At 70.5% G+C, this 53,429-nt stretch carries 63 protein-coding genes and 3 tRNA genes (2 of these 66 cut by a window edge); 37 read left to right on the top strand and 29 right to left on the bottom strand.

Translation table 11 applies throughout. The features are described from left to right. The 5 genes from F0U44_RS06915 to F0U44_RS06895 form a co-directional block, all read left to right on the top strand. Positions 1–199, top strand: the 3' end of a protein-coding gene (locus tag F0U44_RS06915) for an SWIM zinc finger family protein (protein WP_149727445.1). The gene continues 473 nt to the left of window position 1, outside the view; 199 of the gene's 672 nt are visible here — the last part of the coding sequence; the start codon falls outside the window, past its left edge; its stop codon occupies positions 197–199. 99 nt (positions 200–298) lie between these two features. Then, complete coding sequence (locus F0U44_RS06910) at positions 299–1,666, top strand: hypothetical protein (protein WP_149727444.1); 1,368 nt, start codon at positions 299–301, stop codon at positions 1,664–1,666. A gap of 100 nt (positions 1,667–1,766) precedes the next feature. Next, on the top strand, positions 1,767–3,122 hold the full coding sequence (locus F0U44_RS06905; RefSeq protein ID WP_149727443.1) for an ELWxxDGT repeat protein: 1,356 nt from the start codon (positions 1,767–1,769) through the stop codon (positions 3,120–3,122). A gap of 159 nt (positions 3,123–3,281) precedes the next feature. After that, positions 3,282–4,631, top strand: a complete 1,350-nt coding sequence (locus F0U44_RS06900; RefSeq protein ID WP_188113361.1) for a hypothetical protein — start codon at positions 3,282–3,284, stop codon at positions 4,629–4,631. 102 nt (positions 4,632–4,733) lie between these two features. Further along, the gene (locus tag F0U44_RS06895) at positions 4,734–6,155 is read left to right on the top strand and encodes a hypothetical protein (protein ID WP_188113360.1); all 1,422 of its coding nucleotides are present in this window, start codon (positions 4,734–4,736) and stop codon (positions 6,153–6,155) included. A 7-nt stretch (positions 6,156–6,162) separates the two neighbouring features. Here the strand turns inward: F0U44_RS06895 and F0U44_RS06890 are convergent, their stop codons facing one another. After that, positions 6,163–6,999, bottom strand: a complete 837-nt coding sequence (locus F0U44_RS06890; RefSeq protein WP_149727440.1) for an SDR family oxidoreductase — start codon at positions 6,997–6,999, stop codon at positions 6,163–6,165. 101 nt (positions 7,000–7,100) lie between these two features. Between F0U44_RS06890 and F0U44_RS06885 the strand changes: the two genes are divergently transcribed. Further along, positions 7,101–7,820 (top strand): PaaX domain-containing protein, C- domain protein, encoded by a 720-nt coding sequence (locus F0U44_RS06885; protein WP_149727439.1) that lies wholly within the window; start codon positions 7,101–7,103, stop codon positions 7,818–7,820. Here F0U44_RS06885 and F0U44_RS06880 read toward each other — a convergent pair. Next, the gene (locus F0U44_RS06880) at positions 7,813–8,526 is read right to left on the bottom strand and encodes a PaaX family transcriptional regulator C-terminal domain-containing protein (protein ID WP_149727438.1); all 714 of its coding nucleotides are present in this window, start codon (positions 8,524–8,526) and stop codon (positions 7,813–7,815) included. The two genes, F0U44_RS06885 and F0U44_RS06880, sit on opposite strands and share 8 nt — an antisense overlap. Before the next feature lie 64 nt (positions 8,527–8,590). Between F0U44_RS06880 and F0U44_RS06875 the strand changes: the two genes are divergently transcribed. Genes F0U44_RS06875 through F0U44_RS06865 form a run of 3 tightly spaced genes read left to right on the top strand, consistent with a single transcriptional unit; the run spans position 8,591 to position 11,927 of the window. Then, positions 8,591–9,529, top strand: coding sequence for a crotonase/enoyl-CoA hydratase family protein (locus F0U44_RS06875; protein ID WP_149727437.1), 939 nt, complete (start codon positions 8,591–8,593; stop codon positions 9,527–9,529). A 5-nt stretch (positions 9,530–9,534) separates the two neighbouring features. After that, positions 9,535–11,169 (top strand): acyl-CoA dehydrogenase family protein, encoded by a 1,635-nt coding sequence (locus F0U44_RS06870; protein ID WP_149727436.1) that lies wholly within the window; start codon positions 9,535–9,537, stop codon positions 11,167–11,169. Next, positions 11,166–11,927, top strand: coding sequence for a crotonase/enoyl-CoA hydratase family protein (locus F0U44_RS06865; RefSeq protein WP_149727435.1), 762 nt, complete (start codon positions 11,166–11,168; stop codon positions 11,925–11,927). Before F0U44_RS06870 ends, F0U44_RS06865 begins: the two co-directional genes overlap by 4 nt. A gap of 156 nt (positions 11,928–12,083) precedes the next feature. Here F0U44_RS06865 and F0U44_RS06860 read toward each other — a convergent pair whose 3' ends face one another. Continuing rightward, positions 12,084–12,647 carry a TetR/AcrR family transcriptional regulator gene (locus F0U44_RS06860; RefSeq protein WP_149727434.1) on the bottom strand — a complete coding sequence of 188 codons (564 nt, stop codon included), beginning with the start codon at positions 12,645–12,647 and terminating at the stop codon, positions 12,084–12,086. 27 nt (positions 12,648–12,674) lie between these two features. Beyond that, positions 12,675–13,214: a Uma2 family endonuclease gene (locus F0U44_RS06855; protein ID WP_246160332.1), complete on the bottom strand. Its 540-nt coding sequence runs from the start codon at positions 13,212–13,214 to the stop codon at positions 12,675–12,677. Between the two features lie 139 nt (positions 13,215–13,353). Here F0U44_RS06855 and F0U44_RS06850 point away from each other — a divergent pair, with 139 nt between their 5' ends. From F0U44_RS06850 to F0U44_RS06835, 4 genes are read left to right on the top strand one after another with little or no spacing between them, the layout of a single operon-like run. Next, on the top strand, positions 13,354–14,883 hold the full coding sequence (locus F0U44_RS06850) for a carboxyl transferase domain-containing protein (protein WP_188113359.1): 1,530 nt from the start codon (positions 13,354–13,356) through the stop codon (positions 14,881–14,883). A 5-nt stretch (positions 14,884–14,888) separates the two neighbouring features. After that, positions 14,889–16,655, top strand: a complete 1,767-nt coding sequence (locus tag F0U44_RS06845) for an ATP-binding protein (protein WP_149727431.1) — start codon at positions 14,889–14,891, stop codon at positions 16,653–16,655. After that, positions 16,648–17,598 carry a hydroxymethylglutaryl-CoA lyase gene (locus F0U44_RS06840; RefSeq protein WP_149727430.1) on the top strand — a complete coding sequence of 317 codons (951 nt, stop codon included), beginning with the start codon at positions 16,648–16,650 and terminating at the stop codon, positions 17,596–17,598. The genes F0U44_RS06845 and F0U44_RS06840 overlap by 8 nt, the downstream gene beginning before the upstream one ends. Further along, positions 17,595–18,686, top strand: a complete 1,092-nt coding sequence (locus F0U44_RS06835) for a hypothetical protein (RefSeq protein WP_149727429.1) — start codon at positions 17,595–17,597, stop codon at positions 18,684–18,686. Before F0U44_RS06840 ends, F0U44_RS06835 begins: the two co-directional genes overlap by 4 nt. Before the next feature lie 4 nt (positions 18,687–18,690). Here F0U44_RS06835 and F0U44_RS06830 read toward each other — a convergent pair whose 3' ends face one another. Further along, positions 18,691–19,395 carry an EcsC family protein gene (locus F0U44_RS06830; protein WP_149727428.1) on the bottom strand — a complete coding sequence of 235 codons (705 nt, stop codon included), beginning with the start codon at positions 19,393–19,395 and terminating at the stop codon, positions 18,691–18,693. A gap of 17 nt (positions 19,396–19,412) precedes the next feature. Here F0U44_RS06830 and aat point away from each other — a divergent pair, with 17 nt between their 5' ends. The 4 genes from aat to F0U44_RS22950 all read left to right on the top strand — a co-directional run bounded on the left by aat (position 19,413) and on the right by F0U44_RS22950 (position 21,865). After that, the gene (gene aat / locus F0U44_RS06825; protein WP_149727427.1) at positions 19,413–20,147 is read left to right on the top strand and encodes a leucyl/phenylalanyl-tRNA--protein transferase; all 735 of its coding nucleotides are present in this window, start codon (positions 19,413–19,415) and stop codon (positions 20,145–20,147) included. Positions 20,148–20,231: 84 nt separating this feature from the next. After that, a complete protein-coding gene (locus F0U44_RS06820; protein ID WP_149727426.1) occupies positions 20,232–20,801 on the top strand; it encodes a hypothetical protein in 570 nt (189 codons plus the stop codon). 89 nt (positions 20,802–20,890) lie between these two features. Continuing rightward, positions 20,891–21,301, top strand: coding sequence for a hypothetical protein (locus F0U44_RS06815; RefSeq protein WP_149727425.1), 411 nt, complete (start codon positions 20,891–20,893; stop codon positions 21,299–21,301). 30 nt (positions 21,302–21,331) lie between these two features. Continuing rightward, on the top strand, positions 21,332–21,865 hold the full coding sequence (locus F0U44_RS22950; RefSeq protein ID WP_188113358.1) for a hypothetical protein: 534 nt from the start codon (positions 21,332–21,334) through the stop codon (positions 21,863–21,865). A gap of 9 nt (positions 21,866–21,874) precedes the next feature. Here the strand turns inward: F0U44_RS22950 and F0U44_RS06800 are convergent, their stop codons facing one another. Next, the gene (locus tag F0U44_RS06800) at positions 21,875–22,207 is read right to left on the bottom strand and encodes a rhodanese-like domain-containing protein (RefSeq protein ID WP_149727422.1); all 333 of its coding nucleotides are present in this window, start codon (positions 22,205–22,207) and stop codon (positions 21,875–21,877) included. Between the two features lie 5 nt (positions 22,208–22,212). Next, entirely contained in the window at positions 22,213–23,091 is an 879-nt protein-coding gene (locus tag F0U44_RS06795) for an Fpg/Nei family DNA glycosylase (protein WP_149727421.1), read from the bottom strand. Positions 23,092–23,164: 73 nt separating this feature from the next. Between F0U44_RS06795 and F0U44_RS06790 the strand changes: the two genes are divergently transcribed. Together F0U44_RS06790 and F0U44_RS06785 are read left to right on the top strand one after the other, a co-directional pair. Further along, a complete protein-coding gene (locus F0U44_RS06790; protein ID WP_149727420.1) occupies positions 23,165–23,413 on the top strand; it encodes a hypothetical protein in 249 nt (82 codons plus the stop codon). Positions 23,414–23,446: 33 nt separating this feature from the next. Further along, the gene (locus F0U44_RS06785) at positions 23,447–24,637 is read left to right on the top strand and encodes an ATP-binding protein (protein WP_149727419.1); all 1,191 of its coding nucleotides are present in this window, start codon (positions 23,447–23,449) and stop codon (positions 24,635–24,637) included. On the opposite strand, the gene F0U44_RS06780 is transcribed toward F0U44_RS06785, so the two are convergent. Continuing rightward, positions 24,638–25,990, bottom strand: a complete 1,353-nt coding sequence (locus F0U44_RS06780; protein WP_149727418.1) for a CoA transferase — start codon at positions 25,988–25,990, stop codon at positions 24,638–24,640. Positions 25,991–26,076: 86 nt separating this feature from the next. On the opposite strand from F0U44_RS06780, the gene F0U44_RS06775 reads away from it, so the two are divergent. Next, entirely contained in the window at positions 26,077–26,418 is a 342-nt protein-coding gene (locus F0U44_RS06775) for a DUF2784 domain-containing protein (RefSeq protein WP_149727417.1), read from the top strand. Here the strand turns inward: F0U44_RS06775 and F0U44_RS06770 are convergent. Next, complete coding sequence (locus tag F0U44_RS06770; RefSeq protein WP_246160331.1) at positions 26,384–27,169, bottom strand: putative protein N(5)-glutamine methyltransferase; 786 nt, start codon at positions 27,167–27,169, stop codon at positions 26,384–26,386. The genes F0U44_RS06775 and F0U44_RS06770 overlap by 35 nt on opposite strands. A 23-nt stretch (positions 27,170–27,192) precedes the next feature. Continuing rightward, complete coding sequence (locus F0U44_RS06765; RefSeq protein WP_149727416.1) at positions 27,193–27,438, bottom strand: PspC domain-containing protein; 246 nt, start codon at positions 27,436–27,438, stop codon at positions 27,193–27,195. An 81-nt stretch (positions 27,439–27,519) separates the two neighbouring features. Here F0U44_RS06765 and F0U44_RS06760 point away from each other — a divergent pair, with 81 nt between their 5' ends. Together F0U44_RS06760 and F0U44_RS06755 are read left to right on the top strand one after the other, a co-directional pair. Then, positions 27,520–28,317: a glycerophosphodiester phosphodiesterase family protein gene (locus tag F0U44_RS06760; protein WP_188113357.1), complete on the top strand. Its 798-nt coding sequence runs from the start codon at positions 27,520–27,522 to the stop codon at positions 28,315–28,317. Between the two features lie 9 nt (positions 28,318–28,326). Further along, entirely contained in the window at positions 28,327–29,268 is a 942-nt protein-coding gene (locus F0U44_RS06755) for a DUF5926 family protein (RefSeq protein WP_149727414.1), read from the top strand. A 30-nt stretch (positions 29,269–29,298) separates the two neighbouring features. Here the strand turns inward: F0U44_RS06755 and F0U44_RS06750 are convergent, their stop codons facing one another. From F0U44_RS06750 to F0U44_RS06730, 5 genes are all read right to left on the bottom strand, one after another. Further along, positions 29,299–30,336 carry an adenylate/guanylate cyclase domain-containing protein gene (locus F0U44_RS06750; protein ID WP_149727413.1) on the bottom strand — a complete coding sequence of 346 codons (1,038 nt, stop codon included), beginning with the start codon at positions 30,334–30,336 and terminating at the stop codon, positions 29,299–29,301. A gap of 7 nt (positions 30,337–30,343) precedes the next feature. Then, a complete protein-coding gene (locus F0U44_RS06745) occupies positions 30,344–30,712 on the bottom strand; it encodes a Crp/Fnr family transcriptional regulator (RefSeq protein ID WP_149727412.1) in 369 nt (122 codons plus the stop codon). Between the two features lie 108 nt (positions 30,713–30,820). Then, positions 30,821–32,062: an arginine deiminase gene (locus F0U44_RS06740; RefSeq protein WP_149727411.1), complete on the bottom strand. Its 1,242-nt coding sequence runs from the start codon at positions 32,060–32,062 to the stop codon at positions 30,821–30,823. A gap of 93 nt (positions 32,063–32,155) precedes the next feature. Further along, positions 32,156–33,136: a hypothetical protein gene (locus F0U44_RS06735; RefSeq protein ID WP_188113356.1), complete on the bottom strand. Its 981-nt coding sequence runs from the start codon at positions 33,134–33,136 to the stop codon at positions 32,156–32,158. 108 nt (positions 33,137–33,244) lie between these two features. Beyond that, positions 33,245–34,075, bottom strand: a complete 831-nt coding sequence (locus tag F0U44_RS06730) for a prephenate dehydratase (RefSeq protein ID WP_149727410.1) — start codon at positions 34,073–34,075, stop codon at positions 33,245–33,247. Positions 34,076–34,108: 33 nt separating this feature from the next. Here F0U44_RS06730 and F0U44_RS06725 point away from each other — a divergent pair, with 33 nt between their 5' ends. Next, complete coding sequence (locus F0U44_RS06725; protein ID WP_149727409.1) at positions 34,109–34,489, top strand: DUF4446 family protein; 381 nt, start codon at positions 34,109–34,111, stop codon at positions 34,487–34,489. A gap of 3 nt (positions 34,490–34,492) precedes the next feature. On the opposite strand, the gene F0U44_RS06720 is transcribed toward F0U44_RS06725, so the two are convergent. After that, a complete protein-coding gene (locus F0U44_RS06720; protein WP_149727408.1) occupies positions 34,493–36,070 on the bottom strand; it encodes a bifunctional phosphatase PAP2/diacylglycerol kinase family protein in 1,578 nt (525 codons plus the stop codon). A gap of 39 nt (positions 36,071–36,109) precedes the next feature. Between F0U44_RS06720 and F0U44_RS06715 the strand changes: the two genes are divergently transcribed. Genes F0U44_RS06715 through F0U44_RS06700 form a run of 4 tightly spaced genes read left to right on the top strand, consistent with a single transcriptional unit; the run spans position 36,110 to position 40,044 of the window. Continuing rightward, the gene (locus F0U44_RS06715) at positions 36,110–37,114 is read left to right on the top strand and encodes an aldo/keto reductase (RefSeq protein ID WP_246160330.1); all 1,005 of its coding nucleotides are present in this window, start codon (positions 36,110–36,112) and stop codon (positions 37,112–37,114) included. Between the two features lie 49 nt (positions 37,115–37,163). Further along, positions 37,164–38,444, top strand: a complete 1,281-nt coding sequence (serS, locus tag F0U44_RS06710) for a serine--tRNA ligase (RefSeq protein WP_149727407.1) — start codon at positions 37,164–37,166, stop codon at positions 38,442–38,444. A gap of 8 nt (positions 38,445–38,452) precedes the next feature. Further along, positions 38,453–39,316: an HAD family hydrolase gene (locus F0U44_RS06705; RefSeq protein ID WP_149727406.1), complete on the top strand. Its 864-nt coding sequence runs from the start codon at positions 38,453–38,455 to the stop codon at positions 39,314–39,316. 26 nt (positions 39,317–39,342) lie between these two features. Continuing rightward, entirely contained in the window at positions 39,343–40,044 is a 702-nt protein-coding gene (locus F0U44_RS06700) for a hypothetical protein (protein ID WP_149727405.1), read from the top strand. A gap of 57 nt (positions 40,045–40,101) precedes the next feature. Here the strand turns inward: F0U44_RS06700 and F0U44_RS06695 are convergent, their stop codons facing one another. The 4 genes from F0U44_RS06695 to mobA form a co-directional block, all read right to left on the bottom strand. Next, entirely contained in the window at positions 40,102–40,698 is a 597-nt protein-coding gene (locus tag F0U44_RS06695) for a bacterial proteasome activator family protein (RefSeq protein ID WP_149727404.1), read from the bottom strand. A 14-nt stretch (positions 40,699–40,712) separates the two neighbouring features. Then, positions 40,713–41,690 carry an NAD(P)H-quinone oxidoreductase gene (locus F0U44_RS06690; RefSeq protein ID WP_149727403.1) on the bottom strand — a complete coding sequence of 326 codons (978 nt, stop codon included), beginning with the start codon at positions 41,688–41,690 and terminating at the stop codon, positions 40,713–40,715. Between the two features lie 31 nt (positions 41,691–41,721). Continuing rightward, positions 41,722–42,099 (bottom strand): DUF6457 domain-containing protein, encoded by a 378-nt coding sequence (locus F0U44_RS06685; RefSeq protein WP_149727402.1) that lies wholly within the window; start codon positions 42,097–42,099, stop codon positions 41,722–41,724. A 61-nt stretch (positions 42,100–42,160) separates the two neighbouring features. After that, positions 42,161–42,736, bottom strand: coding sequence for a molybdenum cofactor guanylyltransferase (gene mobA / locus F0U44_RS06680; RefSeq protein WP_246160329.1), 576 nt, complete (start codon positions 42,734–42,736; stop codon positions 42,161–42,163). Positions 42,737–42,799: 63 nt separating this feature from the next. On the opposite strand from mobA, the gene F0U44_RS06675 reads away from it, so the two are divergent. From F0U44_RS06675 to F0U44_RS06665, 3 genes are all read left to right on the top strand, one after another. Beyond that, complete coding sequence (locus tag F0U44_RS06675; protein WP_246160328.1) at positions 42,800–43,585, top strand: carbon-nitrogen hydrolase family protein; 786 nt, start codon at positions 42,800–42,802, stop codon at positions 43,583–43,585. 11 nt (positions 43,586–43,596) lie between these two features. Beyond that, on the top strand, positions 43,597–44,664 hold the full coding sequence (locus F0U44_RS06670; RefSeq protein WP_188113355.1) for a hypothetical protein: 1,068 nt from the start codon (positions 43,597–43,599) through the stop codon (positions 44,662–44,664). A gap of 77 nt (positions 44,665–44,741) precedes the next feature. Continuing rightward, on the top strand, positions 44,742–44,966 hold the full coding sequence (locus F0U44_RS06665) for a biotin/lipoyl-binding carrier protein (protein WP_149727401.1): 225 nt from the start codon (positions 44,742–44,744) through the stop codon (positions 44,964–44,966). A 17-nt stretch (positions 44,967–44,983) separates the two neighbouring features. On the opposite strand, the gene F0U44_RS06660 is transcribed toward F0U44_RS06665, so the two are convergent. Then, the gene (locus tag F0U44_RS06660) at positions 44,984–45,595 is read right to left on the bottom strand and encodes a TetR/AcrR family transcriptional regulator (RefSeq protein ID WP_188113354.1); all 612 of its coding nucleotides are present in this window, start codon (positions 45,593–45,595) and stop codon (positions 44,984–44,986) included. 62 nt (positions 45,596–45,657) lie between these two features. Between F0U44_RS06660 and F0U44_RS06655 the strand changes: the two genes are divergently transcribed. Further along, positions 45,658–46,623 (top strand): esterase/lipase family protein, encoded by a 966-nt coding sequence (locus tag F0U44_RS06655; protein ID WP_149727399.1) that lies wholly within the window; start codon positions 45,658–45,660, stop codon positions 46,621–46,623. On the opposite strand, the gene F0U44_RS06650 is transcribed toward F0U44_RS06655, so the two are convergent. From F0U44_RS06650 to F0U44_RS06635, 5 genes are read right to left on the bottom strand one after another with little or no spacing between them, the layout of a single operon-like run. After that, positions 46,608–47,162 carry a hypothetical protein gene (locus tag F0U44_RS06650; protein WP_149727398.1) on the bottom strand — a complete coding sequence of 185 codons (555 nt, stop codon included), beginning with the start codon at positions 47,160–47,162 and terminating at the stop codon, positions 46,608–46,610. The two genes, F0U44_RS06655 and F0U44_RS06650, sit on opposite strands and share 16 nt — an antisense overlap. Beyond that, a complete protein-coding gene (locus tag F0U44_RS06645; RefSeq protein ID WP_149727397.1) occupies positions 47,159–48,451 on the bottom strand; it encodes a DUF7224 domain-containing protein in 1,293 nt (430 codons plus the stop codon). The genes F0U44_RS06650 and F0U44_RS06645 overlap by 4 nt, the downstream gene beginning before the upstream one ends. Further along, positions 48,451–49,182, bottom strand: a complete 732-nt coding sequence (locus tag F0U44_RS06640; protein ID WP_188113353.1) for an ABC transporter ATP-binding protein — start codon at positions 49,180–49,182, stop codon at positions 48,451–48,453. The genes F0U44_RS06645 and F0U44_RS06640 overlap by 1 nt, the downstream gene beginning before the upstream one ends. Beyond that, complete coding sequence (locus F0U44_RS22945) at positions 49,179–49,670, bottom strand: hypothetical protein (protein ID WP_188113352.1); 492 nt, start codon at positions 49,668–49,670, stop codon at positions 49,179–49,181. Before F0U44_RS22945 ends, F0U44_RS06640 begins: the two co-directional genes overlap by 4 nt. Continuing rightward, positions 49,667–49,924: a helix-turn-helix domain-containing protein gene (locus F0U44_RS06635; protein ID WP_188113351.1), complete on the bottom strand. Its 258-nt coding sequence runs from the start codon at positions 49,922–49,924 to the stop codon at positions 49,667–49,669. Before F0U44_RS06635 ends, F0U44_RS22945 begins: the two co-directional genes overlap by 4 nt. A gap of 95 nt (positions 49,925–50,019) precedes the next feature. Between F0U44_RS06635 and F0U44_RS06630 the strand changes: the two genes are divergently transcribed. Together F0U44_RS06630 and F0U44_RS06625 are read left to right on the top strand one after the other, a co-directional pair. Next, positions 50,020–50,373 (top strand): helix-turn-helix domain-containing protein, encoded by a 354-nt coding sequence (locus F0U44_RS06630; RefSeq protein WP_149727394.1) that lies wholly within the window; start codon positions 50,020–50,022, stop codon positions 50,371–50,373. Positions 50,374–50,401: 28 nt separating this feature from the next. After that, positions 50,402–50,827 carry an ImmA/IrrE family metallo-endopeptidase gene (locus F0U44_RS06625; RefSeq protein WP_149727393.1) on the top strand — a complete coding sequence of 142 codons (426 nt, stop codon included), beginning with the start codon at positions 50,402–50,404 and terminating at the stop codon, positions 50,825–50,827. On the opposite strand, the gene F0U44_RS06620 is transcribed toward F0U44_RS06625, so the two are convergent. Continuing rightward, positions 50,795–50,882 (bottom strand) — tRNA-Ser (locus tag F0U44_RS06620). The two genes, F0U44_RS06625 and F0U44_RS06620, sit on opposite strands and share 33 nt — an antisense overlap. 54 nt (positions 50,883–50,936) lie before the next feature. Here F0U44_RS06620 and F0U44_RS06615 point away from each other — a divergent pair. The 3 genes from F0U44_RS06615 to F0U44_RS22940 all read left to right on the top strand — a co-directional run bounded on the left by F0U44_RS06615 (position 50,937) and on the right by F0U44_RS22940 (position 51,915). Next, positions 50,937–51,395: a hypothetical protein gene (locus F0U44_RS06615; protein WP_149727392.1), complete on the top strand. Its 459-nt coding sequence runs from the start codon at positions 50,937–50,939 to the stop codon at positions 51,393–51,395. 69 nt (positions 51,396–51,464) lie between these two features. Further along, positions 51,465–51,555 (top strand) — tRNA-Ser (locus F0U44_RS06610). Positions 51,556–51,750: 195 nt separating this feature from the next. Then, positions 51,751–51,915 (top strand): hypothetical protein, encoded by a 165-nt coding sequence (locus tag F0U44_RS22940; RefSeq protein ID WP_188113350.1) that lies wholly within the window; start codon positions 51,751–51,753, stop codon positions 51,913–51,915. A gap of 49 nt (positions 51,916–51,964) precedes the next feature. On the opposite strand, the gene F0U44_RS06605 is transcribed toward F0U44_RS22940, so the two are convergent. Next, entirely contained in the window at positions 51,965–52,996 is a 1,032-nt protein-coding gene (locus F0U44_RS06605) for a LuxR family transcriptional regulator (RefSeq protein WP_246160326.1), read from the bottom strand. 84 nt (positions 52,997–53,080) lie between these two features. On the opposite strand from F0U44_RS06605, the gene F0U44_RS06600 reads away from it, so the two are divergent. Beyond that, positions 53,081–53,153, top strand: a tRNA-Arg gene (locus tag F0U44_RS06600). 72 nt (positions 53,154–53,225) lie between these two features. Here the strand turns inward: F0U44_RS06600 and F0U44_RS06595 are convergent. After that, positions 53,226–53,429 carry the 3' portion of a type II toxin-antitoxin system PemK/MazF family toxin gene (locus tag F0U44_RS06595; RefSeq protein WP_149727391.1) on the bottom strand. The gene runs 147 nt beyond the window's last position, so the window shows 204 of its 351 coding nt (coding positions 148–351); its start codon lies beyond the right edge, outside the window; the stop codon is at positions 53,226–53,228.

Here is a 53,429-nt window from a genome sequence, read left to right as displayed (position 1 = left end):
CCCGCTGGTCCTCTTCGCGCTGCGGGGGCTCGATCGCGAGGCGCTCCTCCACACGCTCCACGAGCGCACTTCGACCGCGGGCGAGGGGATCACCGAGCTGGCCGACGACGTCGAGGTCGCGGCTGACGCCGTCGTACGCGCCCGTCGTCTGGTCGAGCTGATGGAGGCGGGCGCCGAGCTTCCCGAAGGCCTGCTCTGACTTTTCGTCGTTCGGCGGACAGGGTCCGTAGTAGCGACCTAGGTTCGAAGTCTCGGGGCGCCCGCCTCCCAGGGTGCTCCTCGAAGGTCGGAGAGCGCCATGGCGCAGGCTCGGGTACGTCGATCGCTTCAACTGGCGCTCGGATGCGGGCTCGGCTTGGCCGCCCTCGCCCCGGCGAACGCCGCTCCCGGTGACACGCACACGAGCTTCGTGCGGGACATCAACCCTGGCGTGGGCGACAGCTTCCCCGGCGAGCTGACGCCGGTCGGCCCGAACCTCTTCTACCGCGCGGGTTCGACCGCCCTCGGTTACGAGCTCTGGAAGACGACGGCCGGGGGCGTGACCAGCCTGGTGCGCAACATCGCGCAGGGAGCGACCAGCAGCTCGCCGTCCTCCCTCACGGTGCTGGGGTCGACCCTTATCTTCACGGCTGCCGACAGTGCCGGAGATCGCGAGCTGTGGCGCTCCGACGGCACCCTCGCCGGCACCAGTCGCGTGCGTGACATCAACAGCTCCGGCTCTGCCAACCCCTTCTTCCTGGCCGTCCTGGGCAGCGAGGTCCTGTTCAGCGCGACGGGCAGCGCCGGTGACACGGAGCTCTACAAGTCCGACGGCACCGCGGGCGGCACCGTCCTGGTGCGCAACATCAACCCGAGTGCGAGCTCCTCGCCGGCCTACCTCGCGACGGTCGGCGACACGGTCTTCTTCACCGCCGACGTCGGTGGGCGTCGGCTCTACAAGTCCGACGGCACGACGGCCGGCACCGTGATGGTCAAGAACATCGACGTCTTCCCGCAGGACCTCACCGCGGTCGGCGACCTGCTGTTCTTCACCGGCACCGACGTGGCGCACGGCCAGGAGCTCTGGGTCTCCGACGGCACCGGGCCGGGCACCCACCTGGTCCGCGACATCGCGACCAACGCGGGCTACGGCAGCGCTCCTCAAGAGCTGACGGCCGTCGGCACCGACCTGTGGTTCACCGCGCAGGACAACACGGGCGACCGTGAGCTCTACGTCTCCGACGGTACGGCGGGCGGCACCCACCGCGTCCGCAACATCAACGCCGGCACCGTCGGCGGGGGCGATGCGACCAGCAGCACGCCGCGGTCGCTGGCGGCACTCGGTGGCACGGTCTTCTTCAGTGCGGTCGACGCAGCCGGTGACCGGGAGCTCTGGAAGTCCGACGGCACGGCAGCCGGAACCGTGCGGGTCAAGAACATCAGTGCGACCGGCGACAGCGACCCGTCGTTGCTGACCGCCGCCGCCGGCCTGTTGTTCTTCGACGCCACCGTCAGCGGCGTCGACCGGCTGTGGGTGTCGGACGGCACCGGTCCGGGCACGAAGCCGGTCGGGCCGGCCGGTGTCACGAGCCCGCGGGAACTGGTCGACTTCCAGCTGACGCTCTACTACCGAGCGACGACCGCGGCTAAGGGCGCGGAGCTGTGGAAGACCGACGTCGAGCAGTAGGCAAAGGGTTCACGAATCGGGTGACAGTCGTCGGCGGTCCGGCCTAAGTTCGGGCCAGTGGCAGGCCTGCTCCCGAGGCCTGCGCGTCCAGGAGGCTCTCGTGAACCCTGTCCGCCATCTCGCCGCGCTGACCATTGCGGGCCTCGGGCTCGCCCTGCTGTCGCCCGTCGCCGACGCCGACCCCGGCGACACGCACACGACCCTGGTGCGCAACATCAACCCCGGCACCACGGGCAGTTTCCCCTCCAGCCTGACAGCGGTGGGAGGGACGCTCTACTTCGCCGCGCTGTCCGCCACGACCGGGTTCGAGCTGTGGAAGACGCAGGCGGGTGTGACCAGCCTGGTGCGCAACATCGTCCCGTTCACCGGGAGCGGTGCGCCGCAGAACCTGACCGCGGTGGGCTCGACGCTCTTCTTCACCGCCATGGACGCGATAGGCGATGTCGAGCTCTGGAAGTCCGACGGCACACCGGCCGGCACCAAGCGGGTCCGCGACATCAACCCCGCGGGCAGCTCCAACCCGACGCACCTGACCAGTGCCAACGGCTACGTCTTCTTCGCCGCGACCGACAACGCCGGCGACACCGAGCTGTGGCGGTCGGACGGCACCGCGGGCGGCACGATCCGACTGCGCGACCTCAAGATGTTCGCGAGCAGTGCCCCGCACGACCTCGTCGCGGTGGGCAACACGCTCTACTACGTCGCTGACGACGAGGACGGCACCCGGCTCTACAAGTCCGACGGCACGATCGCGGGCACCGACCGGGTGAAGAACGTCGACAACTTCCCCTCCGTGCTCGCGGCGGTGGGCACCAAGCTCTACTTCTCCGGCGTCACCGCGGCGGCAGGCGCCGAGCTGTGGGTGTCCGACGGCACGTCGGCCGGCACCAAGATGGTCCGCGAGATCGCGCCGGGCAACCTCAGCAGCTTCCCCGTCGGGATCGCCGCCGCCGGCACCGACGCCTACTTCAGCGCCGTCGACGGGAGCGGTGACCGCGAGCTCTACATCTCCGACGGTACGGCGGCCGGCACCCACCGCGTGCGCAACATCAATCCGCAGACCGTCGGCAACAGCGCCGACATCAGCAGCTTCCCGGTGGGTATCACCGCGATGGGGAGCACCGTCTACTTCAACGCGACGGTCGCCGGCGACACCGAGCTGTACAAGTCCGACGGCACCTTCGCCGGCACCGTCCGGGTCAAGGACGTCAACCCGACCGGCGACAGCAACCCGCTGTGGCTGACCGAGTGCAACGGGCTGATGTTCTTCACCGCGTTCAACGGGAGCGTCACGCAGCTGTGGCGCACGGATGGCACCGCGGTCGGCACCCGACGCGTCAGCCCGCTCGGCCTCACGAACCCGGCCGAGCTGACCTCGCTCGGGCTGACCCTCTACTTCCGCATCAACAGCGCGACCTACGGCGACGAGCTCTGGAAGTCCGAGATCGAGAACTGACGGCGGGTGCTGTTTGCGGATTCGGCGGACACCGAAGTCGGCGAGGCATACGGTCGACGCGACGCCGCCGCTCCCGCGATCTCCTCGGCGTCCCCGATCGAATGCGGTGGCGCCATGATGGCTCGTCGGCAGAGAAACGTCTCCCTCGTTCTCGGAGCGGTGGCCGCCATCGGCCTCGCGATCCTCGCGCCGGTCGCCGTCGCGGCCCCGGGTGACGTGCACACCAGTCAGTCGCGCGACATCGCGGCGGGGCCTGCCTCCAGCGACCCCGAGCGGCTCACGGTCGTCGGGTCGACCCTCTTCTTCACGGCCGACCACCCGACGTACGGTCGGGAGCTCTGGAAGACCACCGCAGGTGGCGTGACGAGCCTGGTCCGCAACATCGCTGCCGGCGCCGCCGCCAGTGATCCGCTCGAGCTGACCGCCGTCGGGTCGACCCTCTTCTTCACGGCCATGGACAGCGCCGGGGACCGGGAGCTGTGGAAGTCCGACGGCACGGGAGCCGGCACCGTGCGCGTGCGCAACATCCGGACCGTGGCCCCGCCGAACGGGAGCAGCGCGCCCGGTGAGCTGACCGAGGTCAACGGCACGCTGTTCTTCGCGGCCTCGGACAACGCCGGTGACCGCGAGCTGTGGAAGTCCAACGGCGTCGGGTCCGGCACGGTGCGGGTGCGCAACATCTACCCCACGGGGTCGGCCAACGTCAGGGAGCTGACGTCGTTCGCGGGCGCACTCTTCTTCGTCGCAACCCAGCAGGACGGGTCCCGGATCTGGCGATCCGACGGCCTCGCCGCAGGTACCGTGCGGGTCTCGAGCGTCAGCATGATCCCGCAGGCCCTCACCGTGGTCGGGAGCAAGCTCTTCTTCACCGGGGAGACGGGGACCTACAACCGCGAGCCGTGGGTGTCGGACGGCTCGTCGGCCGGGACCAAGATGCTGCGCAACCTCGATCCGGAACCCGGGGTCCCGAGCAACCCCAGCCAGCTCACCGACGTCGGCGGCACCCTGTTCTTCAGCGCCGACGTGGGCGGGGACCGCGAGCTCTACAAGTCCGACGGTACGGCGGCCGGGACCCGCATCGTCCGCAACGTCAACCTCACGCAGGACACGCTGCCGCTGGGACTCACCGCCTACAACGGCAAGCTCTACTTCTCGGGACGCAACAACTTCGACGCCGAGCTCTACGTCTCCGACGGCACCTTCGCCGGCACGAAGCTGGTCAAGGACATCTACAACCAGGGCGCCAGCTCCCCGACCGGGCTGACCGTTGCCGGTGGTTTCCTGTTCTTCCGCGCCCTGACCTTCTTCGACCCCACGTTCCCGGGCACCGTCTACGACCAGCTGATCCGGTCCGACGGCACCACGGCAGGCACCATCCCCGTGGGCGCGATGGGTGTCGCCGACGACGAGGTGCCCGCGGGGTTCGTCGACTTCCAGGGCACGCTCTACTACCGCGACTCCAGCGCTGGCTTCGGTGTCGAGCTGTGGCAGGCGACGATCGAGAACTAGTTCTCACGTTCATCGGACAGCACGCCGATGGGTCACCTACGTTCGCAGGGGCGGGGCGCTGTGACTCCCATGGTGCTCGCCTCGGAGAGTGGGGGCGTCGCCATGACGCACAGTCGGCAGGTTCGGTCGCGGCGGCGTACGGCGGTCGGTGCCCTCGTGGTCGCCGCCGGGGTCATGCTCACGGCCCTGACCCCGGGCGCGACGGCAGCTCCGGGCGATGTCCATGCGGAGATCGCCAGGGACATCAACCCGGGCGACGACGGCAGCTTCCCCTACTACATCGCCGCTGCCGGCCCGAACATCTTCTACCGGGCCAGCCACCCGACCTACGGCATCGAGCTCTGGAAGACCAATGCAGCCGGCGTCACCAGCCTCGTCCGGAACCTGGTCTCGGGCAACGGCAGCAGCTATCCCGAGATGATCACGGCCGTCGGCGGCAGGGTCTTCTTCACTGCCGAGGACGGAGCGTCCGACAAAGAGCTCTACGTGAGTGACGGCACCGCGGCAGGAACCCGTCGGATCAAGGAGATCAACCCCTTCGGCAACGTGGACGTCGGCAACCTCACCGACGTCAACGGGACCCTGTTCTTCAGCGCGGTGGACACTGCCAACGACGTCGAGCTGTGGAAGTCGGACGGCACGGCGGCGGGCACGCGACGCGTTCGCGACATCTTCCCCGCCGGCGACAGCTATCCCGCGGACTTCGCCGTGGCCGGCGGCCTGCTCTACTTCACCGCGGTCGCCCCCGGCGGCCGGTACCTGTGGAAGTCCGACGGTACGGCGGCCGGCACTGTCCGGGTCCGGGCGCTCAACCTCCAGCCGATCCACGTGACGGCCGTCGGCTCCAAGGTCTACTTCTCCGGAGCGGTCAACACCGACACCAATGATCGCGAGCTGTGGGTCTCCGACGGCACCGCCGCGGGCACCAAGGTGGTGCGCAACATCAACGCCACCGCAGGCGAAGGCAGCTTCCCTGAGGAGCTGGCGGCCGTGGGCGACCGTGTCTACTTCAGCGCGGTCGACGCCAACCATGACCGCGAGCTCTACACCTCCGACGGCACCGCGGCCGGCACCCGTCGGGTGCGCAACATCAACACCTTCGTCAGTGACAACCCGGCCCAGACGAGCAGCGATCCGGCCCAGCTGACCGACGTCAACGGCACGCTCTACTTCACGGCGATCAAGAACTTCGAGATGGAGCTGTGGAAGTCCGACGGCACCTTCGCCGGCACGGTGAAGCTGCCCGAGTCGCTCGGTTTCGGCACCAGCTCTCCGGACCAGTTGACCGCCGTCGGTGACCTGCTGTTCTACCGGACCAAGACCAGCATCGGCTCCGATCAGCTGTGGAAGACCGACGGCACCCCCGGAGGCACCGAACCGGTCGGCCCGTCGGGACCGAGCAACAACGCGCAGCCGGGCGATCTCACCGACTTCGGCGGCACGCTCTACTACCGCGAGGGCTTTGACGCTCCCGAGGCCCCCGCCGGCGGGACCGAGCTGTGGCGCGCGACGATCGAGCCCTGAGCTCTGCTCAGGCAGGCGGGTCGACGAAGATGTCGTACTCGAGGGTGCCCGTGCCGCCGTACTGACTCAGGTCGGTGACGCCGGCCTCGCGCAGCACGTCGACGTCGATGAAGGTGTTGCCGGTGCACTCGCGTGAGGGTCGGGTGAGGATCTCGACCGCGGCGTCGGCGACGACCTCGGGCGTGCGGGCCTTGCCGACCGCGGCGTCGCCGCCGAGCAGGTTCTGCACGGCAGCGGTCGCGATCAGGGTCTCGGGCCACAGGCAGTTGGCGGCGACGCCGTGCTCGGCGTACTCCGCGGCCCAGCCGAGGGTCAGCAGCGACATGCCGTACTTGGCCAGCGTGTAGGCCGGGTGGGCGCCGAGCCACTGCGGGGACATGTTGAGCGGCGGCGACAGCGACAGGACGTGCGGGTTGGTGCCCTCGCGCAGGTGGGGGAGGCAGGCGCGGGTGAGCAGGTAGGTGCCGCGCAGCTGGATCGACGTCATCAGGTCGAAGCGCTTGACCGGCAGCTCCTCGGTCGACGCCAGCGCGATGGCGGAGGCGTTGTTGACGCAGATGTCGATGCCGCCGAAGCGCTCGACCGCCTGGGCCACAGCGCGCTCGACCGACTCCTCGTCGCGCACGTCGCCGACCACGGCGAAGGCCTGGCCGCCGGCGGCCTCGATCTCTGCGGCTGCCGTGTGGATCGTGCCGGGAAGGCGGGGGTCGGGGACGTCGGTCTTCGCGAGGAGTACGACGTTGGCCCCCTGCCGCGCGGCGGCGATGCCGATCGCGAGCCCGATGCCCCGGCTGCCGCCGGACATGATCATGGTGCGGCCGGCGAGGATCTGCGATGTGGTCATGTCCGGGGACGTTACAGATCTACGACGGCCGTGCCAATGGTGTTAGACATAGATCACAACGTTCTCGCTGCGGCTGTCAGAGATGCGTAACATGGTGGTCGATGTCGACCCTCAAGCCCGTCTCCGCACGCTCCACGCTCCTCAGCCTGCTGCTGGGCGCCGACTCCCCGAGCCTCTCGGCGCGTGAGCTCGTCGCCACCGCGTCCGTCGTGGGCGTCTCCGAACCGACCGTCCGGGTCGCCCTGTCGCGGATGGCCGGGGCCGGCGACGTCGTGCGGGACGAGGAGGGACGCTTCGCGCTGTCGGACCGGTTGCTCGCCCGGCAGCTGCGCCAGGAGGCGTCGATCCGGCCCCGGACGATCGCCTGGCGCGGGCGCTGGGACATGGTCGTCGTGACGGCGACCGGGCGCTCTGCTGCGGAGCGCGCCGAGCTGCGGACGGCGCTGACCGACCTGCGGCTGGCCGAGCTGCGCGAGGGGGTGTGGACGCGGCCGGCGAACCTGCGGCTCGAACTGCCTGCTGGGGTCGATGCCGTCGTCGAGCGGTTCGTCGCCTCGCCGGCCGCCGAGGCTTCCGACCTGGTCGCGCGCCTGTGGGACCTCGACGGCTGGGCGCGCCGCGGGCGGGCGCTGCTCGAGGCAACCCGCACCGACGATGTGGTCGTCCGGTTCACCGCGTGCGCCACCTCGGTCAGTCACCTCCTTAAGGATCCGTTGCTCCCGACCGAGCTGCTGCCAGCCGACTGGCCGGCCGACGAGCTGCGCGAGGCCCACCTCGCCTCCCGTGTCTGGATCAACGAGCTGCGCGGTGACCTCAGGTGATGGCCATCTCCCGCAGCTCGGCCTGGTAGGTCGCGTAGGCCGCGCGCAGGTCGGCGCCCGGCCAGTCGGCCGGGAGCAGCTTGCGGGGCAGCAGCGGGTCGCGCGTGAGGTGGCGTACGACGTGGGCCGCGACCGCGAGGCGGGGCGCCGGCTCGGTCGTGTCCTCGACCTGGCGAAGCAGCTGTTCTCCCTCGCGGACCCATCCCCGGAGGTCCCAGAGGTCGGCCGCGAGTGCAGCCGGATCGCCGTCGGGGCGTGATCGGAAGGTCGTGAGGACGCTGTCCTCGGCGTAGGTGGGAGCACGCCGCAGGTTGGCGGGACGGGTCCACACGCCCTCGCGGAGCTCGGCCAGGCGAGCAGCGGTGAGGCCGTCGCGGAGGGCGGCCCGGTCGCTGCCTGACCGTCCGGTGACGACGATGACGGCCATCTCCCAGGTGCCGTCCCACGCCGTCGCGGCGTCCTCGACCGCCTCGTCCTGGTGGCGCTGGCGCGCGACGAGCCGCTCGCCGAGGACGTAGTCGCCGTCGACTCGGCGCAGGTCGCCGGCTGCGACGGCGCGCGTCAGTGCGACCCGGAGGGTCGGGGCGGGGATCCCGAAGTGCTCGCCGGCGCGGGTCACCTGGGCGGGCGACATCCGGTCGGGGTGGGAGCCGAGGAGCAGCGAGAGGACGACCGAGCGCGCGGGCAGCGGCTTCAGGACCTCCATGGGCAGAACTCTTTCATGCTACAGATCTAGACACAACTGTTAGACAAACTGTAACGTCCCGGGCATGGCAGAACCAGCGCCCTGGCGCCGCCCTGCGCACGAGGGGCCCGACTCGCCGTACGCCGGCATGCCCGCCGACGACACCGCGGCCGATTACGCGACGCTCACCTACGAGGTCGACGGCCGGGTCGCGCGGCTGACCTTCAACCGGCCCGAGCACGGCAACGCGATCACCACCGACACACCGTTCGACATTGCGGCCGCGGTCGAGCGGGCCGACCGTGATCCACGGGTGCACGTGATCGTGGTGAGCGGGCGGGGCAAGGGCTTCTGCGGCGGCTACGACCTCGGCGCGTTCGCCGAGCAGGCGATCCCCAACCACGACCCGTCGAAGCAGTGGGACCCGATGGTCGACTACGCGATGATGAGCCGCTTCACGAAGGGCTACGCGTCGCTGCTCCACGCCAACAAGCCGACGGTCGCGAAGATCCACGGCTTCTGCGTCGCGGGCGGCACCGACATCGCGCTGCACTGCGACCAGATCGTCATCGCCGCCGACGCCAAGATCGGCTACCCGCCCACCCGGGTGTGGGGCGTGCCGAGCGCCGGGATGTGGGCGCACCGGCTCGGCGACCAGCGCGCGAAGCGGTTGCTCCTCACCGGTGACTGCCTGTCGGGCCGCGAGGCCGCGGAGTGGGGACTCGCGATCGAGGCGCCCGAGCCCGAGGACCTCGACGAGCGCACCGAGAACCTCATGCAGCGGATCGCCGCGATGCCGCTCAACCAGCTGATGATGGTCAAGCTCGCCCTCAACTCCGCGCTGCTGGCTCAGGGGGTCCAGCAGAGCCAGATGATCAGCACCGTCTTCGACGGGATCTCCCGGCACACCCGGGAGGGCTACTCCTTCGCCGAGCGCGCGATGGAGGTCGGCTTCAAGCAGGCCGTGCAGGAGCGCGACGGCGCTCCCTACGACGACTTCGGACCCTCCACGAACAAGGGATGAGTGACATGACCAAGACGCACGAGGTCTTCAACCAGGTCCCGCCGCTGGTGGGCCACAACACCGCCGCCGATCCGGTGCTGCGCGAGGGTGTCGAGCGGGAGGGTGCCGGCTGGGCGCTGCCCGAGATCGACGAGCTCGGCCGGCTGGCCGGCACCGCGGAGGCGCAGGCCTTGGGTCGCCTTGCCGAGCGGGTGCCGCCGCGTCTCCTCACCCATGACCGCTACGGGCATCGCGTCGACGAGGTGGAGTACGTGCCGGCGTACCACCAGCTCATGGAGACCGCCGTCTCCCACGGTCTGCACGGGGCGCCCTGGGCCGACGACCGTCCTGGCGCGCACGTCGCGCGGGCCGCGAAGTTCATGGTGTGGTCGGTCGACGCCGGTCACGGTTGCCCGATCTCCATGACCTACGCCGTCGTACCGGCGCTGCGCGCCAACCCCGAGCTGGCCGCGCAGTTCGAGCCGCTGCTGACCAACCGGGTCTACGACTTCGGCCTTCGCGACCCTGCCACCAAGGGCGGGCTGATCGCCGGCATGTCGATGACCGAGAAGCAGGGTGGGTCCGACGTCCGGGCCAACACGACGACGGCTACTCGCCAGGCCGACGGCACCTACGTGCTGCGGGGCCACAAGTGGTTCACCTCGGCGCCGATGTCGGACATGTTCCTGACGCTGGCGCAGACGCCGGCCGGAGTGACGTGCTTCCTGGTGCCGCGGATCCTGCCCGGCGGCGAACCCAACGCGATGCGCTTCGTCCGGCTCAAGGACAAGCTCGGCAACAAGTCCAACGCGTCGTCGGAGATTGAGTACGACGCCGCGGTCGGCTGGCTGGTCGGCGAGGAGGGGCGCGGGGTGCGGACCATCGTCGAGATGGTCAACATGACCCGGCTCGACTGCGTCATCGGCTCGTCGGCGGGCATGCGCACCGCGGTCGCGATGGCCGCGCACCACGCGCGGCACCGGTCGGCCTTCGGCGAGCTGCTCATCGACCAGCCCGCGATGCGCAACGTGCTCGCCGACCTCCAGGTCGAGTCCGAGGCCGCGACCACCGCGATGCTGCGGCTGGCCGGAGCCAACGACCGCGCGATCCGGGGCGACGAGGGCGAGGCCGCGCTGCGGCGGATCGCGCTGGCCGTGACGAAGTACTACGTCTGCAAGCGCGCTCCCATCGCCGCGGGCGAGGCGCTCGAGTGCCTCGGCGGCAACGGCTACATCGAGGACTTCGACCTGGCGCGGATCTACCGCGAGCTGCCGCTCCTCTCCATCTGGGAGGGCTCGGGCAACGTCGCCGCGCTCGACGCGCTGCGCGCGATCGCCCGCGAGCCGCACACGCTCGACGCCTTTTTTGGCGAGCTCGACCTGGCCGTCGGCGTCGACGCGCGCTACGACGACGCGGTCGACCAGCTCAAGAAGGAGCTCACCTCCTTCGACGACATCCAGCTGCGCGCGCGGCGGATCGTGGAGCTGATGGCCCTGGTCTTCCAGGGCTCGCAGCTGCTGCGGCACGCCCCGTCTGCTGTCGCCGACGCCTTCTGCGCGTCGCGGCTCGGGCGCGACTGGGGTGGTGCCTTCGGCACGCTGCCGGCCGGGCTCGACCTGGCGCCGATCCTCGAGCGCACGGCGACCGGGTTCGCCGGATGAGCATCGACGTCTCCCGCGAGGGCGCGGTCACGGTCGTCACGATCAACCGCCCCGACGTCCGCAACGCGGTGGACACCGAGCACGCCCAAGCGCTGTACGACGCGTTCCTCGCCTTCGACGCCGACCCGTCGGCCTCGGTCGCCGTACTCACGGGTGCCGGCGGCACGTTTTGTGCCGGCGCCGACCTCAAGGCGGTCTCGGCCGGGACCATGAAGGCCGACCCTCCGGGCACCCACGGCCCCGGCCCGATGGGTCCGTCGCGGCTGCTGCTGTCGAAGCCGGTCATCGCTGCCGTGGAGGGCCATGCCGTCGCCGGTGGGCTCGAGCTCGCCGTGTGGTGCGACCTCCGGGTCGCTGACCCCGACGCGGTGTTCGGCGTCTACTGCCGCCGTTGGGGTGTGCCGCTGATCGACGGCGGCACGATCCGACTGCCCCGGCTCATCGGGCAGTCCCACGCGCTCGACCTGATCCTGACCGGACGCGGGGTCGGTGCCGACGAAGCCCTACGGATGGGCTTGGCCAACCGGGTCAGCGCCCCCGGCGCCGCGCTCGACGAGGCGATCGCGCTGGCCGGGCAGATCGCCGCGTTCCCACAGACCTGTATGCAGCAGGACCGCCTGTCGTCGTACGAACAGCATGGGTTGCCGATCGACCGCGCCCTCGACGTCGAGTGGGTCCACGGCGGCCGCTCCCTGTTGGAGGCGATGAGCGGCGCCGCCCGCTTCCGCGACGGCGCCGGCCGCGGGGGCGCCTTCTAGCCGCGAAGTGTCGTTCTTGCGCTCGCGAAGTGTCGGGGTTGCGCGCACGAAGTGTCGGGGTTGCGCGCACGAGGTGTCGATGTTGGCGTGCCGAGGTGTGACACCTCGACCGCTCAACCCTGACACTTCGTCAGCTCAACCCCGACACTTCGCGGGCTAGGCGCGCAGCGCCGCGACGGCCATGGAGGCGAGGAGGGTGCGGAGCTCGGCGTCGGAGATGGCGTGGCCGGCGCGGGGGGTGGAGTTGAGGAGGCCGAACGCCGCTTGAGCGGCAGCGTGGGCAGTCGGCTTGGCGAGCTCAGGGCGCAACATGCGGAGCTGGCCGGCGAGCAGGTCGACGTACTTCCTCTGCAGCGCGCGGACCTGAGCGCTCGCCTCGTCGGGGAGCGACTCCCAGTCGCGGTCCTGGACGATGATCAGCGGTCGGTGGCCGAGGGCGAACTCGACGTGCCAGTCGACCAGAGCCCGTACGGCGGCAGCAGGTCCGTCCGCTGCTGCGACCCGTGCGCGGCCCACCGCCAGGAGCTCCTCGCTGATCGACACCAGCATCTCGGCGAGCACGGCCTGCTTGTTGGGGAAGTGCTTGTAGAGCGCGGGGCCGGAGATGCCGCAGGCAGCGCCGAGCTCGGCGACCGAGACGCCGTGGAAGCCGCGGGCCGCGAAGAGCTCTGCTGCCGTGGTGAGAATCTGCTCTCGACGGGTGGGCTCGGCGACGGTCACCCGATCAGGTTAACGCTCGTTCACCTGCTAGTAGCGCAGCTCTGCGGGGACGACCGTCACCGGGAACGGCAGGGTCGCCTCCCACTGGTCACCGTCCGCGAGGTCCGCGACCTCCACGTAATGGCCGTCGACCAGCTCGAAGGCAGTGAAGTGGAGGTCGGCCGGGTCGACGATCCAGTACGAAGGGATGCCGGCCCGCTCGAAGCGTTCCTTCTTGAGGTTGAGGTCGATGACCCGGGTCGAGGGGGAGAGCACCTCGACCGCAAGGAGCGGCGGTCCGGGCAGGTTCTTCGGCCCGAAGTCACTGCGCCTCGCGACGAGGACGTCGGGCTCGACCACCGTGTCGTCGGCCAGGACGACGTCCATGGGGGCCGGGAGCACGCGAACGTCGGCGGGTGCGGCGTCCCGCAGCAGCATGCTCAACGACAGGACGATGCCTTGGTGGTCGGGGATCGGAGAGGCGTTCACGATGAGGAGGCCGTCGATGATCTCGTAGCGCCGGCCGTCGTCAGGCAGGTCCTCGAGATCCGCGTAGGTCCACGGTCCTGCGATCAGCTCCGTGCTCATGGCAACCATCTTTACTTACCTCCCGAGAAATCGACATGGAGATGAGCGTCGGATATCCGACACCTCGGCGCTACCCGGTGCGGTCGTTGTCCACAGCCACGATTGACCACCCAGGTTAATGATCGTTAACCTAGGGATCATGACGAGTCTCGAGGAGCTCACGGCCGAGCTGCGCCAGCGGCTCGCCCGGGTGCGTGAGGGCGGCAGCGAGTCGGCCCGCAAGAAGCACACCGACCGCGGCAAGCTGCTCGCCCGCGACCGGGTCGACCGGTTGCTCGACCCGGGAAGCCCCTTCCTGGAGGTCGCGCCGCTCGCCGCGTTCGGCATGTACGGCGGCGCCGGTGACGACTACGCCGTCCCGTCAGCCGGCGTCGTTGCAGGCATCGGTCGGGTCGAGGGGCGCGAGTGCATGGTCGTCGCCAACGACGCCACCGTGAAGGGCGGCACCTACTACCCGATCTCGGTGAAGAAGCACCTGCGCGCGCAGACGATTGCGGCTGAGAACAACCTCCCGTGCGTCTACCTCGTCGACTCCGGCGGCGCGTTCCTCCCCATGCAGGACGACGTCTTCCCCGACAAGGAGCACTTCGGCCGGATCTTCTTCAACCAGGCCAACATGAGCGCCCGACGCATCCCCCAGCTCTCCGCGGTCATGGGGTCCTGCACGGCCGGCGGCGCCTACGTGCCGGCGATGTCCGACGAGACCGTGATCGTCAAGAACCAGGGCACGATCTTCCTCGGTGGCCCGCCGTTGGTGAAGGCCGCGACCGGCGAGGTCGTGACGGCCGAGGAGCTCGGTGGTGGTGACGTGCACGCGCGCACCTCGGGCGTGGTCGACCACCTGGCCGACGACGACGCGCACGCGCTCCAGATCCTTCGGGGGATCGTCAACACGCTCCCGAGCCCCACGGCCAGCGACTGCGGTGAGGTTGAGGAGCCGCACGAGTCGCCCGAGTCGCTCTACTCGGTGGTGCCGGCGAGCACCCGCACGCCGTACGACGTCCGCGAGGTCATCCGTCGCCTCGTCGACGGCTCGCGACTCCAGGAGTTCAAGCAGCTGTACGGCGAGACGCTCGTCTGCGGGTTTGCAAAGATCCACGGCCACCCGGTCGGCATCGTCGCCAACAACGGCATCCTCTTCAGCGAGTCGGCGCTCAAGGGTGCGCACTTCGTCGAGCTCTGCAACCAGCGCGGCATCCCGCTCCTCTTCCTGCAGAACATCAGCGGCTTCATGGTCGGCAAGGAGTACGAGAACCGCGGCATCGCCCGCGACGGCGCCAAGCTCGTGACCGCGGTTGCGTGCTCGGTGGTCCCGAAGCTGACCGTCGTCATCGGCGGCTCCTTCGGCGCGGGCAACTACGGCATGTGCGGACGGGCCTACGACCCGCGCTTCCTGTGGATGTGGCCCAACGCGCGGATCTCGGTCATGGGCGGCGACCAGGCGGCCAACGTGCTCGCGACGGTAGCCGGGCGCGAGGATGACGAGGCGTTCAAGGACCCGATCCGGGAGCAGTACGAGACCCAGGGATCGCCCTACTACGCCACCGCCCGTCTCTGGGACGACGGCGTGATCGATCCCGCCGACACCCGGCGGGTGCTCGGCATGGCCCTCGCGGTGACGGCCAAGGCGCCGGTCGCCGACCCCTCCTACGGCATCTTCCGGATGTGATGGCCATGCCCGAGATCAAGACGACCGTCATCAAGACGGTCTACATCGCCAACCGGGGCGAGATCGCACGTCGGGTGGCGCGCACCTGCGACCGCCTCGGCATCCGCGCAGTCGCCGGCACTGACCGCTTCCTCGACCCGGAGGCACAGGTGGCTGCGGCGCTCGCCGCCGGTGCCGACGCCATCCACCCCGGCTACGGCTTCCTCTCGGAGAACGCCGGCTTCGCCCGCGCGGTCGCCGAGGCGGGGATGGCCTTCATCGGACCGACGCCCGAGGTCATCGAGCAGATGGGTCGGAAGGACGCGGCCCGGGAGATCGCGGTCGCTGCCGGCGTACCTGTCGTGCCCCAGGGCGAAGGCGCTTCCTATCCCGTCCTCGTGAAGGCCGCGGCTGGTGGTGGCGGCAAGGGCATGCGCGTCGTCCGGTCGGCCGCCGAGCTCGACGAGGCGGTCGCTGCAGCCAAGCGCGAGTCGCTCGCCGCCTTCGGCGACGACACCATGCTGATCGAGAAGTACGTCGAGCGCGGTCGCCACATCGAGGTGCAGGTGATGGGCGACAGCCACGGCACCGTGGTCCACCTCCTCACCCGCGAGTGCTCCGCCCAGCGACGCCACCAGAAGGTGATCGAGGAGGCGCCCGCGCCGTTCCTCGACGACGACGTGCGCGAGCGCATCCACGCCTCCGCGGTCGCCCTCGCGCAGAGCGTCGGCTACACCAATGCCGGCACGGTCGAGTTCCTGCTCGACGCCGAGACGGGCGACTTCTACTTCCTGGAGATGAACACCCGGCTCCAGGTCGAGCACCCGGTCACCGAGGAGGTCACCGGTCTCGACCTGGTCGAGCTCCAGTTGGCGGTCGCGGCCGGCGACAAGCTGCCTTTCCCCCAGGACGCGGTCGCGCCCGTCGCGCACGCGATCGAGGCTCGGGTCTACGCCGAGGACGCCTACGCCGGCTTCCTGCCGCAGGCCGGCACTGCGTCGCAGGTCGCTTGGCCGACGACCGTCCGCGTCGACCACGACCTCGCGTCGGGTCAGGTCGTCAGCACCGCCTTCGACCCGATGCTGGGCAAGGTGATCGCTGTCGGTCCGGATCGCGAGGTGGCCCGTCGCCGCCTCGTCGGCGCGCTCGACGACACCACGATCCTCGGTCTCACGACCAACACCGGCTTCCTGCGCGAGCTCGCCGCCGGCGAGCCCTTCGCGCAGGGCGAGATCGACACCGCCTGGCTCGACCGCAACCCGCCCGTCGCGCCCGACCCGACGGAGGCGCGCGAGCTTGCGGCCCATCTGTGGCAGCGGGGGCGCGCGACGACCGTGGGCCCGTTCGTCTCCGACGGCTTCCGGCTCGGTGCTCCACCCGCGCCGGTCCAGGTCGACTTCGAGGACGGTTCGGTCCTCCTCGGACCGACGCCCGCGACCCTTCCGACCGCCCTCGTCACCGAGCACCGCGTCGAGCTGGCCCACCACGGCCAGCGCTACGTGTTCGAGCGCCCGGACGCGGCCGCCGACCACGGTGTCGAGGCGAGCGACGGGACGGTCGTGGCGCCGATGCCGGGCACCGTGCTCGACGTACGCGTCACTGAAGGCGCGGCCGTGCAGGCCGGTGACGTGCTCGGAGTGGTCGAGGCGATGAAGATGGAGCTCGCGCTCAAGGCGCCGTACGACGGCCTGGTCACCTCCGTCTCCGCGACGACCGGTGCCCAGGTGGCCCTCGGTGACCCGCTGTTCACGGTTGAGGCGACGCCGATGGCAGGGGAGGCAACCGATGACTGAGGGACTCCCCATGGTGGTGGCCGAGCCCGACCTGCCGGACCGCGTCACGATCTACGAGGTCGGCGCCCGCGACGGGCTGCAGAACGAGGAGGCCCTGGTGCCGACCGCGGTGAAGGCGGAGTTCGTGCGTCGCCTGCTCGACGCGGGGCTGCCGGTCGTCGAGGCGACCAGCTTCGTGCACCCGAAGTGGGTGCCCCAGCTCGCCGACGCGGCCGAGCTGATGACGGGCCTGGTCGCCGAGCTCGGGGACACCGCGCGGGCGCTGCCGGTGCTGGTGCCCAACCAGCGCGGCCTCGACCGGGCGCTGGAGCTGGGCCTGCGCCACGTCGCGGTCTTCGCGTCGGCCACCGAAACGTTCGCCAGCAAGAACCTCAACCGCACCCTCGACACGCAGTTCGAGATGTTCGAGCCGACGATCCAGCAGGCGCTGGCCGCCGGGCTCGACGTCCGCGGCTACGTCTCGATGTGCTTCGGCGATCCGTGGGAGGGGCCGGTCGCACTGGAGCAGGTCGTCGCGGTCGGCAAGCGGCTGCTCGACCTCGGCTGTCACCAGCTGAGCCTCGGCGACACGATCGGCGTCGCGACGGCCGGTCATGTGAAGGCACTGATCGCCGCGTTCGACGCTGCCGGGGTCGACCAGGCCCGCCTGGCGCTGCACTTCCACGACACGTACGGCCAGGCGCTCACCAACGTGCACGCGGGGCTGCAGGCAGGCGTGACGACCTTCGACGCGTCGGCGGGCGGGCTCGGCGGCTGCCCCTACGCCCACAGCGCCACGGGCAACCTCGCCACCGAGGACCTGGTGTGGTTCCTCACCGGCCTCGGCATCGAGCACGGGGTCGACCTTCGTGCCGTCGTCGACACCAGCGTGTGGATGGCTGGCCACCTCGGAAGGCCCAGCCCGTCAGCAGTCGTGCGCGCGCTGGCACAATCACCCGCATGACCAGGGTCGTTCACCTGCACATCGGTGCGCCGAAGACAGGGACGACCTACATCCAGACGCGGCTCGGCCGCAACACCAAGACCCTGGCCGAGCACGGTGTCCACTTCCCGTCGATCAGCCGGTTCGCTCGACCGGAGCTCTCGCAGTTCCGTGCGGCGCTCGACCTGACCGAGCAGGACTGGGGCGGTGCGCCCGGCCACGCCGACGGCGCCTGGGACGCGCTGATGCGGCGCACCCGCCGCCTCGACGGCAACGTGATCATCAGCCACGAGATCCTGGCGCCGGCCCAGTCCAAGATGATCGAGCGCGCGATGCGCGACCTCGCGGGCAGCGAGATCCACATCGTCTACTCGGGCCGCGACCTCGCCCGTTCGCTCTCCGCCGCGTGGCAGGAGAGCGTCAAGCAGGGCCGCGCCTGGACGTTCCGCAAGTTCCTGCGCCGCTCGCGCATGGGCAAGCCGTTCATGATGCAGGCCTTCGACATCCCCGATGTGCTGTCGTCGTGGGGAGTGGCGGTCCCTCCGGAGCGCATCCACCTGGTCGTCGTACCTTCCAAGGCCAACGCCGCCTCCGACGACACCCTCTGGACGCGGATGTGCCGTGCCTTCGACATCGACCCGGCCTGGGCCCCGCTCGACAGCGACGCCGCCAACAAGTCGCTCGGCGTCGCCGAGACCCAGGTGCTGCGTCAGCTCAACCAGGCGCTCGGCCGCAAGGTCGCGCGCGAGGGCGACTACGACGACCTGCTGCGTCGGATGGTCGCCGACGGCTCGCTCTTCCACCACCGTTCGGCGCCGGTCACCCTGCGTCCCGACAACTACGACTGGGTCGAGGAGCGCACCGAGCGGTCGCTGGAGTGGATCGCGGCCAGCGGCATCGACGTCATCGGTGACCTCGACGAGCTCCGCCCGCGGCGCCCCGACCCCGCGGCGCGCTGGGCCAACCCCGACCGGGTCAAGAAGCAGGCCATCACCCGCGCCGCCGTCGGCGCCCTCAGCAGCATGACCGCCGAGGCCGCCCGCCGGCCCGACCCGCACGGCCTCGCCGTACGAGCGACCCGCGAGATCAAGCGCCGCCTGGAGCCGTAACGCCTCAGAAGGGCAGCTGGGCCCTGGGCAGGAATTCCCGGTCGGCGTAGCGGCCGATCTTCCAGGTGCCGTAGCCGTCGGCGCCCATGCCGACGAGGCCGCCGACGACGGGGACCCGCTTGCCGATGGTCGTGGCGAGGCGCTTGCCGATCACCCGGCCGACCAGGTCGTTGGCGACGGCGGTCGTGATGACGGCATCGAGGGCGGGATCGTGGGACGGGGCGGTGGCGAGAGCCATCGGGGGCGCGGGGAGGTTGAGCTTCTTGATCTGCTTGCGCACCGTGTCCTCGCCCAGGACCGTCACGAGGATCGCGTTGCGGACGCGGGGGTCCTCGAGGTCGTAGCCGCGCAGGTGGGCGATGCCGGCGACCATGCGGCACTGGATCAGCGCGAGCTCGGTGATGTTGGCGGGGGCGATGAGGGCCGCGGTGACCAGGCCGCCGAGGTTGGTGACCAGGCCGCCCACGCCGGCGTAGCGGACGTGGTTCTCGATCACCTCGTGGATCGCCTTGTCGATGTCGCCGCGTTGCTCGCGCAGCTGGACCTCGGCGGCGTGGGCGGCGGGCGGCAGCGGACCGACGCCGGTGATCGCCCGGTGCAGGGCCTCGCGCACGAAACCGGAGGTGAGTCCGGGAGCCAGCTCGGTGATCTTGGGTACGACGACACCAGCCGCCTTGACGGCGAGCCCTCGCTTCAAGCCACTGCGCATGGGAAAACCTTAGAGGGATGGACGAATCCGGCCCGACCGAGCCACCCCCGACCCCGTGGGAGCTGCCCACCCGTGAGCAGCTCGCCGATCACGACCCCGACCACGACCTGATCGCGATCGGCGCCGACCTTGAGCCCGGCACCGTCCTCGCGGCCTACCGCCGCGGCCTCTTCCCGATGCCCGAGGGACCGCGGATCGGCTGGTGGTCGCCCGCCGACCGCGGCGTCCTGCGCCTCGACGGACTCCGGGTGTCGCGGTCCCTGCGCCGGTCCCTGCGCGACTTCGAGGTCCGCGTCGACACCGCGTTCGACGACGTCATGGCGGCCTGCGGCGACCCGAGCCGCTCCGGAGCGTGGATCGACCAGCGCATCCGCACCGCCTACAACGAGCTCCACCGCCTCGGCTGGGCGCACTCGGTCGAGACCTGGCAGGACGGCCGCCTGGTCGGCGGCCTCTACGGCGTCGCCATCGGCGGCCTGTTCGCGGGTGAGTCGATGTTCCACCACGTACGCGACGCCTCGAAGGTCGCGCTGGTGAGCCTCGTCGACCTGCTGAGAGATGCCCATGCGGCCGATCGGCTCGTCGACGTGCAGTGGTCGACGCCGCACCTCGAGAGCCTCGGGATCGAGGAGATCTCGCGTGAGGAGTACGTCGGCGGGCTGGCCCGGCTGCTCGCCGTACCGCTCCCTCAGGTGTTTGCGCGGCGCGCGGAAGGGGGAGGACCCCTTCCGGCATCGGACGGCCATCAATAGTCTGCCTCTGACGGCTGGCTCTGGCCGGCCAGCTCCCCCTGACCCGGCGCACGCGGCGCGGGTCGCCTGCGAAAGGAAATCAGAATGACCCGGATCAAGCGCCCGGCCGCTGCTGTCGGCGTTGCCGCGCTCCTCGCGTTCTCCCTCACCGCGTGCGGTGGTGGGTCTCCCGACGACGCCTCGAAGGGGGACTTCTGCGACGACGTGACCGAAGCCTTCAACCAGGACTTCGCCAGCGACCCGACCGAGGACGAGTGGAACGACTTCAAGGACGACGTCGAGGCCCTCGCCGACACCGGTACCCCCGAGAACATCTCCGACGACGCCCGTGACGGCTTCGAGGCCTTCGTCGATGCTGTCGACGACCTCGACTACGACGACGTCAAGGACGCGGACGAGGACGAGGACTTCGGCCTCGACGACGAGGACCAGGAGAACTTCGAGAAGTTCTTCGCCTACGTCGGCACCGAGTGCGCCGAGGAGTTCGGCATCCCGGACGTGCCGACCGACATCCCGACCGATCTCCCGACGGACATCCCGACGGACCTGACGGACATCCCGACCGACATCCCGACCGACCTGTCGGACCTGACCGAGATCCCGAGCGACCTGCTCTCGGAGCTCTCCGACCTGACCGCGATCCCGACGTCCTGATCACCTGACGTCTCGCTTCAGACGACGGCCGGTCCCGCCCGACGGGACCGGCCGTTGGTCTGATCGGGGCTCCATCGAAAGGAAACCGCATGACGCTGCTCCCGCGTCACGCCGCCACCCTGGGCGCCACCGCCCTGTTCGCGCTCTCCCTGAGCGCGTGCGGCGGCCCCCCCGACGACGCCTCGGTCGCCGATTTCTGCAAGGCCATCCACGACACCTCCTGGGCGACCAGCCTCGACGAGACCTCTGATGGGGACGAGATCGTCAAGGCGCTCCAGAAGTGGCGCGACAAGCTCGACGAGACGGGCACGCCGAAGGGCATCCCCGACGACGCCCGCAAGGGCTTCGAGATCACCATCGACACGTTGAGCGACGTGAAGGCCGAGGACTTCGACAGTCCTGACGACCTCGGCGACATCAACGGCGACCTGTCCAAGGAGGACGAGGACAAGGTCGAGGCCCTCAACGACTACTCGACCGACAAGTGCGAGGGCGGCTGATCCGTTGAACGGGGTGGGACGATGGCTCTGATGCGTCCCACCCTCCGCCCTCTGCTTCCGCTGCTGCTCATCGTCGGCGCCGTGACCTTCCTGGCCGGCTGCTCGGGTGACAGCGACGCCGACGCCACCGGACCGACGGTCCTCGCGACCGGTCCGCACGAGTCGACGACTCCCGCTGCTTCGACCACGCCGACCACGCCGACCGCCCCGACGAGCAGCGCCACCGCGCTCGCGCCGGAGGTGGCGGCGGTGTGTGCGCCCTACTCCGTCATGGTCGCGGCCATCAAGGACGCCGCTGCGACGACGAGCGATCGTGAGGAGATCGCCGCCGCGATCGCGCCGGTGATGGAACAGTTCGCCGCGAGCATCGCCGCCCTGCAGCGCCCGCCCGGCCTGCCGGCAGCGACCTGGGCGGGCGTCGTCGCCCTGGCCCACAAGATCCGAGCACTCCCGGCGCATCCCAGCACCGAGGACATCGAGGCCGTCGAGGAGCAGCTCACCGCCGACCAGCGCGAGGCGGTCGAAGCCGCCGCGGACTGGTTCCGGGCGAGCTGTGGTGCCTAGGGGCGCACGCTAGGCGACGTACGCCGGCCCGCCCGTGTCGCTCACCAGCGGCCGGGCGGCCGCCTCCCACTCGTAGAGGCCGCCGTCGAGGTTGATCGCGTCGTGCCCGCGCTGGGCGAGGTAGGCGACCGCCTGGGCCGACCGGGCGCCGACCCGGCACACGACGAGGATCTGTCCCTCGGGGATCTCGTCGATCCGCGCGGGGAGGTCGTGCAGAGGGATGTGCAGCGACCCATCGACGTGGCCGGCCTGCCACTCGTCGTCCTGGCGGACGTCGACGACGGTCACGCCTGCCGGCAGCGGGTCGGGGACGCCGTGGATGGAGACGGTCGGGATCTGCACGTGGCCTACTTCAACAGCTTGCTCATGCGGCGGTCGGCGAGGGGTTTGCCGCCGGTCTGGCAGGTCGGGCAGTACTGCAGGCTCGAGTCGGCGAAGGACACCTCGCGCACGGTGTCGCCGCAGACCGGGCACGCCAGGCCGGTGCGTCCGTGCACGGCGAGGTTGGACTTCTTCTCCGCCTTCAGCTCGCTCGCTGCGAGACCCCGGGAGCGGTCGACCGCATCGCCGAGGGTGTCCTTGACGGCACGGAAGAGCGTGGTGAGCTCGTCATCGGTCAGTGAGTTGGCGGGCTTGAACGGGCTCATCTTCGCGGCGTGAAGGATCTCGTCGGAGTAGGCGTTGCCGATGCCGGCGATGGTGCCCTGGTGGCGGAGCACGCCCTTGAGCTGCTTGCGCCCCTCGACCTCGAGGATCCCGGCCAGCACCCCCTGGGTGAAGGCGTCGTCGAGCGGGTCGGGACCCAGCCGGGCGATGCCTTCGACGTCACCGGGCGTGCGGACCAGGTAGAGGGCGAGCGACTTCTTCGTGCCGGCCTCGGTGATGTCGAGGCCGGGGGTCACCCCGTCGGACTCGTCAAGAACGACGCGCACCGCGAGCGTCGACTTGGTGCTCGGCTTGGGCGGGATCGTGGGCACCTCGTCGCGCCACCGCACCCAACCCGCTCGCGCGAGGTGGCACACGAGGTGCAGGCCACTGGCCTCGATGTCGAGGAACTTCCCGTGCCGTCGTACGTCGTCGACCAGCGCTCCCTCGATCGCCGCCAGAGGCGGGTCGTAGGTCTTCAGCGCGCTGAACGCCGCGATGTGCACCTTGGTGATCGCACGGCCGGCCAGCCGGCCCCGGAGATCAAGGGCCAGCGCCTCGACCTCGGGCAGCTCAGGCATGCCGGCCAGGGTACCGAGGGAAACGGACACCGAGGCTAGTGACAGGGCGGGCCTATCAGCGCATGATGAGGCGATGGCCGCCGTACGTCCTCTGCCACGGACGGGCTCCGTCTTCCTCGACGCCCGTGGCGACCAGCGTGCCCTCCGGGTGAGCTGGCACGACGAGGCCGACCTGATGGTCGTCTCGATCTGGCGCGAGAACGTCTGTGCCGCGACCTTCCGGCTCGCCGCCGACGACGTGCCCGACCTCATCGACAGCCTGGTCGACGCGATGCGGCAGCGCGGGGCGAGCCAGTCGATGCGACACGCTAACGCGGTCTAAGGATCTGGCTAGACACCTCGATACGGTCCGATCGTGGACCCGATCCGTAACCCCTACGCGCCCGGCGCCGGCCAGCGCCCGCCCGAGCTCGCCGGTCGCGACGAGCAGCTGGCGGCCTTCGACGTGGTGCTCGAGCGGGTGTCGCGCGGCCGCCCCGAGCGGTCGCTGGTCCTGACCGGGCTCCGCGGCGTCGGCAAGACCGTGCTGCTCAACGCCCTGCGCTCCGCGGCCGTCCGCAAGGGATGGGGCACGGGCAAGCTCGAGGCCCGCCCGGACCAGTCGCTGCGCCGCCCGCTGTCCAGCGCCCTCCACCAGGCGGTGCGCGAGCTGGGCCACCCCAACGCCGACGAGGTCGACCACGTCCTCGGCGTCATCCGCTCCTTCGCCGAGCGCGACGCGGGTGCTGACGCCAAGCTCAAGGACAAGTGGAGCCCCGGCATCGCCACCGCGGCGGTGCGCGGTCGCGCCGACTCCGGCGACATCGAGATCGACCTCGTCGAGCTGCTCTCCGACGTCGGCGGGCTCGCGGCCGACAAGGGTCTCGGCATCGGCGTCTTCATCGACGAGATGCAGGACCTCGGCCCCGACGACATCTCCGCACTCTGCGCCGCCTGCCACGAGCTCAGCCAGAGCGGGCTCCCGGTCATCGTCGTCGGAGCCGGCCTGCCGCACCTGCCGGCCGTGCTCTCGGCGTCGAAGTCCTACTCCGAGCGGCTCTTCTCCTACCAGCGCATCGACCGGCTCAGCCGCGAGTCAGCCGACCGGGCGCTCGCCGCGCCGGCTGCCGAGGAGGACGCCGAGTTCGAGGAGGCCGCGCTGGCGGCGATGTACGACGCCACGGGCGGCTACCCCTACTTCATCCAGGCCTACGGCAAGGCGGTGTGGGACCTCGCGCCGCGAGCGCCGATCACGGCCGACGACGTCGCGGTCGCTGCCCCCGAGGCGGAGCGCGAGCTCGCGGTGGGGTTCTTCGGCTCGCGCTACGACCGCGCGACGCCGGGGGAGCGCGACTACCTGCGCGCAATGGCCGACGCGGACTCCGGGCTCGATCCCGTCGGAGCGGTGGCGACGTCGGACGTCGCCCTGGTGCTCGGCAAGAAGCCGCAGTCGCTCTCTCCGGCGCGCGACAGCCTGCTGAAGAAGGGCCTGATCTACTCCGGCGAGCGGGGCCGGATCGCCTTCACCGTGCCCCACTTCGGGCGTTACCTCCGCACCCAGGGCTAGTCAGCGCCAGCGCGGGTCGTAGCGGCCGAGCGGGCCGGCGGGGATCCGCAGGTCGGGGCTGACGCCGCTGATGTAGCCGGGGACGGGCGTCGAGAGAAGGCGCCCCCACGCGCTCGAGCGGGTCACCAGTGCGGGCAGCGACGGCTCCGCGGTGACGCCGGGGTCGGGCGTGCGGTGCTCGGAGAGTAGGTGGGCGGTGGCGGCCAGCGCGGTCGAGACGATGCCCGCCTGCCGCGACGCGAGCAGCCGCAGGATGCCGGCCGCCAGCAGGTAGCCGGTCGCGTGGTCGAGGCCCTGCACGGGAAGCGCCGACGGCTCGTCGCTGCCCGACCGCTCGGTCTCGGTCACGGCGAGACCGGAGCTCATCTGGACCAGGCTGTCGAAGCCGTGCCGGCGACCCCACGGTCCCTTGGTGCCGTAGGCGCTGATCCGGCCGATGACCAGGTGGGGGAACTGCTCCACGAGGCGGTCGTGGCCGAGCCCGAGCCGGTCGAGCGCTCCGGGGCGCAGGCCGTGGACGAGCACGTGGGCGTCCTCGAGGAGGGAGAAGAGCTGCCCGCGCCCGGCCTCGGTGGAGATGTCGAGCACCGCGCAGCGCTTGCCCTCGGTGGTCAGCGGCAGCAGTGCGCCGACCTCGTCGAAGCCCGGTGGGTCGATGCGCAGCACGTCAGCGCCGTAGCCGGCGAGGAACCGGGTGCACATGGGCCCGGCGATCACCCGGGTGATGTCGACGACGCGCAGCCCGCCGAGGCGCAGGTTGGGTCGCGGCTCGAAGGTGGTGGGGGCGCCGGTCGCACGGATCTCGACCGTCGGCATGCCGGCGGCGACCAGCCCCGCCGGGTGCTGGATCCACTCCTCGCCGGTGCGCATCATCGCGGCACACCCGTCAGCATCGACGACAGCCTGCTCGAGCTCCTCGCCCTTGCGCTGGCGTACGGCGGCGGCGACCTGGAAGCGGTTGGCCTCCTCGGGCAGGCCGAGCGCGGCGAGCGCTGCTTCGCGGTGGTAGCTGTAGTTGGTGTGCAGGCGGATCCAGCCGTCGGCCGTGCGGTAGTTGCCCGCGATGGCGTCCCACGCGGGTGGCAGGTCCCAGCCCAGCGGGGTCAGTCGGCGCTCGGACAGGAACGACGAGCAGGCATCGAGGCTGTTGACCCGCACCAACGGGGGACTGCTCTGCGGGGCGATCGCGTCGGCGACGCCGAGGGTCGCGGCCGCGACCGAGGCGACGGCGAGGCCGGTCACGTCGTAGGAGGAGGGCAGGACGGTGCGCGGCCCGGTGAGCTCGAGCCGGTCGAACGACTGCGGCGAGCCACCGATCCGGTGCCAGATGTGCCGTGCCAGCGTCTCGCTCACGTCTCTCCCTCCGTCGACCATGATGCACGGTCGCCGTGGGACCTGCATTCTTCCTATCGGCTACGCCGACCTAGACTTCAGAGATCATGCATCGAGTCGTGGCGTTGGGGGCGCTGGTCACGCACCTGGTGTTCGTCGCCTTCACGGTGCTCGGCGGTTTTCTCGCCTGCCTGGTCCCGTGGGTGCTCCTGCCGCACGTCGGAGCGGCGATGTGGGGCAGCCGGATGGCTGCGACCGACGCCGTGTGCCCGCTGTCGCGCCTGGAGGACTGGGGCCGGACCGGAGCCGGACGTCCGCGCCTCCACGAGCGGGGCTTCATCGCGCATTACTTCGAGGGCCGGGTCTACCCCGCCCGGTGGTCGCGCCGCGTCGAGGTCGCGGTCGGCAGCCTCGTCATCGGCTCGTGGCTGGCGTTCGCCACCCGCTGACCACCGTCGCGCCGCGCTCCTCGTCGTGGTGCACCTCGGGCGCGAGCCCGGCCTCCGCGAACGCCGCGGCCGCCACGTCGGCCTGACCCTCGCTCGTCTCCACGAGCACCCGGCCGCTCGGCACGAGCCAGTGCGGGGCCCGGGCTGCCAGTCGTCGTACGACGTCGAGGCCATCGGCACCGCCGTCGACCGTGCCGCGCGGCTCGTGGTCGCGCGACTCCGCGGGCATGGTCGCGATGGCGTCGGTGGGGACGTAGGGGACGTTGGCAACGAGTACGTCGACCCGGCCGCGGAGGTCCGCGGGGAGGGCGGCGTCGAGGTCGCCCACCTGAGCAGTGCCGAGGCCGGCGAGGTTGCGCTGCGCGCACGCCACGGCGACCGGGTCGATGTCGGCCGCGTGCAGCGTGATGCCGGGGTGGCGCCTCGCGAGCGCCAGCCCGAGCGCGCCCGACCCGCAGCACAGGTCGACGACGACACCGCCGGCCGGGACCCACGAGGAGGCCAGCTCGACGAGGAACGCCGTCCGCTGGCGCGGGATGAACACGCCCGGGTCGAGCGCGACGCGTACGCCGTCGAAGTCGGCCCAGCCGAGCAGGTGCTCGAGCGGCTCACCGGCGATGCGACGTCGCACGAGGTCCTCGAGTGCGGCGCCGGAGGCGGCCGCTGCGAGCAGTGCCGCTTCGTCCTCGGCGAAGACGCAACCGGCTCCGCGGAGCCGGATCACCAGCTCCATCGACACGCCGTCAGCCACCCGCGCGACCCTACAGCGGTCGCTCACTGCCAGTCGTTCACCGGCATCAGGATCCAGGCGGCGAGGTAGACGATGAGCGGCGAACCGAAGCCCAGCACGGTCGCCGCGACCAGGAAGATCCGGATCAGGTTGGCGTCCCAGCCGGTGTAGTCGGCGAACCCGCCGCAGACGCCCGAGACCACGCGGTCCTGCCGGCTGCGAGCGAGCAGGGTGTGCGCCTGCGGGGCGGACGGCGGCGGTGGCGCCGGGTAGGTCTCGGAGTTGCTCATGCATCCAGAGTGGCGCGACGCGCGCGTCCGGACATCGGGGATCGACCCTGACCATTCCCTGACCTGGTGCATCATGCACGCATGCGGCCACAGGTCGTCGCCCACCGCGGCGCGAGTCACGAGATCGCCGAGCACACCCTCGGGGCCTACCTCGAGGCGCTCGACGCCGGAGCCGAGGCACTCGAGTGCGACGTCCGGCTGACTGCCGACGGACACCTGGTCTGCGTGCACGACCGCGACCTGCGTCGTACGGCGAGCATCCGCGGCCTGGTCTCCACGATGGACCTCGCCGAGCTCAACGAGCTCGACTTCGCCGCCTGGAAGAACCCCTGGGCCGACCTCGACGACGAGGCGCCCGACCGGGACGAGGCGCTGGACCGCGTGCTCACCCTGCGCAAGCTCCTCGAGACCGTCGCCGACTACGACCGCCGGGTCGAGGTCGCGATCGAGACCAAGCACCCGACCCGCTTCGGCGGGCTCGTCGAGAAGCGGCTGGTCGAGATGCTGCGTGAGTTCGGCTGGCACACCGCCGGCGCTCCGGTCCGGGTGATGAGCTTCTCCTTCACCGCGCTGCAGCGGGTCGAGCGGCTGGCACCCGACGTGCAGCTGGTGCAGCTCGTCGAGAAGCCGACCCACTGGCCGATGCTGCGGCGCGTCGTCGGCCCCGACACGATCATGGGTCCCGGCATCGCGATGCTCCGCGACCACCCCAAGGTGATCGAGAGCATGGCGCGCCAGGACCGGCAGATCCACGTGTGGACGGTCAACAACGAGGCCGACCTTGATCTATGTCTCAAGCTCGGTGTGAGGGCCGTGATCACCGACCGTCCCGCCTTCATCCTCGACCTGCTCGACCAGCGCGAAGAGGCCGCCGGATAGGTTCCGGGCATGGCCAAGAAGAACCGCTCCAAGGGACGCGCCACCGAAAGCACCGATTCCGGCGAGGTCGGCCCCCGCCAGCCCTGCCCGTGCGGCTCCGGCAAGCGCTACAAGGCGTGCCACGGCGCGCCCGGTGGCGGCGACGTCTTCGTGAAGCGTCCCTTCGAGGGCATGGCCTCCGAGTGCGACCTGGTCGCGCTGCGCGAGCTCGTGCCCGCAGCGTCGGCAGTGCTTCCCCTCACGGGTGAGTACGCCGACCGCGCCGTCCGCGTCTGCACCCTGCTCCCGATGGCTGCGCCGGCCATGGTGCGGGAGAGCGGCGAGGTCTGGCTGGGCCTCCAGGTGCAGCACGCCTTCGGCGACCCGTCGCGCGACCTCGCGGCGGTGCTGCTCGCGGCGCTCGACGCCGAGCCGGGCACCCCGATGGTCGGCCTGACCGAGGCACCGGGCAACGGCCCGCGCCTGCAGGACCTCGTCGCCGACGGTCCGCTGACGATCGAGATGCACGAGGGCTTCGACTTCTGGGTCGCCGACATGGAGGACTCGCCCGAGCTCGCCGCGGCGCTCGAGGAGGCCCACGGCGCCACGGCGCCGACCGCGCGCCTGGCGTCGGTGCCGGCGGCCTATTGGACCCACCTCGGCGACAAGGAGTTCCTCCGCTGGGTGCTCCCGGAGCAGGAGGACGACCTGCTCGACGCGTTCGCCCGCCTCCACGTCGCGGGTGAGGACAAGGTCATCGACGACGCCCGTCTGATCGGCATGTTCCGCGCCCACGGCGTGGTCGTCCCGGTCTGGGAGGTCCCGGTCGGCACCGGGGTCGAGGGGGTCGAGGACGGCGCGGCCGCCCTGCGCACCAAGCTCGACGCGGCGCTCGCCGACGACACCGACCTCACCACCGAGGAGCGCTCCGCGCGCGCCGGGCTGGCCAACCGTCAGGTCACCATCCGCTGATCCGGTATCGGATGAATCAGATACCGGCGACTACGCAGGTGAGAGGGCCCAGGCCTTCAGCCGTGAGTAGCCCTTGACCGACACCCGGCGCAGCCGCCGGAAGCGGTAGGGGGAGTCGTCCGAGCGGGGCGAGCTGTCCTCGTCGTCTCCGCTGAGACCGGTGAGGGCGGCGTACATCCCTTGGTCGACGAGCACCGTGCCCGGGCGCGCGATGCTGGTCAGCCGCGCGGCGATGTTGACCACCGGGCCGAACACGTCGCCGAGGCGAGTGACGACCTCGCCGTGGGCGACCCCGGCCCGCACATCGGGGAACGGGTCGTCGGGATCGGCGCCGCGTCGGGTGAGCTCGACGGCGATCGCCGCGGCGTCGGCCGCGCTGTCGGCCACGATGAGGAGCTCGTCGCCGATGTTCTTGATGATGCGGCCGTTGTGCTCGACCACGATGTCGAGGGAGGCGGTCTCGAACGCCTCGAGCCACGCCACCAGCTCGCGGTCCGACAGCGTGCGCGACCGCGACGTGTAGCCGACGATGTCGACGAAGCAGACCGCCAGCTCGCTGCCGCCCGCCTCGGCACCGACGTCGGCCAGCAGCCGCGCGGACGCGTTGACGAGGTGGCGGCGCCACACGAAGCTCTGCAGCGCCTCGACCTTGGGGATCACCTGGTCGGCGAGGTCGAGCAGGTCGTCGGGCTCGGTGATCCCGGCCTCGGTGGCGATGTCGGCCAGGAGGCCGACCTGCCACTCGGCGAGCCGGGCGAAGCTGCGACCCCAGGTGCGGATCAGCGCTTCCTGACGTTCCTCGGACAACACACCGAGGTCGATGAGGTCGCGGGTCATCCCGTAGGCGCGGACGTCACCGGTGGTGAAGGCGCGTTCGTCGGGATCGGCCTGGGCGAAGCCGAGCAGGCGACGGATCTTCTGGGCGACCTCGAGCGGCAGACCTGCCTGCTCGGCCACCTCGGCCTGCGTCAGCGCAGGCCGCTCGAGGAGCAGACGCTCCTCGAGGTCCGCGAGGTCACCCGAGCCGGTCGCCCCTGCGGGGTCGACCGGCGTCTCGGGTGAGCTCACGCAGCTATCAGGGGTTGACGCGGGACTGGGCGACCTCGACGAGAGCCTGGTGGAAGCTCGGCATCTCCTTGTCGAGCTGGATCAGCGTCTCGTCGGTGAGGTGGATGGTGTCGAGCGGCGTCAGCGCGACGATCGTCGCGGTGCGCAGCGAGTGCCCCATGATCGCGGCCTCGCCGACGATGTCGCCGGCGCCGAGCTGGGCGATCTCCTCGCCGTCGCGGCGCACCGAGACCGTGCCGTCGAGGATGATGTAGGCCTTGTCGGCCGGGGTGTCCTTCCAGATCGGGGACCAGCCCTCAGGAAGGTGCACGCGCCGCCCCAGGCCGCTGATCTTTGCGACCTCTTTCGGAGTGAAGTGCTCGAAGAACGTTGCCATGCTGACCCTTTCGGTGCGGTCTCCCCATGAGCGCGGCAACCCGCGCTGGTTGGACTTTATCCGCAACGCGGCGTCAGGGACATGAGTTGCGTGCCACGAGATGAGCAACTAGTCCGCGAGCGGGTCGCGCGCGATCGGGCAGCTCATGCAGCGCGGACCCCCGCGACCGGACCCCAGCTCGGATCCGGCGATGCGGATGACCTCGATGCCGGCGGCCTCGAGACGGCTGTTGGTGCCGTCGTTGCGCTCGTAGGCGACGGCGAGTCGCGGGGCCAGGGCGAGTGTGTTGTTGCCGTCGTCCCACTGCTCGCGCTCGGCCTCGACCGGGTCGAGGCCGGTGTCGATCTGGTGCAGCGTGTCGAGCTGCATTGCCTTCGCTGCTGCGACGAGGAAGGGCTCGGGCGGGGCGACGTCGAGCTCGAGCTCGCCGGGATCGGTGTCGGGTCGCCGCGTCACGGACCACGCGGTCAGCGAGTGCGCGACGTTGGGATACATGACGACCTTGTCGACGTCGACCATCGTGCAGACGGTGTCGAGGTGCATCGTGGCGCGCTCCTGCGCGATCGGTACGGCGAGCACCGTCTCCGCGAGCCCGGTCTCGAAGACCTGGCGGGCGAAGCGCTCGGCACCGGCGGGCGTCGTACGTTCGCCGACACCGACGGCGATGACCCCCGGCGACAGCAGCAGTACGTCGCCACCCTCCACGTGCTCGAAGTGGTGGCCCAGGATCCGCGGGCTGGCCGCGAAGCGCGGATGGCGCCCGTAGATCAGCTCGGTCAGCTGGGTCTCGCGCTTGCGCGCGGGCATCGCGAGCGAGGTGATGGCGACGCGGTCGCGCACCCAGACCGACGAGTCGCGCGTGAACAGCAGGTTGGGGAGCGGGTCGACGAGGAAGTCGTCGAACGCCAGCAGGCTCGTGACAAGGCCGAAGCCGCCGCGCACCTCGTCGTTGCGGATGCCCGAGGTCAGGTAGACCGTCAGCTCCTCGGGCGTGGCGTCGCCGAGGAAGCCGCGCAGGTAGACCCGGAGGGTCTCGCCGAGGTCGAGGTCGGTCAGCGCCGTCTCGATCGCGATGTGGCGGGCGTCGGCGTCAGCGAGGGTCTCGGTCAGCAGTTCGGTCAGGTAGAGCACCTCGACACCGCGGCCGCGGAGCGCGTCGGCGAAGGCATCGTGCTCCTCCTGTGCCCGGGCCACCCACGGCACGCCGTCGAAGAGCAGTCGGTCGTTGTTGCGCGGCGTCAGCCGCTGCAGCTCGGTGCCCGGCCGGTGCAGCATCACCGTGCGCAGGCGCCCGACCTCGCTGTCGACACCGGGGGTCTGTGCGCCGGGGGTCTGCGCGTTGTCGGTCATGGCGGGCACCCTAACGGATTGTCAGACAATCTTGGAGTTCGCTGGTGTGGCCAGTCTGCCCGACGGGAGTGGAGGGAGTTGAGTGAACCTGGTTCACGCAACTCCCTCCACACGGGCCCGAAGCCCGGGCGGGCAGTCAGCACACAGCTGGAACCGTCCGCGCCAACCACGCATCATCAGCAGCTCGACGAGCTTGAGACCCGTCCAGCATGCGCGCTCGAAGACCTGGCCGTGTCCGACCCGGATCGAGTGCTCGCGCTCGAGCGCTGCGTCGAGGTCGCGCTCGAGATCCCGGTCGCGCGCGGCCGTGCTGTCATGGTTGAGCCGCCCGTCCAGCTCGACGACCTGGGTCCAGCCGGGACCCCGGTAGACCACGTCCCGAAGGCCGCGTCGAGCGGCCGCGGGGGCGGGATCCTGGCGATCCCCGCGGGGCAGGCCGTGTGCCCGCTCCACGTGGGTGAGGTAGCGGTGCTCGAGCACAGAGCACGTCCCCTGCGCGACATCCTCGAGGACCTGCTCCAGCCACCTTCGCCGGTGGAGTCGCGGGATCAGGTCCATCCGCGAGCGAAGGCGGGCCGCCGTCGTACGTCTCCCGCCGCAGGCGTCGGCCAGTACGGCGATCGCGTCGAGTTCGCGTCGGGCGCGGTCGGCCAGGTCGAGGACCGTGTCGTCGTAGTGCATGCGGGGCGGGGAGAGGTTCCAGAGCACCTGGTCGTCGAACCGGCGGCTCTGCCGAACGCGTACTCCTGCCCGAGGAGTCGGGTGGCGTCCGTGCGCCACCATCACCTCGATCACGTCCGAGTTGCCGGGGCGCTGTCGCCCCGGGCCCTCGTGGGCGCGGATCGCCGACCAGCCGTCGAGCGCCGCCGGCCAGCAGGCGAGGACGGCCGCCCAAGCCGATTGGCGCCACGTCAGGCTGCCGGTGTGGTTGACGTAGACCCCGCGGTGGACCGCCACCCACGCACGTCGCCGTAGGAGGCGGGCCACCTCGACCTCGGTCAGCCCGGCCTCGATGGCCTGGTGCCGGGCGATGACACCGTCTTGGAGCTGGAGCACGCGCTCGATCTCGGGCATGCCGGGCAACTCTGTGCCAGGCAGACCGGATCACCAAGCCAGGTGAGTGCGCCTGTGGATGAGGCGTGGAGCGGATTCCGTGAACCAGGTTCACGAAACTCCCTCCGATCAGCCCCGGAAGGGATCCGCGGGGTAGACGCCCAGGATCTTGATGTCGGTGGTGAAGAAGGCCAGCTCCTCCAGCGCCCGCTTGAGGTCGGCGTCGTCGGGGTGGCCGTCGACCTCGGCGAGGAACTGGGTCGCGGCGAACTCCCCGCCGACCATGTAGCTCTCGAGCTTGGTCATGTTGATGTTGTTGGTGGCGAAGCCGCCGAGCGCCTTGTAGAGCGCGGCGGGCAGGTTGCGCACGTTGAAGACGAAGCTGGTCACGATCGGACCGTTGTCGCGCGGGGCGGCGACGAAGTCGCGGGAGAGTACGACGAAGCGCGTGGTGTTGTGGTCCTCGTCCTCGACGTCGTTGCGGAGGATCTCGAGACCGTAGATCTCGGCGGCGAGCGGCGGGGCGATCGCGGCCTGGCTCGGGTCGGCGGCCTCGGCCACCTCACGGGCGGCTCCCGCGGTGTCGCCGGAGATGAGGGGGGTGAGGCCGAGCTCGCGGATCACCTTGCGGCACTGACCCAGCGCGTGCACGTGGCTGTGGACCGTGCGGATCGTGTCGACCGAGGCGCCGGGCACGGCCATCAGTGAGAACTCGATGCGCATGAAGTGCTCGGCCACGATGTGCAGGTCGGACTCGGGCAGGAAGTGGTGGATGTCGGACACCCGCCCGGCGATCGAGTTGTCGATCGGGATCATCGCCAGGTCGGCGTCACCACCGGTCACGGCCGCGAAGACGTCCTCGAACGATGCGCAGGGCACAGCCTCCCAGTCCGGGTAGTGCTGCTTGCACACGTTGTGGGAGTTCGCGCCAGGTTCCCCCTGGTAGGCGATGCGAGCCATTGCAGCAGGGTAGTGGGACCTACGATGCGGGTCATGCTCGCCTGGGTCGCCTTCCTCCTCGCCCTTGCCGCCTTCGCCCTGGCCCTGGTGATCTGGCTGCGGATCCGGCCGACGGCCGATCGGGACCTGCCGGCCGACGTACTCGGCCTCCGCAAGGAGGTCGCCGCGCTGCGCAAGGAGGCGGCCGGGGCGCTGCGCCACCTCGCGGTGGTGCGCTACGACGCGTTCGAGGAGATGGGCGGACGGCTGTCGTGGTCGCTGGCGCTGCTCGACGACGGCGGCGACGGCGTCGTGCTCACCTCGATCCGCGGACGCAACGAGGCCCGGACCTACGCCAAGAGCGTCTCAGCGTGGCGCAGCGACCAGGACCTGTCGCCCGAGGAGACCGAGGCGATCTCCCACGCGCGGCCGTAGCGGCTACCGCGGCACGCGGACCAGCAGGCGGCCGTGGATGCACTCCATGTGCAGCTCGCGGCCCGGCGCGATCAGGTCGCCGTCGAGCTGGCGCGGCACCTCCTGCGAGGCGCGGACGACGACGCTGCGGCCAGTGAACCGGGCGACCGACTCGCCGGCCTTCTCCTCGCGCCGGCTCAGGACCCGCACGAACAGCGGGATCCAGCTGAGGAACCGCCGCGGATAGAGGAGTACGACGTCGAGCTGGCCGTCGTCGATCGCAGCATCGGGGATCAGGACCATGCCGCCCTGCAGGCTGCCGACGTTGCCGACGACGCAGGTGCGGGCGCGGTGCTTGGTGAACTCGCCGCCGTCGATCGACACCTCGAGGCGCATCGTCGGGAACATCAGCGCCTTGAGGGCGGAGAGCACGTAGGCGATCCAGCCGACCTTCTTCTTGATCTCCTCGTTGACGCCTTCCATGATCGCGGCGTCGAAGCCCATGCCGGCCATGACGAGGAAGTGGGAGTCCTCCAGCTCGTCGCCGGTCACCTTCACCATGTCGATCGCACGGTCCTGGCCGTTGAGCGCGATGTCGATCGCGGCCCGGATGAAGAGCGGGAGGTCGAGGTTGCGCGCCAGCAGGTTGCCGGTGCCGGCCGGGACGATGCCGACCGGGATGCCGGTGCCGGCGAGCTCGGCGCACACCTCGCGCACCGTGCCGTCACCGCCGCAGACGATGACCAGGTCGGCGCCGTCGACGGAGGCCTGCTCGGCCTGGCCGGTGCCGGAGTCCTCGACGGTGGTGAAGTACCACCGCGGCTCCTTCCACCCCGAGTCCTGCGCCATCTGGTTGACGATCGCCTGGAACTGCTCGACGTCCTCGACCTTGATCGGGTTGAGCACGACCGCGAGGTCGTTGGTCGAGCCGGCCGCCTGCGGGAGGGGGATCGCCTTGAGGGCGATGCTGCGGGGGAGGGGGCTGTAGAGCGCGACGCCTAGGAGCACGAGGCCGACGCCGAGCAGGATCCCGCCGATCAGGTCGGTCCAGTAGTGCCGTCCGAGGAGGATCCGGTCGGCGCAGACGACCAGCACGAGGAGCACCACCCCGACGGCCACGAGGCGGCGGATGGTGGCGCGGCGCACCAGCATGAAGGCGAGCACGAGGGTCATGCCGGCCAGGGCGCTCATGAAGGAGGCGTGGCCCGAGGGGTAGGCGCCGTTGTCGAGCTGCCACAGCTCGTCCTGCCACATCGGCCGCTCGCGAGCGACCAGCCACTTCACGCCGTACGTCGACGCGATGGTCGCGGCCATGACCGCCACCGTGAGCACCGCTGCCCGGCGGTGCGTCTTGACCCACATGACCGCGGCGAGGGTGAGCGCGAGCACGCTGGTGCCGACCAGGCCGAAGGCCTTCTCGACTCCGCGAAGGACGTCGGTCAGCGGCTGCTTGTCGTCAGCCCACTCCTGGAACCGGCGGCCGGTGCCGTCGAAGTCCACCAGCCAGGCCCAGTCCTGGGACACCGCGAACGCCAGCCCTGTGAAGAGCAGGAGGCACACGACGGCGAGGGAGAGCGGGGTCTGACGAGGGCGGTCCAGCACTGCGGCAGGTTATCCGTTCGGGCTATTACCGTTGTATCCGTGACCACGGATCCGCACCCGCCCCTGCGCCTTCCCCTCCGTCGGTTGGGCCAGTCCGGCCTCGCTGTCTCCGCGGTGGGCCTGGGGTGCAACAACCTGGGACGTTCGGGCACGGCGTCGGAGTCGCAGGAGGGCGCGGACCGGGTGGTCGCAGCGGCGATCGACGCGGGGATCACCTTCTTCGACGTCGCCGACACCTACGGCGCGCGCCCGGGTCTCGCCGAGGAACGACTCGGGGCCGCGCTGGGCAGTCAGCGTGACCAGGTCATCGTGGCCACCAAGTTCGGCATGGACGCCAGCGGGGCCAACGGACCTGACGACGGCGTCCGCGGCGGGCGCCGCTACATCGTGGCCTCGGTGGAGGCGTCGTTGCGGCGGCTCGGCACGGACTGGATCGACCTCTACCAGTTCCACACGCCCGACGTCGGCACCCCGATCGACGAGACCCTGAGTGCGCTCGACGACCTCGTGCGGGCCGGCAAGGTCCGCTACGTCGGCCACTCCAACCGCGCGGGCTGGCAGATCGCCGAGGCCGAATTCGTCGCCCGCGAGCTCGGCTGCGAGCGGTTCATCAGCAGCCAGAGCCAGTACAACCTCATCGACCGTCGGGCCGAGCTCGAGGTGGTGCCGGCCTGCAACGCCTACGGACTGGGACTGCTCCCCTACTTCCCGCTGGCCAACGGCCTGCTGACCGGCAAGTACGCCGACGGCACCGCCCCCGCGGGCAGCCGACTCTCGCGCACGCGTCAGCACCTGCTCGAGACCGCGATGTCGCCCCAGCTCAAGCGCTACCGGGAGTTCGCGGCGGGCCGCGGGGTCAGCGAGGTCACCGTGGCGATCGGATGGTTGTTGGCCCAGTCCCCGGTCGCGAGCGTGATCGCCGGAGCGACCCGGCCCGAGCAGGTCGTGTCCAACGCCGCGGCCGCCACCTGGGTGCCGACTCTGGCGGATCTGGCTGAGCTGGACGAGATCTTCCCGTCCCCGGAGCCGATAGCTCCCTTCTAGGCGGCAATTGGATTGTCGGCTCGTCGGGGCGTCCCGATAGCCTCGGGGCATGATCGACCCGCGCATCCTCCGCGACGAGCCCGACCGCGTCCGTGCCGCCCAGGCCAAGCGCGGGCTGTCCGCCGACGTGGTTGATCGTGGACTCGCCGCCGACACCGCTCGCCGGGCCGCCATCGCGACCTTCGAGGCGAAGCGGGCCGAGCAGAAGTCGCTCGGTGCGCTGATCCCGAAGGCCTCGCCGGAGGAGAAGCAGCAGCTCCTCGCGCAGACCAAGACACTGGCCGCCGAGGTCAAGGACGCGGAGGCCGCGCGCGCGACCGCGGAGGACGAGTGGACCGAGGTCCTCAAGTCGATCCCCAACCTCGCGGCCGAGGAGACCCCGCCTGGCGGCGAGGACGACTTCGTCGTCATCGAGCACGTCGGCACGCCCCGCGACTTCGCCGCGGAGGGCTTCGAGCCTCGCGACCACATCGAGCTCGGCCAGCTCCTCGGGGCGATCGACCTCGAGCGAGGGGCCAAGGTCAGCGGCAGCCGCTTCTACTTCCTCACCGGCATCGGCGCCCAGCTCGAGCTGGCACTGGTCAACATGGCGATGGACCAGGCGCGCGCCGCCGGTTTCACCCAGGTCATCGCTCCCTCGTTGGTGCGCCCCCGTGCCATGGAGGGCACCGGCTTCCTCGGGCAGGCGGCCGACGACGTCTACCGGATCGAGGGCGAGGACCTCTACCTCGTCGGCACCTCGGAAGTGCCGATGGCGGCCTACCACTCTGACGAGATCCTTGACGAGGCGTCGCTGCCCAAGCGCTACGCGGCCTTCAGCCCGTGCTTCCGCAAGGAGGCCGGCTCGCACGGCAAGGACACCAAGGGCATCATCCGGGTGCACTGGTTCGACAAGGTCGAGATGTTCGTCTGCACGACGCTCGAGGAGTCCTTCGCCGAGCACGAGCGCCTCCTCGGCTGGGAGAAGGAGTTCCTCGACAAGCTCGAGCTCGCCTACCGCGTGATCGACGTGGCGGCCGGTGACCTCGGGCTGTCGGCGATCCGCAAGTTCGACTGCGAGGCGTGGATCCCGACCCAGGGGAAGTACCGCGAGCTCACCTCGACCTCCAACTGCACCGAGTTCCAGGCCCGCCGCCTCGACATCCGCAGCCGCGCCGAAGGCCCCGACAGCAGGGTGCGTCCGGTCGCGACGCTCAACGGCACGCTGACCGCGATCACGCGGACCATCGTCGCGATCCTCGAGACCCACCAACAGGCAGACGGGTCGGTGCGGGTGCCCACGGCGCTCCAGCCCTACCTCGGTGGCCTCGAGCTGATCAAGCCGGTCTGAGCAGACCGATGGTTGAGGTGCGAGCGCAGCGAGCCTCGAAACCCGAGGGGTGGCAGCCCCAGCTGGTCGCGCTCGACATCGACGGCACCCTGCTCAAGTGGGTGGTCGGTCAGGGCACCACGCACGAGGTGGTCCCCGACCGGGTCCGTGACGCGGTGCAGCGGGTCCTGGCGGCCGGGTGCCACGTCGTACTGGCCTCGGGCCGGGCGCCCCACGGCATGACGGCGATCGCCGACCAGCTCGGTCTGCGTGACCCGCTCGACCCCGACGGCCGGCTCTGGATCGTCGCCTCCAACGGCTCGGTCATCGTGCGCCACCCTCCGATGGAGATCGTGCACGAGGAGACGTTCGACGCTGCGCCGGCGGTCCACGCCGTGTTGGAGCGTCATCCCGACGCGCTCGTCGCGATCGAGGAGCGCGGCGTCGGCTACCGCGTCTCGGCGCCCTTCCCCGAGGGCGAGCTCGGCGGTGAGCTGATCGTGACCCACCTCGACGACCTCGTGTCCGCGCCGGTCAGCCGCGTGATCATCCGCGACCCGCAGGCGACCGCCGACGACTTCGTCGCGATGGCCGCCCAGCTCGGCCTCCACGGCACCGACTACGTCGTCGGCTGGACCGCATGGCTCGACCTCGCCCCGGTCGGGGTGTCGAAGGCGTCGGGCCTGGCTTACGTCGCTGAGCGGCTCGGCATCGGCCCCGACGACGTACTGGCGATCGGCGACGGTCGCAACGACATCGAGATGATCACGTGGGCCGGACGGGGCGTGGCGATGGGCCAGGCGGTCCCGGAGGTGCAGGACGCCGCGGATGCGGTGGCCGCCCCGGTCGACGAGGACGGTGCTGCGACCGAGCTGGACCTTTGGTTCGGATGATGGCCCCCACGTCCTACGCTGGTGGGGTGATCGCGATCCGGACGACCTTCGCCCAGCTGATGGCCGGGCTGGTCGCGGGGTTGTTGGTCGCGCTCGGGTGCTCGCTGGTGCCCGGAGCTGCCACCGCGGCGCCCGCTGCCGCAGCGATCGACTGCGAGGACCTCGACCTCGCCAACACAACCGCGGTCGTCGAGAAGGCCGACGCGGTGAGTGACGTCTTCGCCGGCAAGGTGCGTTCGGCCAAGGCGGTGACCGCGATCGGCGGCGGCGCCGGTCGGGCTGGCCAGGAGGACAAGCCGCGGCAGCCGAGCGACTGGGAGCACGCGGTCCAGGTCACCGCTTCCTTCCGCACCGAGCTTCAGCCCGGCGACCAGGTGCCGGTCTTCACCACCCCGCTGGCCACCGATGGACTCGGCAAGCTCGAGATCGGTGCGACCTACCTCTTCTTCGTCACGACCGAGGCGGGCATGGACCACTACGACGCCGAGCCGTGCTCCGGCACGATGCCGCTGCGCGGTGGGCTCAGCGCCCAGCAGCAGAGCGCGCTCGAGGACGCGCTCGGTGACGCCTCCGGCGGTGTGATGCCCGAGGTCGAGCTCAGCGCCCCGTCCGACGGCACGCGTTCGATCCCGGAGTGGAGCCGGTTGGCTGCCCCGGGCGCCGCGGTGACGCTCATCGGCGTCCTCGGTCTGATGCTGCTGTCGCGGGTCGGCTCGCGCCGGGCCTGACGAGGCCTTGGTTTCGAGGCTCGGCGCTAGCGCGCCTCGCACCTCAACCAGCGGGGGCTAGAGGTACAGACCGCCGGGGCTGCGGCCCTCGTCGCCCGCCGGGTCGCCCGCCTGATCGCCACCCGGCGCCATGCCGGGCCCGCCCTCGGGGTGCATGCCCTGCGGGAGCGCGCGCCGGATCTGCTCGAACTGCGCGCGGGCGGCCATCTGCTGGGCGTAGATCGCCGTCTGGATGCCGTGGAAGAGGCCTTCGAGCCAGCCGACCAGCTGGGCTTGGGCGATTCGCAGCTCCGCGTCGGACGGCGTGCTGTCGTTGCTGAAGGGGAGCGAGAGCCGCTCGAGCTCCTCGACCAGTTCGGGAGCCAGGCCGGCCTCGAGCTCCTTGATCGATGCCTCGTGGATGTCGCGGAGACGCTGACGGCTCGCGTCGTCGAGAGGCGCGGCCTTCACCTCCTCGAGGAGCTGCCGGATCATGCTGCCGATCCGCATCACCTTCGCCGGCTGCTCGACGAGGTCGGTCAGCCCGCTCGCGCTCTCCTCGTCGGCCTCGGCAGCGGCGTCGGCAACGGCGCTCGCCGGGACGGACGCGACCGGTTGGCCGTCGGGGCCGATCACGACGATCTGCTGCTCCTGGGCGTCGGGTGACTCGCTCATGCGGGCCAGCCTAGTCAGGGAGTGAGCAAGACCTTGCCGGCGTGGCGGCTGCCCTCGACTATCCGGTGCGCCTCGCTGGCATCGGCGAGGGGCAGGACGGTGTGGACGATCGGCTTCACCTTGCCGTCAGCCACGAGCGGCCACACGTGCTCGACGACCGACGCGCAGATCGCCGCCTTGCCGTCGGCGGGCCGGGAGCGGAGGGCGGTGGCGATGACGGCGCCGCGCTTGCCGAGGAGGGTGGCGATGTTGAGCTCGGCCTTCGCGCCGCCCTGCATGCCGATGATGACGAGGCGACCCTCGTCGGCAAGGACGTCGACGTTGCGGTCGAGGTACTTCGCGCCCATGTTGTCGAGCACGACGTCGGCGCCGTGGCCGTCGGTGTGGGAGCGGACGACCTCGACGAAGTCCTCGTCGCGGTAATTGATCGCCAGCTCGGCGCCGAGCGAGCGGCACAGCTCGACCTTCTCGGCGGTGCCGGCGGTGGTGAACACCCGAGCGCCCGCCGCGGCGGCGAGCTGGATGGCGAAGGTGCCGATGCCTCCGCCTCCGCCGTGGACGAGGAACACGTCGCGCGGCTGCAGGCGGGCGATCATGAAGACGTTGGACCAGACGGTGCACGCCACCTCGGGCAGCGCCGCCGCCGACACGAGGTCGACACCGGCGGGCAACGGCATGACCTGACCGGCAGGTACGGCGACCTTGCTCGCGTAGCCGCCACCGGCGAGCAGCGCGCATACCTCCGCACCCACCTCGAGGCCGGTGACGCCGTCGCCGACCGCGGCGATGGTGCCGCTGCACTCGAGACCGATCACGTCGGAAGCGCCGGGCGGCGGCGGGTAGAACCCCATCCGCTGCAGCAGGTCGGCCCGGTTGACCGCAGTCGCGGCCACGTCGATCACGACCTCGCCCGGACCCGGCTCGGGATCAGGCAGCTCGCTGACGATCAGGACCTCAGGTCCACCGGGCTCGGTCGTGGTGACGGCGCGCATGGCTCCATCCTGCCCGGTTCACCCCTGGGAGTCAGACGAGGAGGTCTTCCTCCGCGTCGGCCTCCTCGAGGTCGTCGGCTTCCTCGACCTCGTCGATCTCGTCGAGGTGACGCAGGTCTTCGTCGACCTCGAGGTCCGCTTCGGTGTCGGCGACCTCACCGGTGTCGCCGGCGGGGCGGTCCCAGGACTCGGCCAATGCCTGCACCTTGGCCGCCATCCGCTCGACCGCGTCGGGCCCGGCTTCGCGGGCGCCGGCAGCGACACCGAGCAGGAAAGCCGTCACTGGCCCGGCCGTCGGGTGCACGTTGTCGTGCGCCACCTCGGCGAGGTCCCCCAGCAAGGCCTCGTCGGCCTCGCTCTCAACATCGAGGAGGTCGCACAGCTCATCGATCCAGTCGTGGAGGTTCACCTGTCCAGAGTGACTTTTCGATGCCGCTCTGACAAGACTTGATTTGGGGGCGTTGTGGTGATCAGTCGTCGGCGAGATCGCGCAGGTCGGTCCACGTGTCGATGTCGCGGTGCTCGCGAGCCAGCGCCTCGACGACGACGAGGTCGAGCTGGTCGAGCATCGGCCAGAGCGCGTGACCGTGCGCCGACTCCCGATCGGGCCGCACCCGGTCCAGCGCGTCGCTCGCGACGATGAAGGCCAACTGGCGGCGACCCTCCGGGTCGGCGAGCACGGCGCCGTCGTGGCCGACGGCGGCGTCCTGCATCCGGCGCAGGGTCGATGCCGTCAGGAACGGCATGTCCACGGCGAGTACGGCGAGCGTGGGGAACTGGCGCAGCAACACGTCGCGCCCGGTCAGCAGACCCGCCACCGGTCCGCCGTACTGCGGGTCCTCGACGACGAAGGTCACGGGCCGGTCGGTAGGGACGCTCTGGCCGACGACGACCACCTCGCTCGCGTCGATGACGGCGTCGAGGGTGTGCTCGAGGAGGGTGCGGCCGCGCATCTCGATCGAGGCCTTGTCGGCGCCGCCGAGTCGGGTCGCCTGGCCTCCGGCGAGGATGATCGCGGCGAAGCTGGTCAGTCCTGGCTCGATCACCCTTCGAGTGTCGCAAACCCCGGATGGGTGTCGACGGCGCGTCCCGTCGGGGACACTGGGGATGTGAGCAACGTCGCCGACCCAGCGGTCCGCCTGCGCCTGGCGCTGGTCCAAGCGGCGTCGGGGCTCGAGCCCGCCGACAACCGGGCTGCGCTCGACCGGCTGGCGCCGACCGGCCACGACCTGGTGATCTTCCCCGAGGCGTTCGCCCGCGACTTCGGGGACGCCGGGTCGGACGTCAGTGGCTACGCGGAGGAGCTCGACGGGCCGTTCGCCGCCGAGGTCGCTCGGGTCGCTGACGACCGGGGCGGTGCCGTCGTGGCCGGGATGTTCGAGCGCAGCGACGACCCGGAGCGGCCTTTCAACACCCTGGTCCTGCGGGGGAGTGCGGAGGCGTCCTACCGCAAGGTCCACCTCTACGACTCGTTCGGCTATCGCGAGTCCGACCGCCTCACCGCCGGCCCGATCCAACCCACCGTCGTCGACGTCGCCGGGTGGCGGGTCGGGCTGATGACCTGTTACGACCTGCGTTTCCCCGAACTGGCCCGCCGCCTGGTCGACGCCGGCGCCGAGCTCATCGTGGTGCCGGCGGCCTGGGTCGCGGGGGAGCGGAAGGTGCACCACTGGCGCACGCTCGTGACGGCCCGCGCCATCGAGAACACCGTCTTCGTCGCGGCCGTCGGGCAGCCAGGTCCGCGCTACACCGGTCACTCGATGGTGGTCGACCCGCTGGGTGACGTCCTGGTCGAGGCCGGCGACGACCCGACCGAGCTGGCGGTCGAGATCGAGCGGGAGACGCTCGACGCGGCGCGCCGTACCAACCCGTCCCTGGCCAACCGCCGCTTGTAGGGTTGCCGGTCGTGTCCCGTCACGCCACTCGCGCGGCTCGCCCCACCCGCGTCAACGCGGGGCCTGCGCTCGCCGCGGTCTCCTCGATGCAGCAGCGCGTCGAGGGTTTTGCAGCGTCGCGCTGGCCGCTGGTCGGCTGGGTGGGCCTGGTCCTCCTGAGCACGGCGCTGCTCGTGTGCGCGATGGTGCCGACCGGGCCCGACTGGTTCGGGATCACCGGGTCGATCGTCGTGGGCGGCGCCTTCGCGTGGGCGCTCGCCGCCCGGACGGGTGGGCGGCCGGTGATCTTCGGGTCGTTGGCCGTCGCGATGGGCCTGTTGGCCGCCTGGCTCGACCAGGACCTCGTCTCCACCGGTGCTGCGGTGCTGACCACGGTCGTCGCAGCCGTCCTCGGCGTCATGGGGACCGTGCCCGCGAAGACCTTCGCCGCCGCGGTGCGGGAGTGCGTCTACGGCATGGGCATCGCCGGCGTCGGTGCGATGGCCGCCGTCGGCTTCGAGCCGGCGATCGACGTGACCCGGTTCGAATACCTCGGGCTCGGGCTGGCCCTCATCAGCGCCGAGATCCTCGTCTTCCGCCTCGGCGCGGGACTGCACGGCCTCGGGCGCCGCGGGGTGCTCGTCGTCGCGATCGGCGCCGGGATCCTGCTCGCGACGCTCCTCTACGCCGAGCTGCTGCGCCGCTACGGATCGACCGGGCTGGTCGACTGGCTGCTCGAGCGGGTCGACTGGAGCCGCGATCACCTCGGCGCGTTCCCCCGGCCGATCGTCGCCGTGCTGGGCGTGCCGGCCCTCGCCTATGGCGCCCACATGCGGGCCCGGCGCCGCCAGGGCTGGTGGGTCTGCGCGTTCGGAGTCGCGGCCACCTCTCCCGTCGCCACGTCGCTCGGCAACCCTGCCGTCGATCTCAGTGAGGTCGTGCTGTCGGCGGTCTACGGGCTGCTCGTGGGCCTGGTGCTGGCCTTCGTCGTGATCCGCCTCGACCTCGCCCTGACCGGCAACGGGGGGCGTCGTAGCCGGGTGGCCGAGCAGGCCGCCGCCTCGCGCCCGGAGCCACGGCGTACGGCGGCGCTCCTCTGAAGCTCCCCTGATGTTCGGGGTGTGATCCTCCCGACGCGATGCCGCGGTACCGGGAAGTAACCCGTAGCGTCACCGTCATGCGCAGTCGGTCTTCAGAGATCAGAGCCGAGATGGTGGCCAACGTCTTGCAGGTCGACGTTGCGGTCGGCGACACCGTCGCAGCCGGCGACACGGTGCTCCTGCTGGAGTCGATGAAGATGGAGATCCCGGTGATCGTCGAGGTCGGCGGGGTTGTGCAGCAGATCAAGGTCGCCGCGGGCGACGTCGTCCAGGAGGGCGACCTGCTGGTCGAGCTGGCCTGACCGCCAGCTGTGCTGCTCTAGCGCGGGCGACCGCGTAGCAGGACCGCCCGCGCGTGCGGCCAGACGTCGCTGTCCTTCGGGTCGATGACGGCCGCGACGCCGACGATGCCGCGCATCGTCGCGACGCTGACCTTCACCCAGTTGTCGAACTCGGGGTGGTCGGCGATCTCAGGGAGCAGGAGCTTGCCGAGCCCGATCGCGGCACCCTCCGCCTCGTCGTGGAGGCGGCCGATGCCTTCCGCTGCGTCGGGGTCGGTGCGGGCCACGGTGAGCAGCTCCTGGACGGCGAGGTTGACCGGCAGGCAGTGCACGTCCCAGAGCCGGTCGAGGAGGAACTCGATGCGCTCGGCCTCCTCCGTCGGCAGCTCCCACGTGGTGGCGAGAGTGGCCTGCTCCTCCAGGATCGAGCCGAGAGCGGCTTCGACCAGCGCCCTCTTGGTCGGGTAGTAGTGCTGCTGAGCCCCCTGGCTGACCCCGGCGCGCTGCGCGACGGAGCGGGTCGTCGTACCGCTCCAGCCGTCTTCGACGAGGCTCTCGATCGTCGCCGCGATCAGCTGCGCCTGCGTCGTCTGGCGACGCTCGGCCTGGCTGCGGCGGGTCTTCGGGGCTTCCGGCGGGGCACTGCTCACACCGCTGACCTTATCGGCTCGTTCATTTACAAGTCGCATGACTTTGAATTATCGTCGCCGACATGCTCCGCCGCTTCCGCATGCTCGCCGTCGTCCCCCTCGTCCTCGCTCTGTTGAGCGGTGGCTCTGGTGCGGACGCCACTGAGGACCGCGCGGCGGCGCCCGGACCGAAGCTTCGGACGGACAGGGCCGCCCTCGCTGCTGCCTTCGCGTGCACCGACAACATCGGGACGTCGCACCGACGTGCGGTCCTTCTCGTGCACGGCACCGGCGCAGTGCCCGACGAGAACTTCGCCTGGAACTACTACGACAAGCTGCGCCAGCAGGGACATCCCTACTGCACGATCACCATCCCCGACCGCGGGATGGGCGACCTCCAGGTCAACGTCGAGTACGTCGTCTTCGCGATCCGGCAGGCTTACCGGCTGTCTGGCCGGGAGATCGCGGTCATCGGCCACAGCCAAGGCGCGTTCCTGCCGAGCTATGCGCTGCGGATGTGGCCGGACCTGGCTGGCAAGGTCGAGGACTTCATCTCCTACGCCGGCGCGATCACCTACGGCACCGACCAGGGTGCACTGCTGTGCAGCCTGCCGTGCGCCGAGGCGTTCTCGCAGTTCACCCCTGGCTCGAACCTGTTGACCGAGCTGGCGAAGCACCCGCTGCCGAAGGGGGTGTCCTACACCTCGTTCTTCACCCAGTACGACGAGATCGTGACGCCGCAGCCGAAGGCGTCGACGATCGTGGGACCGGGGGCGCGCAACTACCTGCTGCAGGACCTGTGCCCGCTCGACCTGGCCGAGCACCTGCTGATCATCGCGGAGAAGCCCTTCTTCCAGCTCGCGTTCGACGCGCTGCACCACCGCGGCCCCGGCCGGTTGGCGCGGGTCGGGAAGGTGGCCTGCGGGTTCGACCCGCAAGTGATCCGTGCGGTGCCGGCCCTGCCGACCTTCGGGCTCGGCATCCTGACGGACTACCCGGCCGACATCGCCACCGAAGAGCCTCCGCTGCGCGGCTACTGGCGTCGCTGAGCCGCGTCGCGCACCGCGATGCTCACCGCGTAGGCCAGCCACGCCGCGGCGACCGCAGTGGCGACCTGCCACCTCGGGATCGCGAAGTCCGGGCCCGGAAATCCCGACGCCGACACCTGCAGCCAGACGAACACCAGGGGCAGGAGCGGCAGCCAGTACCAGGACGACAGCGCCGCGACGACCGCCGTCGCGAAGGCCAGGAACAACAGGACGTACGGCGCCGCCCAACGGCCCAGGTCGCCGGACCACCAGCAGTAGCCGACCACCGCCGCCCCGCCCGTCCAGACCAGAGCCAGGCGGGCGAGGGCGAGCAAGAGTGGCGACCGGACGCCGAGCTCGGTGAGCTGCGGTGAGCGGTCGATCAGCGGTTCGGCCAAGGCGATCGCCGTCAGCGTCGGCACGAAGCACCACCCGTTGAGGTCGTGCGTGAACGGCGGGATCGTGATCTGGTCGGTCGCCGTGGTCTCGATCCAGAGCACCGTCAGTACGACGGCAAGACCGATCCGGCTCGCGCCCCACGTCCTGAGTGGTGCCCTCACCGAAGGCGCGCCTCGGGCGCCTGCGGCCGCACGAGATCGTTGAGCCGGCAGTCGCTGAGGGCGGCGTAGGTCGTGCGCACCCATGCGTACTGCTGCTCAGGGGCGAGGGCCCACCACGTTGCGGTCGACCCATCCGTCGGCGGTGACTTGTCGCCTGCTTGGACGAGCAGCCACAGCACGAGGGTGTTGTAGACGGAGAAGTAGACCTCGGGTAGGACACGCGGGTCGTCGCTCGAGTAGGCCGCACACAGTCGGGGCGTCGCGAGGGACTCCGCTGCCATCTCTTCGTCGACGGATCTGGCGAGCTGGTCGTCGTCCTGGAACGAGAGGATGCCCGTGTGCGGATCTGCGGCGCTGGTCGACTCGATCGGCACAAACCGCTCCGGTAGCCGGACCCCGGCCTCGATCAGCGGCCGGGCGAGCGACACCATCTTGCCCACGATGTCGAGAAGTGGTCGGTGCCCGTCCTCGGTCATGCACACCGTGGGGTGCTCGGGATAGCAGACGTCGGCCTCAGTCGGCGCCGGTCGGTAGCGATCGACGGGTGGCCGGATGAAGGCGAGGGTGATCAGCGCTGCCGTCGCGCTCAGACAGAGGAACGCCTTCCAAGCGACCGACGACCTCTGGAGGAGGTGGGTGTGCGAGGCGCTGATCGCTGCTGTCGCGACGCCGATCGCGGCCACCGACTGATAGACGAACCAAGGGGGGTCAAAGGTCTCGCCGATGAGCTCCCCGCTCGTCGGGCCCGTGTCGAAGACGACGGGGATCACATGGAATCGCGTCAGCAGGAACAGCAGGAACGTGCCGACGCCGACCCACGGCACGACCCAGTAGCGCTGCGACCGGGTGCCGACCAGTGCGCCCAGCGCCACCTCGGCGCCGAGGACCAGCAGGGCGGGCAGCATCACCCAGGAGAGCTGCGGGTAGACGGTCGCGCCCGCGATTCGGGCGGCGACCGTGGTCACCACCGCGAGTAGGCCGACGGCACAGCTCGCCAGCGCCCAGACGCCGAGTGCTGGGGCGGTCCACCCGCGCCAGGGGCGGGCCGCTTGACTCAGCAGTTCATCGACCTGGGCCTGCTGGAGCCGCACGTAGACGGCACACGTCAGCGCGGCCGCCACCGGTCCGACCAGGAAGACACTCCCGCCGACCTCGTCGATCGCAAGCTTCCAGGAGCCCAGCCAGCGCGTGCCGCGGCTCATGATCGACGCGGTGCCCACCCCTAGCAGGGCTGCGAACATGATCAACCGTGCTCGCCGGTCGCCGAGCCACTCTGCGCGAAGAGCCATCAGGCGCCCGCGATCGTGGTCAGGAACGCGACCTCAGCCGATTGGGTCGGACCGCCACGCTCGCGCACGAATGCGTCGGTCTCGCCCTGGTGCAGGACCCTGCCGCCATGAAGCACGATCACGTTGCTCGTGATGCTGGCGACGTCCTCCATGACGTGGCTGCTCATGATCGTGAGGCACCGGCCCGCGATCTCCCCGATGATGGCGCGCACCCCGGCGCGTTGCTCCGGATCGAGGCCGGTCGTGGGCTCGTCGAGCAGGAGCACTGCGGGCTCGCTGAGGAGAGCGACCGCGAGCGCCAGGCGTCGTCGCATGCCGCCCGAAAGTGCCCGCACCCGTTGGTCGGCACGGTCCTCGAGACCGACAGCGACAATGACGTCGGCTCGACGTTGGGCTGCGTGCCGAGGCTTGAGGGCGCGCAACCAGGCTGCGTAGTCGACGACCTGAGTGACCGACAGCTCGCCGGGAAACTGGATCTCCTGCGGCATGTATCCCACTCGCTGTGCGACCACGCGCCGGCGCCGGCCGTAAAGGCTGGCGCCGTCGATCGACACCGATCCCTCTTGCGGTTGACGACAACCAGCGAGAGTGCGGAGGAGGGTGGACTTGCCGGCGCCATTGACCCCGACCAGACCGACCGGCCCTGCCGTCAGCTCGAGCTGGTCGATGCTGACAGCAGGAATGGCGTCGCGGTGGTAGGTGCAGCGCACCCCCGAGATGAGGACGGTCACAGCGTGAACGTGATGAACGGGTTGTCGCTGCACGGGTCGGGGCTGTGCGGTTGGTCCTCGCAGACCTTGTAGTAGACGCGGCCACGCTCGACGTTGGACCTGTCGGCGTAGTAGTCGTGGTCGTACTGGTCCCTCCAGTTTCCACTGTCGCTACGTGAGCTCTGGTCGGAGCAGCACGGGCCCAACCACTTGACGGTCCCGAAGGACGGTGAATAGTCGTAGTAGTTGTAGGCGGTTTCGGTGTAGACGTCGGAACCACCGGGCCGCGGATCGCGGTACCACGTGTGGTTCTTCAGGTAGCCGTCCTTGGTGTAGGCCGTGCCGTAGGCGAGCGCCTGTGCATCGCCGTCCTCCCAGGCGATCAGCGGGTTGGTGCGGGAGTACCAGTCCTCGCTGTCGGCCATCGCGGCCGGACTGGACAGCAGGAAGAGGGCGGCGCCGGCGGTGGCGAGCCCGACAGGGACCAGCTGCGGGTTGAGCTTCCTCATGAGTGCTCCTTCAGGTGTGAAGCCACCGGCCCGATCAGGTCGGCGGCGGGGACATCGAGCGCGATCGCGAGCAGCACCAGCTCGGCGACGGTGATGTCGCCCTTGCCGTGCAGCCGGTTGTGGAGCGTTGTGCGGGGGATGCCCGCCGCCTCGCTCAGAGCCGCGATCTTGATCTTCTTGGTGGCGATGAGCGCGTTGATCTCGCGGACGGTCGCCTCGCGGACCCAAGCTCCGCGGTGTTCAATGTAGGACACGTGCAGGACTGTAGTTCGGTATAAAACAAAAGGCAATACGAGGCAACCTGGGTCAGGTTGTCCACAACCTGTTCAATATGGGATACGGTCGCATTGTGGGTCAGAAAGAGCACGCATCCGAACCGATCAACGTCGCCGCCATCCACCTGGTGCGGGCGGCGTTCGCCGAGGCGTCGATGACGCAGCACCAGCTCTCCGAGGCGTCGGGCATCCCGCGCAGCACGCTGGCCAACATGTTGTCGCCGACGGCCGAGCCGCGCCTGGTGCACGTCAGCCAGCTGGTGCGGATCGCGATCGCCCTCGGCATCGACACCCGTGACTGGGCAGCGCACCTCGAGGCCTTCGAGCGCAAGCGCAGGGGCGGCGACCTCGACCAGCGCCGGGGCCGCAAGGCGGCGGCACCCGCCGTACAGAAACGCGCGGCGCGCAAGCCCTCTGCTGGGAAGTAGTGCCGGTCCCTCCGCCTAACCTGCCGGCGTGATCCATCCCTGGCGCCGGCTCCGCACGCTCACCGACTGGGAGCTGCGCTGGCACAGCCCGGAGGACGATGCTGACGCCGGCTTCACGCTCTTCGACGAGAAGGTCATCAGCCTCCGCGCCAACCTGACGTGGGAGGAACGCCGGTGCACAGTGCTGCACGAGTGCCTCCATGCGGAGCGCGGGCCGACGCTCGTGGGCGTCCTGGCGGCCCGCGAGGAGCTGCACGTACGACGCGAGACCGCCCGCCTGCTGCTCCCCGACATCGAGCCTGTGGCCGAGGCCCTCGCCTGGTCCGCGTCGATCGACGAGGCCGCGACCGAGCTCATGGTCGACGCGGGCGTGCTCTGCGACCGACTTCTGTGGATCGATGCCGCCGAGCGCGACCACTTGTGGCAGAGAGGGCGGGATTCGAACCCGCGGTAGGTCTCCCTACGACCGCTTTCAAGGCGGTTCCGATCGGCCACTCCGGCACCTCTCCTCGGTCGACCACGCCGAGGCGGGACCCACCGGTGCCCGAGTCTAGAGTTCGCCCGTGAGCAGTGCCGAACCGTCCTCCCCTGTCGACTACCGGATGGCCCCTTTGGTGGTGGCCCGGTTCGTGGGTGCCTACCTCATCCTCTTCGCGCTCGTGGTCCTCGTCGCGACCGTCGCCGTCGCGGTGGCCGGCCTCGGGCCGGACGTCCTCGTCGTCCTCCTCGCCCTCGGGGTGCTCGGCCTGATCGGGCTCGCCTGGTGGCTGCGCTCGCGGGTGAGCGTCGTACGGCTGACCGCCCAGGGCTATCGGGTCCGTCTGGTCCGTGGGGCGGGGGTCGCCGAGGCGCGGTGGAGCGAGGTCGAGGACGTGGTGGCGACCCAGCCGCAGGACGTGCCGTGCGTCGTGGTGCGCCTCAAGGACGGCCGTTCGACCACGATTCCGGTGCAGCTGCTGGCAGTCGACAAGGACGACTTCGCGCGGGATGTGCGCGACCACCTGGACCAGAACGTCGGCTGACGGGCCGATTCGGTCGGCCCGGGCGCTGCCTTGTAGCCTGTTCCCTGCCGATCGGCCTCCGGTCGGCAGGGAGGCGTCGCCTAGTCCGGTCTATGGCGCCCGCCTGCTAAGCGGGTTTGGGGCTAAAACCCCATCGAGGGTTCAAATCCCTCCGCCTCCGCGTCAGCCCCCGGTGAGCATGCTCGCCGGGGGTTCTCGCATCTGAGAACAACACGCCGTCCTGAGGTGCCGCCGAAGGACAAGAAAGATTCCCAGGCATTGCGAGTTTGGCCCGTCGGATGTTTGGGTAGGCATTACACGACTTGTCGTCGTATGGGGGCTCGTGCGACCCCGACACCAATCGGAGGGCTGAGTGATGAGGGAGTTCGGACGAAGGGCTGCGCTGCTGTTCGCAGCGACGGTGGCCACGGTGGGTCTCACCGCAGTCGTCACGCCGTCGGCGCATGCCGGGGCTGACACGGGATGGGGCTGCGGCGGCGCGTGCCGCACGTCGACGGGCCATCACCACCACGCTCGCTGATCAAGCGTTTGCACGACCGACTGCCGAGGGGGAGACGGCGGTCGGTTCGTCATTTTTCGGCCTGGTCGCTCTCCGCGCTCTCTTCTGACCGCTCGTTGCCCGAGATCCCCGTGCTGCCCATCGTGTAGCCGAGCTGGAAGCGCGTGTCGGCGTCGTACTCCGCCTTCAGGTCCGCCACGTAGCCCGCGTAGGTCCGCGGGCTCACGCCCAGTCGCTTAGCGCTGACCGCGTCGGCGTGGCCGGCGATGAGCATCCGGATCGTCATGGACCGCTGTTCGGCTGCGATCTCCTTGACCGCTGACTCCTCCGACGCGGCGAACGACCGCCCGCGGGCCCAAGCGCGCTCGAAGACGTCGATGAGGTAGGCGACGACGGCGGGTTCGCGTACGACGACCGCCGTGGCCAGCGTGTCCGCTGCCGGGATCACCGCGACGCGACGGTCCACGACGATCATCCGGTTGAAGAACTCGTCCAGCGTGCGCACCTCGGCGCCGCGTGAGGTGACAGCGGCGACGTACTTCTGCGTGATGGCGCTGCGCCGGGCGCTGTGCTGATAGAGGATCCGCATCGTCAGGCCGCGGTCGAGCGCCTCGGTGTCGCGGAGTGCCGCGGTCGCGATCGACTGCGCGTCGCGGCCCGCCTGCGGCTGCGCTGTCAGGAGCTCTTCCTCGGCCTCGCCGACGAGCGCGGTCAGATAGGGGTTGATCGCCTCGTTGTGGAGATAGGTGAACGGGCCCGAGCTCTCAGCGACAGGCGAGCGCCGCCAGGTGTGGCTGAGCGACTGGAACGCCTTGGCCCAGCGCGCCGACTCGTCCAGCAGTCGCGCACCCTCGTTGCTGAGGGGAGTGACCACCCGCGACTGCACCCCGGCCGGCTCGAGCGGACGCCACAAGGTGGCCCGCTGGTCGAGCTGGACCAGGTTGAGCTCCGCGAGCAGGTCGAGCGCTGCCTTCGTGTCGGTGCCGTCGGCAAAGCGGGCGTCGTCGGGCGCGATACCGCCCTCCTGGACCAGCGCCTCGTAGAGCTCGATGGCGGCACGCTCGAAGAGCTCACGATCCTCGGGCTCGTAGCCGGACAACACGTCCTCATGTTCGCACAACGGCGCGATTCGGCATCCGGTGCGGGCCTCGGCTATTCTCATCCGGTTGCTCCGCAAGGGCAGCTAGCGCCTGTAGCTCAACGGATAGAGCATCTGACTACGGATCAGAAGGTTTGGGGTTCGAATCCCTACAGGCGCGCAAACGGTTCAAGACAGAACAGCCCGCATCGGTCGATGCGGGCTGTTGTGATTTCGGCCTTCGGTGAAGGCATCAGTTGAGGTCGAGGTGAAGCCGCAAGGCAGCGTCGACTGCTCTCATCAACGGGATGGGTAAGTGTCCGGTCTGGTGGGTCAGGCGGCGTGCGTCGATGGATCGCACTTGCTCGGCCTGCGCCTTCGAGTCGCTCCGGAGGCCGGTCTCCTCGGCGGGGAGCAGCACGTGGAACGCCAGGGCGGGCTCGAGCGTGCTGGTGAT

The sequence above is a fragment of the Nocardioides humilatus genome (genome assembly GCF_008373755.1).
Lineage (GTDB): Bacteria > Actinomycetota > Actinomycetes > Propionibacteriales > Nocardioidaceae > Nocardioides > Nocardioides humilatus.
The sequence above is the reverse complement of the archived record's forward strand: the minus strand, read 5'-3'. Positions and strand labels throughout refer to the sequence as shown.

Coding starts and splice junctions, on each gene's coding strand:
- F0U44_RS06655 (WP_149727399.1), top strand. CDS start 45,658: ATGCTCCGCCGCTTCCGCATGCTCGCCGTCGTCCCCCTCGTCCTCGCT.
- F0U44_RS06835 (WP_149727429.1), top strand. CDS start 17,595: ATGACCAGGGTCGTTCACCTGCACATCGGTGCGCCGAAGACAGGGACG.
- F0U44_RS06895 (WP_188113360.1), top strand. CDS start 4,734: ATGACGCACAGTCGGCAGGTTCGGTCGCGGCGGCGTACGGCGGTCGGT.
- F0U44_RS06885 (WP_149727439.1), top strand. CDS start 7,101: ATGTCGACCCTCAAGCCCGTCTCCGCACGCTCCACGCTCCTCAGCCTG.
- aat (WP_149727427.1), top strand. CDS start 19,413: ATGGACGAATCCGGCCCGACCGAGCCACCCCCGACCCCGTGGGAGCTG.
- F0U44_RS06865 (WP_149727435.1), top strand. CDS start 11,166: ATGAGCATCGACGTCTCCCGCGAGGGCGCGGTCACGGTCGTCACGATC.
- F0U44_RS06705 (WP_149727406.1), top strand. CDS start 38,453: ATGGTTGAGGTGCGAGCGCAGCGAGCCTCGAAACCCGAGGGGTGGCAG.
- F0U44_RS06760 (WP_188113357.1), top strand. CDS start 27,520: ATGCGGCCACAGGTCGTCGCCCACCGCGGCGCGAGTCACGAGATCGCC.
- F0U44_RS06775 (WP_149727417.1), top strand. CDS start 26,077: ATGCATCGAGTCGTGGCGTTGGGGGCGCTGGTCACGCACCTGGTGTTC.
- F0U44_RS06880 (WP_149727438.1), bottom strand. CDS start 8,526: ATGGAGGTCCTGAAGCCGCTGCCCGCGCGCTCGGTCGTCCTCTCGCTG.
- F0U44_RS06755 (WP_149727414.1), top strand. CDS start 28,327: ATGGCCAAGAAGAACCGCTCCAAGGGACGCGCCACCGAAAGCACCGAT.
- F0U44_RS22945 (WP_188113352.1), bottom strand. CDS start 49,670: ATGAGGAAGCTCAACCCGCAGCTGGTCCCTGTCGGGCTCGCCACCGCC.
- F0U44_RS06745 (WP_149727412.1), bottom strand. CDS start 30,712: ATGGCAACGTTCTTCGAGCACTTCACTCCGAAAGAGGTCGCAAAGATC.
- F0U44_RS06665 (WP_149727401.1), top strand. CDS start 44,742: ATGCGCAGTCGGTCTTCAGAGATCAGAGCCGAGATGGTGGCCAACGTC.
- F0U44_RS06855 (WP_246160332.1), bottom strand. CDS start 13,214: ATGAGCACGGAGCTGATCGCAGGACCGTGGACCTACGCGGATCTCGAG.
- F0U44_RS06730 (WP_149727410.1), bottom strand. CDS start 34,075: ATGGCTCGCATCGCCTACCAGGGGGAACCTGGCGCGAACTCCCACAAC.
- F0U44_RS06830 (WP_149727428.1), bottom strand. CDS start 19,395: ATGCGCAGTGGCTTGAAGCGAGGGCTCGCCGTCAAGGCGGCTGGTGTC.
- F0U44_RS06820 (WP_149727426.1), top strand. CDS start 20,232: ATGACCCGGATCAAGCGCCCGGCCGCTGCTGTCGGCGTTGCCGCGCTC.
- F0U44_RS06695 (WP_149727404.1), bottom strand. CDS start 40,698: ATGAGCGAGTCACCCGACGCCCAGGAGCAGCAGATCGTCGTGATCGGC.
- F0U44_RS06795 (WP_149727421.1), bottom strand. CDS start 23,091: ATGCCTGAGCTGCCCGAGGTCGAGGCGCTGGCCCTTGATCTCCGGGGC.
- F0U44_RS06875 (WP_149727437.1), top strand. CDS start 8,591: ATGGCAGAACCAGCGCCCTGGCGCCGCCCTGCGCACGAGGGGCCCGAC.
- F0U44_RS22950 (WP_188113358.1), top strand. CDS start 21,332: ATGCGTCCCACCCTCCGCCCTCTGCTTCCGCTGCTGCTCATCGTCGGC.
- F0U44_RS06840 (WP_149727430.1), top strand. CDS start 16,648: ATGACTGAGGGACTCCCCATGGTGGTGGCCGAGCCCGACCTGCCGGAC.
- F0U44_RS06735 (WP_188113356.1), bottom strand. CDS start 33,136: ATGCCCGAGATCGAGCGCGTGCTCCAGCTCCAAGACGGTGTCATCGCC.
- F0U44_RS06645 (WP_149727397.1), bottom strand. CDS start 48,451: ATGGCTCTTCGCGCAGAGTGGCTCGGCGACCGGCGAGCACGGTTGATC.
- F0U44_RS06790 (WP_149727420.1), top strand. CDS start 23,165: ATGGCCGCCGTACGTCCTCTGCCACGGACGGGCTCCGTCTTCCTCGAC.
- F0U44_RS06870 (WP_149727436.1), top strand. CDS start 9,535: ATGACCAAGACGCACGAGGTCTTCAACCAGGTCCCGCCGCTGGTGGGC.
- F0U44_RS06815 (WP_149727425.1), top strand. CDS start 20,891: ATGACGCTGCTCCCGCGTCACGCCGCCACCCTGGGCGCCACCGCCCTG.
- F0U44_RS06740 (WP_149727411.1), bottom strand. CDS start 32,062: ATGACCGACAACGCGCAGACCCCCGGCGCACAGACCCCCGGTGTCGAC.
- F0U44_RS06725 (WP_149727409.1), top strand. CDS start 34,109: ATGCTCGCCTGGGTCGCCTTCCTCCTCGCCCTTGCCGCCTTCGCCCTG.
- F0U44_RS06765 (WP_149727416.1), bottom strand. CDS start 27,438: ATGAGCAACTCCGAGACCTACCCGGCGCCACCGCCGCCGTCCGCCCCG.
- F0U44_RS06910 (WP_149727444.1), top strand. CDS start 299: ATGGCGCAGGCTCGGGTACGTCGATCGCTTCAACTGGCGCTCGGATGC.
- F0U44_RS06850 (WP_188113359.1), top strand. CDS start 13,354: ATGACGAGTCTCGAGGAGCTCACGGCCGAGCTGCGCCAGCGGCTCGCC.
- F0U44_RS22940 (WP_188113350.1), top strand. CDS start 51,751: ATGAGGGAGTTCGGACGAAGGGCTGCGCTGCTGTTCGCAGCGACGGTG.
- F0U44_RS06690 (WP_149727403.1), bottom strand. CDS start 41,690: ATGCGCGCCGTCACCACGACCGAGCCCGGTGGACCTGAGGTCCTGATC.
- F0U44_RS06845 (WP_149727431.1), top strand. CDS start 14,889: ATGCCCGAGATCAAGACGACCGTCATCAAGACGGTCTACATCGCCAAC.
- F0U44_RS06890 (WP_149727440.1), bottom strand. CDS start 6,999: ATGACCACATCGCAGATCCTCGCCGGCCGCACCATGATCATGTCCGGC.
- serS (WP_149727407.1), top strand. CDS start 37,164: ATGATCGACCCGCGCATCCTCCGCGACGAGCCCGACCGCGTCCGTGCC.